This is a genomic window from Aquamicrobium aerolatum DSM 21857, assembly GCF_900113935.1.
GTDB classification, from domain to species: Bacteria; Pseudomonadota; Alphaproteobacteria; order Rhizobiales; family Rhizobiaceae; genus Aerobium; species Aerobium aerolatum.
Genome location: NZ_FORF01000005.1, coordinates 56462 through 114132, shown reverse-complemented (window position 1 = coordinate 114132; position 57671 = coordinate 56462). Strand labels below are relative to the sequence as shown.

The 57671-nt window shown below is 58.7% G+C and carries 50 protein-coding genes (2 of these 50 running past the window's edge); 23 read left to right on the top strand and 27 right to left on the bottom strand.

Annotated elements, in window-relative coordinates; genetic code table 11:
* Both BMZ42_RS05670 and BMZ42_RS05665 read right to left on the bottom strand, forming a co-directional pair.
* Window positions 1-407 carry the 5' portion of a PilZ domain-containing protein gene (locus BMZ42_RS05670; RefSeq protein WP_091519692.1) on the bottom strand. Its footprint begins 202 nt before the window's first position, so 407 of the gene's 609 nt are visible here — the first part of the coding sequence; the start codon lies at window positions 405-407; the stop codon falls past the left edge of the window.
* Window positions 408-514: 107 nt separating this feature from the next.
* A complete protein-coding gene (locus BMZ42_RS05665) occupies window positions 515-1141 on the bottom strand; it encodes a PAS domain-containing protein (RefSeq protein ID WP_091519690.1) in 627 nt (208 codons plus the stop codon).
* A gap of 460 nt (window positions 1142-1601) precedes the next feature.
* Between BMZ42_RS05665 and BMZ42_RS05660 the strand changes: the two genes are divergently transcribed.
* The 6 genes from BMZ42_RS05660 (at window position 1602) to BMZ42_RS05635 (ending at window position 5977) form a co-directional block, all read left to right on the top strand.
* Entirely contained in the window at window positions 1602-2258 is a 657-nt protein-coding gene (locus BMZ42_RS05660; protein ID WP_342028912.1) for a rhomboid family intramembrane serine protease, read from the top strand.
* Window positions 2259-2379: 121 nt separating this feature from the next.
* A complete protein-coding gene (locus tag BMZ42_RS05655) occupies window positions 2380-2811 on the top strand; it encodes a CBS domain-containing protein (protein ID WP_091519687.1) in 432 nt (143 codons plus the stop codon).
* A gap of 139 nt (window positions 2812-2950) precedes the next feature.
* Window positions 2951-4450, top strand: coding sequence for an Asp-tRNA(Asn)/Glu-tRNA(Gln) amidotransferase subunit GatB (gene gatB, locus BMZ42_RS05650; RefSeq protein WP_091519685.1), 1500 nt, complete (start codon window positions 2951-2953; stop codon window positions 4448-4450).
* A gap of 4 nt (window positions 4451-4454) precedes the next feature.
* The gene (locus BMZ42_RS05645) at window positions 4455-4955 is read left to right on the top strand and encodes a GNAT family N-acetyltransferase (RefSeq protein WP_091519683.1); all 501 of its coding nucleotides are present in this window, start codon (window positions 4455-4457) and stop codon (window positions 4953-4955) included.
* 78 nt (window positions 4956-5033) lie between these two features.
* Window positions 5034-5432, top strand: coding sequence for an NADH:ubiquinone oxidoreductase subunit NDUFA12 (locus BMZ42_RS05640; protein WP_091519681.1), 399 nt, complete (start codon window positions 5034-5036; stop codon window positions 5430-5432).
* Window positions 5433-5572: 140 nt separating this feature from the next.
* Window positions 5573-5977, top strand: coding sequence for a DUF2155 domain-containing protein (locus BMZ42_RS05635; protein ID WP_244523178.1), 405 nt, complete (start codon window positions 5573-5575; stop codon window positions 5975-5977).
* A gap of 15 nt (window positions 5978-5992) precedes the next feature.
* On the opposite strand, the gene aat is transcribed toward BMZ42_RS05635, so the two are convergent.
* The 6 genes from aat to BMZ42_RS05605 all read right to left on the bottom strand — a co-directional run bounded on the left by aat (window position 5993) and on the right by BMZ42_RS05605 (window position 11263).
* The gene (aat, locus tag BMZ42_RS05630) at window positions 5993-6613 is read right to left on the bottom strand and encodes a leucyl/phenylalanyl-tRNA--protein transferase (protein WP_091519676.1); all 621 of its coding nucleotides are present in this window, start codon (window positions 6611-6613) and stop codon (window positions 5993-5995) included.
* Window positions 6614-6629: 16 nt separating this feature from the next.
* Window positions 6630-7976: an acetyl-CoA carboxylase biotin carboxylase subunit gene (accC, locus tag BMZ42_RS05625; RefSeq protein ID WP_091519674.1), complete on the bottom strand. Its 1347-nt coding sequence runs from the start codon at window positions 7974-7976 to the stop codon at window positions 6630-6632.
* 14 nt (window positions 7977-7990) lie between these two features.
* On the bottom strand, window positions 7991-8461 hold the full coding sequence (gene accB, locus BMZ42_RS05620) for an acetyl-CoA carboxylase biotin carboxyl carrier protein (protein ID WP_091519672.1): 471 nt from the start codon (window positions 8459-8461) through the stop codon (window positions 7991-7993).
* A 33-nt stretch (window positions 8462-8494) separates the two neighbouring features.
* Window positions 8495-8932 carry a type II 3-dehydroquinate dehydratase gene (aroQ, locus tag BMZ42_RS05615; protein WP_091519670.1) on the bottom strand — a complete coding sequence of 146 codons (438 nt, stop codon included), beginning with the start codon at window positions 8930-8932 and terminating at the stop codon, window positions 8495-8497.
* Window positions 8933-9054: 122 nt separating this feature from the next.
* Window positions 9055-9834, bottom strand: a complete 780-nt coding sequence (locus BMZ42_RS05610) for a DsbA family protein (protein ID WP_091519668.1) — start codon at window positions 9832-9834, stop codon at window positions 9055-9057.
* A gap of 43 nt (window positions 9835-9877) precedes the next feature.
* Complete coding sequence (locus BMZ42_RS05605; RefSeq protein WP_244523168.1) at window positions 9878-11263, bottom strand: M48 family metalloprotease; 1386 nt, start codon at window positions 11261-11263, stop codon at window positions 9878-9880.
* Window positions 11264-11380: 117 nt separating this feature from the next.
* Between BMZ42_RS05605 and BMZ42_RS05600 the strand changes: the two genes are divergently transcribed.
* The gene (locus tag BMZ42_RS05600; RefSeq protein WP_091519665.1) at window positions 11381-12526 is read left to right on the top strand and encodes a pyridoxal phosphate-dependent aminotransferase; all 1146 of its coding nucleotides are present in this window, start codon (window positions 11381-11383) and stop codon (window positions 12524-12526) included.
* Window positions 12527-12594: 68 nt separating this feature from the next.
* On the opposite strand, the gene BMZ42_RS05595 is transcribed toward BMZ42_RS05600, so the two are convergent.
* Window positions 12595-15600, bottom strand: a complete 3006-nt coding sequence (locus tag BMZ42_RS05595) for an Rne/Rng family ribonuclease (RefSeq protein WP_091519663.1) — start codon at window positions 15598-15600, stop codon at window positions 12595-12597.
* 601 nt (window positions 15601-16201) lie between these two features.
* On the opposite strand from BMZ42_RS05595, the gene BMZ42_RS05590 reads away from it, so the two are divergent.
* Window positions 16202-17464, top strand: a complete 1263-nt coding sequence (locus BMZ42_RS05590; RefSeq protein WP_091519882.1) for an N-acetylmuramoyl-L-alanine amidase — start codon at window positions 16202-16204, stop codon at window positions 17462-17464.
* A 203-nt stretch (window positions 17465-17667) separates the two neighbouring features.
* Complete coding sequence (locus BMZ42_RS05585; RefSeq protein ID WP_091519660.1) at window positions 17668-20142, top strand: penicillin-binding protein 1A; 2475 nt, start codon at window positions 17668-17670, stop codon at window positions 20140-20142.
* 71 nt (window positions 20143-20213) lie between these two features.
* On the opposite strand, the gene BMZ42_RS05580 is transcribed toward BMZ42_RS05585, so the two are convergent.
* Both BMZ42_RS05580 and dgcA read right to left on the bottom strand, forming a co-directional pair.
* Window positions 20214-22538 carry an NADP-dependent malic enzyme gene (locus BMZ42_RS05580; protein WP_091519659.1) on the bottom strand — a complete coding sequence of 775 codons (2325 nt, stop codon included), beginning with the start codon at window positions 22536-22538 and terminating at the stop codon, window positions 20214-20216.
* Window positions 22539-22737: 199 nt separating this feature from the next.
* Window positions 22738-23721: an N-acetyl-D-Glu racemase DgcA gene (dgcA, locus tag BMZ42_RS05575; RefSeq protein WP_091519879.1), complete on the bottom strand. Its 984-nt coding sequence runs from the start codon at window positions 23719-23721 to the stop codon at window positions 22738-22740.
* Window positions 23722-23798: 77 nt separating this feature from the next.
* On the opposite strand from dgcA, the gene BMZ42_RS05570 reads away from it, so the two are divergent.
* The 4 genes from BMZ42_RS05570 (at window position 23799) to BMZ42_RS05555 (ending at window position 27884) form a co-directional block, all read left to right on the top strand.
* A complete protein-coding gene (locus BMZ42_RS05570; protein WP_091519878.1) occupies window positions 23799-24986 on the top strand; it encodes an ABC transporter permease in 1188 nt (395 codons plus the stop codon).
* A gap of 33 nt (window positions 24987-25019) precedes the next feature.
* Window positions 25020-25835 carry an ABC transporter ATP-binding protein gene (locus BMZ42_RS05565; protein ID WP_091519656.1) on the top strand — a complete coding sequence of 272 codons (816 nt, stop codon included), beginning with the start codon at window positions 25020-25022 and terminating at the stop codon, window positions 25833-25835.
* An 11-nt stretch (window positions 25836-25846) separates the two neighbouring features.
* On the top strand, window positions 25847-27223 hold the full coding sequence (locus BMZ42_RS05560; protein WP_091519653.1) for an MlaD family protein: 1377 nt from the start codon (window positions 25847-25849) through the stop codon (window positions 27221-27223).
* 64 nt (window positions 27224-27287) lie between these two features.
* A complete protein-coding gene (locus tag BMZ42_RS05555) occupies window positions 27288-27884 on the top strand; it encodes an ABC-type transport auxiliary lipoprotein family protein (protein ID WP_091519651.1) in 597 nt (198 codons plus the stop codon).
* Window positions 27885-28122: 238 nt separating this feature from the next.
* On the opposite strand, the gene BMZ42_RS05550 is transcribed toward BMZ42_RS05555, so the two are convergent.
* Entirely contained in the window at window positions 28123-34413 is a 6291-nt protein-coding gene (locus BMZ42_RS05550; protein ID WP_091519648.1) for an apolipoprotein A-IV repeat region-like domain-containing protein, read from the bottom strand.
* Between the two features lie 296 nt (window positions 34414-34709).
* Between BMZ42_RS05550 and BMZ42_RS05545 the strand changes: the two genes are divergently transcribed.
* Both BMZ42_RS05545 and BMZ42_RS05540 read left to right on the top strand, forming a co-directional pair.
* Entirely contained in the window at window positions 34710-35081 is a 372-nt protein-coding gene (locus BMZ42_RS05545) for an Hpt domain-containing protein (RefSeq protein WP_175556642.1), read from the top strand.
* A gap of 108 nt (window positions 35082-35189) precedes the next feature.
* Window positions 35190-35510 (top strand): 2Fe-2S iron-sulfur cluster-binding protein, encoded by a 321-nt coding sequence (locus BMZ42_RS05540; RefSeq protein WP_091519645.1) that lies wholly within the window; start codon window positions 35190-35192, stop codon window positions 35508-35510.
* Window positions 35511-35609: 99 nt separating this feature from the next.
* Here the strand turns inward: BMZ42_RS05540 and BMZ42_RS05535 are convergent, their stop codons facing one another.
* A complete protein-coding gene (locus tag BMZ42_RS05535) occupies window positions 35610-36209 on the bottom strand; it encodes a DUF922 domain-containing Zn-dependent protease (protein ID WP_091519643.1) in 600 nt (199 codons plus the stop codon).
* A 161-nt stretch (window positions 36210-36370) separates the two neighbouring features.
* On the opposite strand from BMZ42_RS05535, the gene folP reads away from it, so the two are divergent.
* The 3 genes from folP to folK are packed head-to-tail and all read left to right on the top strand — an operon-like array spanning window position 36371 to window position 38119.
* On the top strand, window positions 36371-37246 hold the full coding sequence (gene folP, locus BMZ42_RS05530; RefSeq protein WP_091519641.1) for a dihydropteroate synthase: 876 nt from the start codon (window positions 36371-36373) through the stop codon (window positions 37244-37246).
* A complete protein-coding gene (gene folB, locus BMZ42_RS05525; RefSeq protein WP_091519639.1) occupies window positions 37243-37608 on the top strand; it encodes a dihydroneopterin aldolase in 366 nt (121 codons plus the stop codon). The genes folP and folB overlap by 4 nt, the downstream gene beginning before the upstream one ends.
* Window positions 37601-38119 carry a 2-amino-4-hydroxy-6-hydroxymethyldihydropteridine diphosphokinase gene (gene folK / locus BMZ42_RS05520; RefSeq protein ID WP_091519637.1) on the top strand — a complete coding sequence of 173 codons (519 nt, stop codon included), beginning with the start codon at window positions 37601-37603 and terminating at the stop codon, window positions 38117-38119. Before folB ends, folK begins: the two co-directional genes overlap by 8 nt.
* 194 nt (window positions 38120-38313) lie before the next feature.
* Here the strand turns inward: folK and BMZ42_RS05515 are convergent, their stop codons facing one another.
* The 4 genes from BMZ42_RS05515 to BMZ42_RS05500 all read right to left on the bottom strand — a co-directional run bounded on the left by BMZ42_RS05515 (window position 38314) and on the right by BMZ42_RS05500 (window position 42082).
* Window positions 38314-38868 carry a hypothetical protein gene (locus BMZ42_RS05515; protein ID WP_091519635.1) on the bottom strand — a complete coding sequence of 185 codons (555 nt, stop codon included), beginning with the start codon at window positions 38866-38868 and terminating at the stop codon, window positions 38314-38316.
* A 116-nt stretch (window positions 38869-38984) separates the two neighbouring features.
* Window positions 38985-40052, bottom strand: coding sequence for a YcjF family protein (locus BMZ42_RS05510; RefSeq protein WP_091519632.1), 1068 nt, complete (start codon window positions 40050-40052; stop codon window positions 38985-38987).
* On the bottom strand, window positions 40049-41515 hold the full coding sequence (locus BMZ42_RS05505) for a YcjX family GTP-binding protein (protein WP_091519874.1): 1467 nt from the start codon (window positions 41513-41515) through the stop codon (window positions 40049-40051). The genes BMZ42_RS05510 and BMZ42_RS05505 overlap by 4 nt, the downstream gene beginning before the upstream one ends.
* Window positions 41516-41587: 72 nt before the next feature.
* Window positions 41588-42082, bottom strand: coding sequence for a SixA phosphatase family protein (locus tag BMZ42_RS05500; protein WP_091519630.1), 495 nt, complete (start codon window positions 42080-42082; stop codon window positions 41588-41590).
* 313 nt (window positions 42083-42395) lie between these two features.
* Between BMZ42_RS05500 and dksA the strand changes: the two genes are divergently transcribed.
* Window positions 42396-42812, top strand: coding sequence for an RNA polymerase-binding protein DksA (dksA, locus tag BMZ42_RS05495; protein WP_091519627.1), 417 nt, complete (start codon window positions 42396-42398; stop codon window positions 42810-42812).
* A 56-nt stretch (window positions 42813-42868) separates the two neighbouring features.
* Here dksA and BMZ42_RS05490 read toward each other — a convergent pair whose 3' ends face one another.
* Window positions 42869-43666 (bottom strand): flagellar biosynthetic protein FliO, encoded by a 798-nt coding sequence (locus BMZ42_RS05490; protein ID WP_091519625.1) that lies wholly within the window; start codon window positions 43664-43666, stop codon window positions 42869-42871.
* Window positions 43667-43885: 219 nt separating this feature from the next.
* Between BMZ42_RS05490 and cckA the strand changes: the two genes are divergently transcribed.
* Both cckA and BMZ42_RS05475 read left to right on the top strand, forming a co-directional pair.
* The gene (gene cckA, locus BMZ42_RS05485) at window positions 43886-46480 is read left to right on the top strand and encodes a cell cycle histidine kinase CckA (RefSeq protein ID WP_091519872.1); all 2595 of its coding nucleotides are present in this window, start codon (window positions 43886-43888) and stop codon (window positions 46478-46480) included.
* A gap of 640 nt (window positions 46481-47120) precedes the next feature.
* Window positions 47121-47957: a L,D-transpeptidase gene (locus BMZ42_RS05475; RefSeq protein ID WP_420492448.1), complete on the top strand. Its 837-nt coding sequence runs from the start codon at window positions 47121-47123 to the stop codon at window positions 47955-47957.
* Between the two features lie 56 nt (window positions 47958-48013).
* Here BMZ42_RS05475 and BMZ42_RS05470 read toward each other — a convergent pair whose 3' ends face one another.
* The 3 genes from BMZ42_RS05470 to BMZ42_RS05460 all read right to left on the bottom strand — a co-directional run bounded on the left by BMZ42_RS05470 (window position 48014) and on the right by BMZ42_RS05460 (window position 50381).
* Window positions 48014-49333 (bottom strand): DNA polymerase IV, encoded by a 1320-nt coding sequence (locus tag BMZ42_RS05470; protein WP_091519619.1) that lies wholly within the window; start codon window positions 49331-49333, stop codon window positions 48014-48016.
* Window positions 49334-49422: 89 nt separating this feature from the next.
* Window positions 49423-50076, bottom strand: a complete 654-nt coding sequence (locus BMZ42_RS05465; RefSeq protein WP_091519617.1) for a hypothetical protein — start codon at window positions 50074-50076, stop codon at window positions 49423-49425.
* On the bottom strand, window positions 50073-50381 hold the full coding sequence (locus BMZ42_RS05460; RefSeq protein WP_244523167.1) for a DUF3572 domain-containing protein: 309 nt from the start codon (window positions 50379-50381) through the stop codon (window positions 50073-50075). The genes BMZ42_RS05465 and BMZ42_RS05460 overlap by 4 nt, the downstream gene beginning before the upstream one ends.
* Window positions 50382-50556: 175 nt before the next feature.
* Between BMZ42_RS05460 and BMZ42_RS05455 the strand changes: the two genes are divergently transcribed.
* Complete coding sequence (locus BMZ42_RS05455) at window positions 50557-50913, top strand: response regulator (RefSeq protein ID WP_280139854.1); 357 nt, start codon at window positions 50557-50559, stop codon at window positions 50911-50913.
* Between the two features lie 34 nt (window positions 50914-50947).
* Window positions 50948-52321 (top strand): PleD family two-component system response regulator, encoded by a 1374-nt coding sequence (locus BMZ42_RS05450; protein ID WP_091519613.1) that lies wholly within the window; start codon window positions 50948-50950, stop codon window positions 52319-52321.
* A 334-nt stretch (window positions 52322-52655) separates the two neighbouring features.
* Here the strand turns inward: BMZ42_RS05450 and rpmG are convergent, their stop codons facing one another.
* The 6 genes from rpmG to topA all read right to left on the bottom strand — a co-directional run.
* Entirely contained in the window at window positions 52656-52823 is a 168-nt protein-coding gene (rpmG, locus tag BMZ42_RS05445) for a 50S ribosomal protein L33 (RefSeq protein ID WP_091519611.1), read from the bottom strand.
* A gap of 111 nt (window positions 52824-52934) precedes the next feature.
* Complete coding sequence (locus BMZ42_RS05440) at window positions 52935-54116, bottom strand: MFS transporter (RefSeq protein ID WP_091519609.1); 1182 nt, start codon at window positions 54114-54116, stop codon at window positions 52935-52937.
* Window positions 54117-54132: 16 nt separating this feature from the next.
* Complete coding sequence (locus BMZ42_RS05435) at window positions 54133-54885, bottom strand: NUDIX hydrolase (RefSeq protein WP_420492447.1); 753 nt, start codon at window positions 54883-54885, stop codon at window positions 54133-54135.
* A 9-nt stretch (window positions 54886-54894) separates the two neighbouring features.
* Window positions 54895-55323 carry a DUF983 domain-containing protein gene (locus BMZ42_RS05430; protein ID WP_244523166.1) on the bottom strand — a complete coding sequence of 143 codons (429 nt, stop codon included), beginning with the start codon at window positions 55321-55323 and terminating at the stop codon, window positions 54895-54897.
* A complete protein-coding gene (rnr, locus tag BMZ42_RS05425) occupies window positions 55323-57614 on the bottom strand; it encodes a ribonuclease R (protein WP_420492446.1) in 2292 nt (763 codons plus the stop codon). Before rnr ends, BMZ42_RS05430 begins: the two co-directional genes overlap by 1 nt.
* A 6-nt stretch (window positions 57615-57620) precedes the next feature.
* On the bottom strand, window positions 57621-57671 hold the 3' portion of the coding sequence (topA, locus tag BMZ42_RS05420; RefSeq protein ID WP_091519602.1) for a type I DNA topoisomerase. The gene runs 2610 nt beyond the window's last position; 51 of the gene's 2661 nt are visible here — the last part of the coding sequence; its start codon lies off the right edge, out of view; its stop codon occupies window positions 57621-57623.

The following is a 57671-nucleotide window of genomic DNA, read 5'->3' as shown; positions in this document are numbered from 1 at the left end:
TCGCCGAGATCAAGCGTGGTGATCGGGTTGCGTGGCGAGACGCGCTCGTGACGGCGGTCTTCCGGCAGGTCGAGCTCGTGCTTGTTGGCAAGCCAGGTGAGCTGCGCGGCGAGTTTGTCACGCTTGCGCTCGGAGGCAATGATTGTCATTGCGAAACCGTCTTCAAGAGAACGGGTGACAACCCCCTCCAGTCGACCGATCTGGTCGAGATAGACGATGACCTTTTCTCCGAGCGCCCCGCGCTTGGAAGAGCGCAGAGCCACGTCGCCGGGCGACATATCGATGACCTGGCAGGGATATTCCGAACGGTCCTCCAGCATGTAGCGTCCATAAACTTTCACGCGTACGCGCTGGAAGTCTCTCCGCTCCATACGCGCCGGCGCTGCCCTGGTCGCCGCTGGTCTCATGCCCGCTCATGCCCCGCTTGTTTCGCTATCTCGCTCAATGCGAAGATATGATTTCGGGATACTGCGAAACTGGTTAATTTACGGTGTGCCTGCGCTGGGGCTGGCGGTCAGTCTTCACGCCCGCCTTCGAACACAACAAGATGGCGGATGCGTCGTCCCTCGACCTTGCCAAGGCCGTTGTTGATAAGATTTGAGCTGGCCGGAGCCAGCGAGGGTGCGCGGTTCTCGAGAAACAACGGTTCACGCTCGGCATCGACGATGCGCATCGTCTCGATCTTTCCTTCGACGACGGGATCTGTCCCCAGCCAGTAAGGCTTGTCGATAGGGGTGACGGCTCCGAGAAGGCGCGGGCTGCCGAAGCCGGATTCCAATGGCAGCAATATCATTTCGAACAGGTTGGTCTTGCCGCTTTGCGTCAGGCCCTCGTAGGTGACGACGGAGACCGACTTGTCTCGAAGTGTGCCATAGGCGAGACGAGAAACGATACGCTGATCGCGCTGTGACCAGATCAAGGGAAACGCGTATCCCTTAAGCTCGCGGCCATAGGTTGCGCAAAGGCGCGTTCCGGCAAGGCGGAATACCGGTTCGCCGCGACCATCCTGTTCAAGGATGAACGTGTCTGCGAGCAACGCCTTGATTTCCGCCGGTTCAATTTCCGTGCGCTGAGGTGCAGGTCTCCCTTTCCGGAGCCTGTTCCAATATTGGAAAAGCGCAATCGATCCTTCCTGTTTCATATTCCCTTTGCCGCCCTTTGCCCCTTGCGGTTGTTCCATCGGTGAACAGAAACGTGATTCCGATGGACTTGTTGGAACCCACACGCACGAGACATGCCAGTCACGTTAACCGTTTTTCACGGCTATCCGGATCGTTAGGGTTAACGATTGGTTTACGTTGCCCGCCGGGGTTCGGCATGTCATTCGGGGTGCACTCCAAGGGGACGGGCACTTCGATGACCTGTCATGGACAATAAGTCCGGGAGTGAGCAGGGGGCTCGACCAGGCCGTTCAGAGACTTCTCTGGACGGCTTTCTTCTGTTGCACGTGTGTTCGTGAGTGATATCTGGCATATCGTATCGTGCGAATAGCGAGTTCTCTCCTTCCGTTCAGTTCAAGGCAGATAATGGCGGCCCCCCATTCTTCCCCATCCGATGATGAAACTACCCGAGGCTTTTCGCGCGCAGCGCCCCGCGAGCCGATGTTCAACATGCCGGCGGTGGTGGTTGGGCTGATCGCCCTGTGTGCAGGCATCCATCTGGTGCGCAGCTACGTTCTGACCGACGAGCAGGATTTTTGGGTGATCGTCCACTTCGCCTTCATTCCCCTGCGCTATTCTGGCGGCTACGCTCTGGACGCCTACGCCTTCTCTGGTCCGTGGACATATTCTTTCCTGCACGGAAGCGTGGCCCATCTGGCGGTCAATATGATCTGGCTCGCCGCGTTCGGCTCTCCGCTTGCAAATCGAATCGGCGCAGTGCGGTTCATCGCCTTCTGGATTTTCACCGCCCTGGCTGCTGTTGCTTTGCATTACGTGCTTCATTCCGGCGAGGCGACGCCATTGATCGGCGCATCGGGTGCAATCTCAGGAATGATGGGGGCGGCAGCCAGATTTGGCTTTCAGGTCAATCGACGCGCGCCAAAACCAGCTTTTGAAGGCGCGATACTCTCGATCCCAGCGGTGTTTCAATCAAGGACGACCGTTACATTCCTTGCAGTCTGGATGGTGGTGAATTTTGTGATGGGCATCGGCACGTCTGACATGAGCGCAAGCATTGCCTGGGAAGCGCATATTGGCGGGTTTCTCGCAGGTTTCTTGCTGGTGCGTTCTTTCGATCGAACTCAACGTCTAGCCTAGCAACTGGCGAAATCTTCCTGAGAAGCCGACGCTTGCAAAGCTGAGCGTCTACGCGCACCATGACAAGGTTCGCATCGCGTGGCCGGTTGTGGACTGGCCTGCCAAAGCCGGGAGGAGCGCTATGACTGTCAGGTCGATACTGGATCGCAAAGGAAGCGACGTTGTCACGCTGGAGCCCGAACAGACGCTCGCACGTGCAGCGCAGTTGCTCGGGGCGCGGCGCATCGGTGCGGTGGTGATCGTCGATGGTGAGCGACGCATTGTCGGGATATTGTCAGAGCGCGATATCGTGCGGGTCATTGGAGAAGCTGGCGGTGATGCGCTGGGGCTTCGTGTTGACCAGGTAATGACCTCCAAGGTGACCACCTGCGGTGAGGCGCACACGGTCAATCATGTGATGGAAGTCATGACCCAAGGGCGATTTCGCCATTTGCCGGTCGAGAAGGACGGCAAGCTTGCCGGTATCATTTCCATTGGCGACGTTGTGAAGCGACGCCTTGAAGAGGTTCAGCGTGAGGCGGATCAAATTCGCGAGTATATTGCGACTGCGTGAGCGTGGTGCAGAAATCTGGTGAAGCTTGATGGTTTTGCGGGCCTTGCAAAGGGTTGCAAGCGTGATCCGTTTGATCTAGCGAAAACCATATGCAAGAAGGTGCCTGAGCGCCAACATCTCTTCAGAGAACCGGATTTCAATGACGATCATCGACACGCGAACACCTGACCCGAAGCGCTTCGTTGCAGGAGCAACCGGCGACTGGGAAATCATCATCGGCCTGGAGGTTCATGCCCAGGTGACGTCCGAGGCGAAGTTGTTTTCGGGCGCTTCGACTGCCTTCGGTGCAGAACCCAATGCGAATGTCAGTCTCGTCGATGCGGCGATGCCAGGCATGTTGCCTGTCATCAACGAGGAATGTGTCCGGCAGGCGATCCGCACCGGGCTTGGCCTGAAGGCGCAAATCAATCTGAAGTCGGTCTTTGATCGGAAGAACTATTTCTACCCCGACCTGCCGCAGGGCTATCAGATTTCGCAGTTCCAGCAGCCAATCGTCGGTGAAGGCACTGTCATTGTCTCGGTTGGTCCCGACAAGAATGGCGAGTTCGAGGACATCGAAGTTGGCATCGAGCGTCTGCATCTGGAGCAGGACGCCGGTAAGTCGATGCACGACCAGCACCCGACCATGTCCTATGTCGATCTCAATCGTTCCGGCGTCGCGCTGATGGAGATCGTGTCAAAGCCGGACATGCGCTCTGCGGACGAGGCCAAGGCATATCTGACCAAGCTGCGTACGATTGTCCGCTATCTTGGCACTTGCGACGGCAATATGGACGAAGGCTCGATGCGCGCTGACGTCAACGTGTCCGTGCGCCGTGTTGGTGAGCCTTTCGGCACGCGCTGTGAAATCAAAAACGTCAACTCGATCCGGTTTGTCGGCCAGGCGATCGAATATGAAGCGCGTCGCCAGATCGGTATCCTGGAGGACGGCGGCAAGATCGATCAGGAAACCCGTCTGTTCGACCCGAACAAGGGTGAGACCCGCTCGATGCGCTCCAAGGAAGAAGCGCATGACTATCGCTATTTCCCGGATCCAGACCTTCTGCCGCTAGAATTCGACCAGGCATATGTTGACGCGCTTGCTGAACATCTTCCGGAGCTTCCAGACGACAAGAAGGCCCGTCTGATCGAGGCACTGGGACTGTCGACCTACGACGCTTCTATCCTGGTCTCCGAGAAGGCGATTGCCGACTATTACGAGAAGGTCGCAAACGGCCGCGACGGCAAGGCGGCTGCGAACTGGGTTATCAACGACCTGCTTGGTGCTCTGAACAAGGCGAGCCTTGATATCGATGATGCGCCAGTTTCGCCGGAACAGCTCGGTGCGATCATTGATCTCATCAAGGAAGGCGTGATTTCCGGCAAGATCGCCAAGGAACTGTTCGAAATCGTCTGGAACGAGGGCGGCGATCCGCGTGAGCTGGTCGAAAGCCGTGGCATGAAGCAGGTCACCGACACCGGCGCCATCGAGAAGGCCGTCGATGAGGTGATCGCAGCCAACCCGGACAAGGCCGAGCAGGCGCGTGAGAAGCCGAGCATGGCTGGGTGGTTCGTCGGCCAGGTCATGAAGGCGACCGGCGGCAAGGCCAACCCGCAGGCCGTGAACGACCTCGTGAAGTCGCGTCTGGGCGTCGAGTAGGCCGATGTTCGTACGCACTGCCTCGTCGCGCGACATCCCGGCGATCCGGGCGCTGTTGGTCGAGACCTGGCATGACACCTATGACGCGATCTACGGCAAGGATCGCGTCACGCAGATTACCGATTCCTGGCACTCGATGACCTTGCTTGGCGAACGGCTATCGCTTCCGCGTTCGGAGTTTCTTGTCGCAGATGACGGGAAAATGATCGGGGGCATGGCGTTTGCCACAGCGCAAGACGAAGGCAAGACGCTGGTGCTCCATCAGCTCTATGTCGCCCCATCGTGCCAGGGGCAGGGCATCGGCGGTCTTTTGCTCGACGAGGTTGAAGGCTGCTTCCCCGAAGCTGGAACCGTGCGGCTGTTCGTCGAAGAGCGAAATGCGAAGGCGGTGTCGTTTTATCTGGCACAGGGCTTTTCACAGGTGGGGAAGATCGACCAGGAAGTGGTCGGCGGACCTGCAGAACCGGCGCTCGTATTTGAGCGTCCAATCATCTGGGCGGACTGACCGCGACGCCAGGACGCTTGCAAACGCGGGCTCATAGCGCCATAAGGCCCACACGGCGACTTCCTGCCGGAGGAATCGATGAAGACCTTTTTCACGCAGTTTTTCACCTGGTGGAATGGCCAGAATCTGAACACGCGTTTCTTCACCTGGCGCAACGGCCAGCGTGTTGGCAGCGACGAGTTCGGCAACGTCTACTATCAGGGTGGCAAAGATTACGATGGCACGCCGAAGCGCTGGGTCATCTATAACGGCTACTCGGAAGGCTCCATCGTGCCGCCAGGCTGGCATGGTTGGCTTCACCGGCGCGTAGACACACCGCCAAGCGAGGAGCAGTATGTGGCGCGCGAGTGGCAGAAGCCGCACGAGCAGAACCATACCGGCTCGGCCAAGGCTTATCGCCCCAAGGGCTCTGTACTGGCCGGGGCAGAGCGCCCGCGCGTTACAGGAGACTACGACGCCTGGACACCAGGTTCGTAAGCTGTTGTCGGCGAGAGCTTTCTCGCCACATTTGCCGTCTATCCACGTCGCACGCATGTCGCCACGACAATTCACGGACAGCACGACTCATGGCTCTATCGCCGACTAGCCCGCGCTTCTCTCATTCCCGTCCCAAGGTGATGCGCTTGCCGACACTTGTGCTGGCTGGCGTTCTTGTCAGTTCCGGACCTTCCCTGGCGGAGCGGGTGACCAATGCGGTGGCGGAATTCACCGGGGTCGACAAGATCACCGGGCGGATCATCAGCTTCGACGTCTACATCAACGAAACCGTTCAATTTGGCGCTCTGCAGGTCACGCCCCGCGTGTGCTATTCGTCGCCAGAGACGGAAGAGCCGAAAACCGATTCCTTTATTGAAGTCGACGAGATCACGCTGGATCGGAAGATTCGTCGCATTTTTACGGGCTGGATGTTCGCGGAAAGTCCCGGTCTCAATGCGATTGAGCACCCGATCTACGATGTGTGGCTGAAGGACTGCAAACAGAAGTCCGACGTTCCGCCTCCGGAAAAGGCTTCAACCAACTAAACTATGAGCAGATGCTCAGGAGTCGGTGAATTTCGCTTCGCCCTGCACAGCGCGCTCAAGCATCGCCTCATATTTGGCACGCGGAACATCGATGGCGCCGAAGCGCTTGAGGTGTTCAGTGGTGAACTGGGTGTCCAGAAGTACGAAGCCCCTTGCGCGCAGCCGCTCCACAAGGAAGGCGAGACAGACTTTCGACGCGTCGGTTGTGCGTGAAAACATGCTTTCGCCGAAAAATGCGCGTCCGAGCGTGACGCCATAGAGACCGCCCACAAGGCGATCGTTCTCCCACGCTTCGACAGTGTGGCAATATCCACGCATGAAGAGGTTGGTGTAGGCTTCGCGGATAGGGGCGTTGATCCAGGTGGAGTCGCGGCCCTCGCGCGCTTCGGCGCAGCCGTCAATTACGCCCTCAAAGTCACTATCGACCCGGATTTCAAAACGATTCTGCCGGATGACCTTCGAAAGGCTCCGGGGAATGTGGAAATCGTCGAGGGGTATGATCCCGCGGGTTTCAGGCCGGACCCAGAACACCTCCGGGTCTTCGGCCGATTCTGCCATGGGGAATGCTCCTGACGCGTAGGCGCGCAGGAGCAGATCGGCGGGTATGCGGTAACCGGGCGCAAAAGGACGGGTCATCGCATACTCGCAACCATTACCCCGCGGACGATGCCAGGTGCTTCTCCAGCCAGTGGATGTCGTAATCACCATTGGCAATGTCGGTGTTGCCGACCAGATCCCGGAAAAGCGGCAGTGTGGTGTTGATGCCGTCGACCACGAACTCGTCCAATGCGCGGCGAAGACGCATCATGCACTCGACGCGATTGCGGCCATGCACGATCAGCTTGCCGATCAGGCTGTCGTAGTAGGGCGGGATCTTGTAGCCCGAATAGACACCCGAATCGACGCGGATACCCAGGCCGCCCGGCGTGTGGAAGTGCGTGATCGTGCCCGGCGAGGGGACGAAAGTGCGCGGGTCTTCCGCGTTGATGCGGCACTCAATGGCGTGGCCCTGGAAGCGGATGTCTTCCTGCTTGACCGACAGACCACCACCCGAGGCGACGCGAATCTGCTCGTGAACGAGGTCGATACCGGTAATCGCTTCAGTAATCGGGTGTTCCACCTGAAGGCGGGTGTTCATCTCGATGAAATAGAACTCGCCGTTCTCGTACAGGAACTCGATTGTGCCTGCACCGGAATATCCGAGATCGGCAACCGCCTTCGAGCAGATCTCGCCAATCTTGGCGCGCTCTGAGGCATTCAGTGCAGGCGAGGTGGCTTCTTCCCAGACCTTCTGGTGACGGCGCTGCAGGGAGCAATCGCGTTCACCCAGATGGATGGCCCTGCCGGCACCATCGCCGACGATCTGCACTTCGATGTGGCGCGGCTTCTCGAGATATTTCTCGATATAGACGGCGTCATCGCCAAAGGCGGCAGATGCTTCCGACTTTGCAGTGGCGAGAGCGACGAGGAGGTCGTCTTCGGAGTGTGCGACCTTCATGCCGCGACCGCCACCGCCAGCAGATGCCTTGATGATGACAGGGTAGCCGATCTCAGCGGCAACGCGTCTTGCTTCGGTTTCGTCGGAGATAGCGCCTTCTGAGCCCGGAACGACGGGAATACCAAGGCGCTTTGCGGTGCGCTTGGCTTCGATCTTGTCACCCATCACGCGGATATGGTCGCCCGAAGGCCCGATAAACGTGATGTTGTGGGCAGCAAGAATGTCGGAGAATTTAGCATTCTCAGACAGGAAGCCGTAGCCAGGGTGGATCGCGTCGGCGCCGGTAATTTCACATGCCGCAACGATCTGATGGATATTCAGGTACGAATCGCGGGACTGCGGTGGGCCAATGCAGACGCTTTCGTCTGCGAGCCGCACATGCATGGCATCTGCGTCCGCCGTAGAATGAACGGCCACGGTCTGAATACCAAGCTCCTTGCACGCGCGCAGAATGCGCAGTGCAATTTCACCCCGGTTTGCTATCAGGACTTTTTGAAACATCCTTCGGCCCTGACCTATTCGATGACCACGAGAGGCTCGCCGTACTCGACGGGCTGAGCATCCTCGCACAGGATCGCAACGACCGTGCCCGCGCGCGGAGACGGGATCTGGTTCATTGTCTTCATGGCTTCGATAATGAGAAGGGTCTGACCCTCCTTTACCTTCTGGCCAACTTCAATGAACGGCTTGGCGTCTGGTGCAGGTGACAGATAAGCGGTTCCGACCATCGGCGAGGGGACTGCGTTCTTGGACGTATCGGCGGCAGCAGGAGCCGCCGCGACAGGTGCAGCGACCGCTGGTGCAGCTGGCGCAGGTGCGGCTGCATAAGGCGCTGGTGCGTAGCCCTGAACCGCTGCCGGGGTACGAGAAACTCGAATACGCAGGTCGTCCTGCTCAACCTCAATTTCGGTCAGGTTGGTTTCATCAAGAATTGTCGCCAGATCGCGGATAAGTTGCTGGTCAACGCCGTTTTTCTTAGTCGACATTCTACTATCGTCCTTATTGTTCGTTGTGGCGGCTTATGACCTTGCGGCCAATGCGTTTAGCGCCATGAGATAACCTTGCGGTCCGAAGCCGCAAATCACGCCAGTTGCGACCGCCGAAACCCACGAATGGTGGCGGTATTGCTCCCGTGCGTGAATGTTCGAAAGATGCACTTCTGCGACGGGGAAAGGCGAGATTGCTCGGATCGCGTCGTGGATTGCAATCGAGGTATGGCTGTAGGCAGCGGGATTGATAACCAGACCCTGGGCCTTGCTTGCGGCTTCCTGAATCCAGTCGACCAGTTCACCTTCGTGGTTGGACTGGCGGAAGTCGACTTCGAAGCCAAGGCGGCTGCCTTCTGCGCGGCAATCGTCGGCAATTTCGTCAAGGGTCTTGCCACCGTAGATGCCCGGCTCTCGCTTGCCGAGCATGTTCAGGTTGGGACCATTGAGAATGAATATCGTCTTCGACATAAAAGGAGTTCCTGCGCGCCGGCACTTCTATAACGGCCATAGACTGCGGCGGAAAGAGCGCAAGTGAGTTCTTTTGGTGTCCACAGCCCTGTTTGGGCTGTGAAAACCGGAATTCATACGTTTCAGTTCGCTGCACGGACCTGTTTCAGTTTTTCTTCGAGCACAGCGTGCCCAAGAGCGCCGAATACGACCTCATCCCCCACCACATAGGACGGCGTGCCGGTAATTGCCAGCCGTGAAGCCAGTTCATAAGTCTGGGCGAAAGCCTGCGCGATCTGTGGATTCTCCATCTCGCGACGAAGGGCAGCTTCCTCGACACCAAGACGTGTGGCCGCAGCAATTGCGGTTGCTTCGTTGGCGCGGCTGCCGTTCATCAGCTCGCGATGAAAATCTCCGTATTTTTCTGGCGCCAGATTGCGGAAAGCCATGGAGACGACATGCGCCTTCTGTGAGTCCGGGCCGAGAATCGGAAATTCCTTGAGCACAAAGCGCAGGTCTGGATTGGACTGAATGACGGTCTCCATGTCAGCCAGCGCGCGCTTGCAGAACCCGCAATTGTAGTCGAAGAACTCGACGATTGTGACAGCTCCCTGCGGGTTGCCGATGACCCCGTCGTAGCTGGCGTTGAAGATTTCGTCGCGGGCACCGCGGATCGTGTCGATCTGAGAAACACGTTGGCGCTCTTCCTGTTTTGTTTCGAGCGCTGTCTGCATCTCCAACAGAATTTCTGGATTGGCGGCGAGATAATTGTGCACGATTGACTCAACCTGCGTGCGGGTCATCGATGCAGTGCCTGCCATGTCAGTGGTCGGAACAGGGTTGCTGCCAGAAACAAAACCGAAAGCGAACATTGCAGCGCCAACAGCTGCGCCGGTTATGCCGAGTACCGTGGCCTTGCTCATTCTAAATGTCCTTCATGCAGTGCGACGGCAGTCGTCGACCAGATTATTTGAAGTTGATGATGTCCTGCGCGCGCACCCAACTGGGCGAGCCTTGCTTGAGCTTCTGCTGGGCACGAGCGGCAAATATTTTGGCATCCCGATAGTTGCCCGAATAGAAGTGGCCGTCGGCAGTGGCAAGTTCAGCCTCCGCGACATTGCCAAGCTGCGCGTGTGCCTGGGCAAGATAGCGATAGCCTGCGGAATATTCGCGAGCGCGGGTGAGGCCGGTGCGCAACTCGACGACGGCCTTTCGCAGAGATTCAGGATTGCCTGTTGCCATCAACGCCTGCCCGTAACCGATCTGGATGATACCGGAGTCGTTTTTGTCCAGTCGCCGCGCCTGTGCGAATGCCTTGGCTGCGTCTGCAGGACGCCCGGCTTTCAGGAGCATCTCTCCGCGCATCTCATGGAGATAGGGATTTTTGCCGTTTGACTTGATCAGCGTGTCGATCTTGGTGATTCCGGCGCGGACATTGCCGGAAAGAAAGGTACCAATCGCGTCGGCATAAAGAGCCGGAAGGCCACGCGGGTCTCGGCGAAATAGCCGTGAAGCGCCTATATGCCCCTGTGTATAGGCCGTGATCTTGGCACGTGCCATATCGTGACGCAGCTGGAGCGCGGATGGATCCTGGCGATCGAAATGCTTGCTGGCGCGCGCAAGGTTTTCGAGATTGGCGATACGCTCACGAGGCATCGGGTGACTGATCTGATAGGGATCGACGCGCGATCCGGCCAGTGCCATGCTGCTGGCGAAGCGCTCAAAAGTCTTGAGCATGCCGCGCGCCGACTGGCCGGTACGTTCGAGATAGTTGATCGCTGCGCGGTCAGCAGTGGTTTCTTCTGATCGCTGGTAGCTGAGCAGCGAGCGCCGCGCCGCCTCCATGCCGCCGGACATGATGCCGGTGCCGGATTGCATGAGCCCCTGGGAGTTGGTCATCGTCCCAGCTACGGCGGCGCCGACACCCAGAATCGTCGAAATCACGGCTATGGTGTTGGAGCGCTCAAGCTGCTCTCGCAGACGCTGTTGATGGCCACCAGCGATGTGCCCGGCTTCATGAGCGAGCACTCCAATGATCTCGTTGGGCGTTTCAGCGATCAGCAGCGCGCCGGTATTGATGAATATGCGTCTACCCGACACGAATGCGTTGAACGACGGATCGTTGACCAGGATCGTTTCGATACCGGATCGTCCCAGTCCGGCCGCCTCAAGGATCGGGCGCGCGTAGTCGCGTACAAGCGACTCGATCTCGGCATCCCGGATCAGCGAAACGCCGCGTTGCTGTGCAACCGCCTGCGGCACGACCGGCAGCGATGCGGGCAGGGCCATCGCCACCGCAGCCAGAATGCGTATTGCCAGGGATTTCGACAGAACAGACTTCATCGTTGCCATTGGTATCCGACTGACAAGTTCCTGCAAAGGCAATGCGCCGCACATTCCTCAACTTGTGAACCTCATATCTTTCGGGCATTTGTGCGGCACCTTGGCCTTTCCTGACTGGAGTTTCTCATGGTTGTCTCTGTTTCCCGACGCAGTGCGGTCGAGCCGTTTCACGCGATGGACGTTCTCGCCGAGGCGAACCGACTGAAGGCAATGGGCCATCCTGTCGTGTCGCTTGCGGTTGGGCAGCCCTCCGATCCGGTTCCGTCCATTGTGCGCGAAGCTGCCCAACAAGCGTTGCTGGCGGGGCGGGGCGGCTACACGGATGCGCTGGGTCTTATGGACCTGCGTCAGGCAATTTCGACGCACTACCGCGATCACTACGGGGTGGACGTACCGGTTTCACGTATTGCTGTGACGACCGGTTCGTCGGCTGGCTTCAACCTTGCTTTCCTGGCGATGTTCGATCCCGGCGATCGGATTGCGATCACCACGCCGGGTTATCCGGCCTATCGCAACATCTTGATCGCACTTGGACTGGACGTGGTGGAAATCCGTCTGGAGGAAGAGGGTTGGCTGACGGCAGCCCAGCTCGAACATGCGCATCGCGAAAAGCCGCTGCAGGGCGTTCTTTTTGCAAGCCCGGCAAATCCGACCGGGGCAATTACGCCGCCACAGGCGCTGCAAGCCTTGATCGAAGCAGCGCGGAGCATGGGCATTTCGGTGATCTCCGACGAGATCTATCATCGTCTGTCCTACCAGGATGACGATATTACAGCGCTTTCATATGGCGATGACGTCACCGTCATCAATTCGTTCTCGAAGTACTATTGCATGACTGGATGGCGCATCGGCTGGATGGTGCTGCCTGAGGAACTCGTTCGTCCGGTCGAGCGCATCGCGCAGAGCCTCTATATTTCCGCCCCCGAATTGTCGCAGGCGGCAGCAATACGTGCTTTTGACGCTTCAGATGAGCTGGATCGGGTGAAAGAGCGCTATCGTCACAATCGCGAATTGCTGGGCAGTGCATTGCCCGACCTTGGATTGCCACTTGCCGCGCCAATGGACGGCGCATTCTACGCCTATTGCGACGTGACGCGGCACAGCAACGACAGTATGGATTTCGCCAAGCGCTTGCTGGCCGAATGCCACATTGCGGCAACGCCAGGTATCGATTTCGACCTTGCTGAAGGACAGCGCTTTCTGCGGCTCTCTTATGCCGGTAGCGAAGCCGATGTGACCGAGGCAATAGCTCGACTGAAAGCATGGCTTTAACAATCGACATCTAGAAAAAACCGGCGCGAACGCCGGTTTTTTTATGTCTCAAGTGCGAGTGCGAGGGATCAGAAAAATCCCTTGCGCTGCCACCAGCCGCCTTTTCGCGGCTTGTCAGCCTGCTCGCCCTGCGAGGACGTCACGACCGGCTCGGCAGGCTTTTCTTCTACCGGGGTTGCCACAACGACCGCTTCTGGCACGGGAGTGACGTCCGCAGTCTCGGGCACCAAGGTGTTCTCCGGTTCCGATGCTTGCGCCGTGATTTCCAGAGCTGCGGGAGCTGCTTCCTCGGCAGCAACGGCGTCCGCTACTTCAGCCACAGCTTCCTTCGCCTTGGCGGGTGCCTTACGGCGCGGTGCGCGCTTGGGCTTTTCCTTCGGTGCTTCGACGTCGGCCGCAGGAGCGACCTCAGATTCTGCAGCCAGATCGGCTGCTGCCTCAACCACTTCCGGCTCTGCAGGCTGTGCCTTTTTGGCAGCCGTGCGACGGGGAGCCCGACGCTTCGGCTTTTCCACTGCCTCAGCTTCGGCGGCAACTTCAGTTGCAACTTCCGCTGCTGCTTCGCTGGGAGCCTCGATCGCTTCCATAGCCGCCTGATCAACGATCTCGGCGACAATCTCGGCCACGGGTGCCTCAACAGTTTCGGCAGGCTGAGTTTCGGCATCGTTGGCTTCGGATGAACCTTCGCCATCGTCTGCGATATCGTCCGAGTTGCCTGCAGTCGCAGCAGCCTCGTCATCGCGCCGATTGCGGCGACCGCCGCGCTTGCCGCGTCGACGCTTCTTGGCCGCTGTTTCTTCGGCCGATGCCGTCAGTTCGGATGCCTCGTCGTCGGTGCCGACAGCTTCCTCGGATGCTTCAGTGCTGTCATCACCTTCTGCTTCGCCGTCTGCGCTGACGGTCTGCTCCGCAGATTCTTCAGTGCGATCCCGGCCGCCACGACGACGACGACGGCGCTTGCGCTTGCGCTGCGCGTCATCACCCTCCGACTCGATCTGCTCCGCAGACACAGGCGCATCGGCCTCGTCATGCGCATCCTCTTCAACGAAGTCTTCCTCATCCAGCTCTTCGTCATCCAAGAGGACCGGACTGGTAGGCTGATACAGCGTGGCGTTCTCGGCCACAGCGCCCTTGAAGATCGCGTAGTGCTGAGTCTTCAGGGAATCGTCCGTCTCGATTGTGATCGTCAGGCCGAAGCGCTTCTCCAGCTCGACAAGATTGGAGCGCTTGTGATTGAGGACGTAGATCGCGGTCGACGTGGGCGTGCGGACGGTGATGTGGTGGCGACCATCCTTCAGGAGGAACTCTTCCACCGCACGGATCACCATGAGGCCAACAGACGATTCCGACCGGATATGGCCGGAGCCGCCACAATGCGGGCAGGGCTGCGTCGTCGAATCGAGGACCGAGGCGCGGATGCGCTGACGCGACATTTCGAGCAGGCCGAAATGCGAGATACGCCCCACCTGAATACGCGCACGGTCGTTTTTCAGGCAGTCTTTCAGCTTCTTCTCAACGGCGCGATTGTTGCGATTCTCCTCCATGTCGATGAAGTCGATCACGATCAGGCCGGCGAGGTCGCGCAGGCGCAACTGGCGTGCGACTTCTTCGGCCGCCTCCAGATTGGTCTGGAGAGCAGTGTCCTCGATAGAGTGTTCTTTCGTCGAGCGACCCGAGTTGACGTCGATGGAGACCAGAGCTTCAGTCTGGTTGATGATGATGTAGCCGCCGGATTTCAGCGTCACCTGAGGCTGCAACATCTTGTCGAGCTGCGCTTCAATGCCATTGCGGGCAAAGATCGGTGAAGCCTCACGGTAGGGTTGAACGACCTTTGCATGGCTGGGCATCAGCATGCGCATGAAGTCCTTGGCCTCGCGATAGCCCTCATCGCCAGCAACGAGAATCTCGTTGATGTCCTTGTTGTAAAGGTCGCGAACGGAGCGCTTGATCAGCGAACCTTCCTCATAGACCAAAGACGGCGCGGACGACTGAAGGGTCAGGGTGCGAACGTTGTCCCACAGACGCATCAGATATTCGTAGTCGCGCTTGATCTCCGCCTTGGTCCGGCTTTCACCTGCGGTGCGCAGGATGACGCCCATGCCCTGCGGAACTTCCAGATCCTTGACCACGTCCTTGAGACGCTTGCGATCCTGAGCATTGGTGATCTTGCGCGAAATGCCACCGCCACGAGCCGTGTTCGGCATCAGCACGGAATAACGACCTGCCAGCGAGAGGTAGGTGGTCAGGGCAGCGCCCTTGTTGCCGCGCTCTTCCTTGACGACCTGCACCAGCAGGATCTGGCGACGCTTGATGACTTCCTGAATCTTGTAGTGCTTGCGCGGCGTGCGGCGCTGTTCGCGAATCTCCTCGAGTGCGTCCTCTGCACCTACGGAAGTGACTTCGTCATCCCCGTTTCCGTTGCTGGACGAGTCGTCTTCGTGGTCGTCTTCGCTCTCGCCGTCATTGTCGTCGGCGTCTTCATCGTTGTCGCTCGTGGGCGCAGCCTCGGAGATGACATCCGCTTCTACGCTTTCGGCGATCACGCTTTCAGGAAGGATTCCTTCGATCTGGGCGCCGTCACTGTTCGGGACGATCGTTTCGATCTCGTCTGCTTCGCTGTCAGTGTCGCTTTCATCTGCGGCGTCGTCGGCCGGATCGACATTCTCGTCATCGGCTGTGGTTGCCTTTGTTTCATCGGCGCGAGCGCGATTGCGGCCACCACGCCGGCGGCGACGGTTGCGACCGTTCTTCTCTTCGCCTTCATCATCATCATCGTCCGAACCTGCATCCTCGGCCTCGGCGCGCAGGAGTGCCTGCCGGTCAGCGACCGGAATCTGGTAATAGTCAGGATGGATTTCAGAGAATGCCAGGAAGCCATGGCGGTTGCCGCCATATTCTACGAAGGCAGCCTGCAGCGACGGCTCTACACGCGTGACGCGGGCGAGATAGATGTTGCCTTTGAGCTGCCTCTTGTCCTGCGACTCGAAGTCGAATTCTTCAATGCGATTGCCGCGTACGACTACGACGCGGGTTTCCTCCGGGTGGGAGGCGTCGATAAGCATTTTGTTGGGCATTATGAGTTGTCTCCCCGGCACAGACAGACCGGGGCAGGGGCGATCTCTCGCGGCTGCCTGAAACGGATCTGAGGGAGGTGCCGGATAAATTTGAGGTCGCATCGCGCATCGTATGCCGAACGCTCGCCAGGGCCGCGGCCATAGCGGCGCGGTTTCTTCCTGACTGAGACAATATCTGGCTTTCGATCATCGCGTTACATGCGGTACCAATTTTGAACCAAGGTCCGATCGTCGGACCCGCTATTATGCTCATACAGAGCCGGCCATTGAAAGGTGGCCGCTTTCCTCACGCCAGAAGTCCCATAAACGATGGATGCTTCTGCAAGAAAATTCATGCGGATTCACATGACCTGAACCGGTTGGCCCTGCAGGAGACGCCGTGGTCCGCAAAATGACGGCAGGCGGAGCAGGTGCAACGATCACAGGCTGCGGTGATCCAACCCTGCTTTTATGGTTTGCGGTAGAACAAGGCAACCGCTATTTCGTCACTCGGCTGTCGAATGTCTGCGGCAGTTCCTGAAAGGATTGCTTAACCATAGCCCGATACCAGTCGTTCATATAAATGTTTCTCAGCGTCGATGACAGTCAGGAAGCCGTGCGCATGCATGCGGACCCTCGCCTCCAGGGAGCCATCTCCAGAGCAGTGTCGTCATCTGGCCGGTATGTCGTGGCGCTTGCTCTGGCATCGTTCGTCGCCCTGGTAAGCATCGTCACCGGTGCCGGCGCGGTCTCCGCTCCGGTTGTGCACGCCAATAGCTACAAAATGGCTGGTGATGCTTCGCGAATGCGGGTTGTCATCCGATTCGATCGCGAGCCGCAGGTGCGATGGTCGCTCTTGCGTGGTCCCCACAGGCTCATGTTCGATCTGCCGGGCACGGTCGTTGAGTTCGATCATGCCGAACTTTCCGCGCGCGGAATGGTGACGGATGTTCAGTATGGGCATCTTGAGTCGGAAATGTCGCGCGTGATCATTTCATTTGACGGGCCCTTTGAGGTTGAACGCGTTGACATACTCGACAATGACGATGGTAACGGTTCGAGACTGGTAGCCGACATTGTTGCGAGCTCTGAATCGGCATTCGAGAAGGCAATGATGGAGCAGATCGAGGTGACCGCCTCGACTCAGACAACGCCAAAGGTTGATCGCATTGCCCGTGCTGCAGGAGACCGTCCTGTCAGGATCGTCATCGATCCCGGTCATGGAGGCGTGGACACCGGAGCTGAGGGGCCAAATGGCACCCTTGAAAAGACCATCACCCTGGCATTTTCGCTTGAGCTGAAAAAGAAACTGCAGGACACGGGGCTTTACGACGTCTTCATGACCCGGGACCGCGACGAGTTCCTGCGGCTGGACGAGCGTGTCAAGATCGCGCGACAGCATGAGGCGGACTTGTTTATTTCCGTTCATGCCGATTCGATCCGTTTGAAGAATGTCCGGGGCGCGACGGTTTACACGGTGTCGGACAAGGCGTCTGACGCGGAAGCGGCGGCAAAAGCGATCCGCGAGAATCTTGCGGACGCAATCGGCGGCATTGTGGTCGAAGAAGAGGATCAGGGAGTTGCTGACATTCTCGCCGACCTCATTCGACGCGAGACCCAGACCTTCTCAATTCGTTTTGCGCGCTCGCTGGTTGGCGAGTTGTCGTCATCAATCCAGATGATCCCGACAAATCCTCACCGGTTTGCCGGATTTCGAGTGCTGAAGGCTCCCGATGTGCCATCGGTTCTTCTGGAGCTTGGATACCTTTCCAATGCGCAGGATGAAGAGCAGTTACGCAATCCGGTATGGCGCGAAAAAGCAGCTGACAGCATAATTTCCGCGATCAGTCGCTTCGCCACACACGCCCATCGTGCGGGCGGATGAGCCCTCGCACCGGGCGACGTTTCGTTGCATGTGCACAACACCATATGGTTTAATTGCAGAATCGCGCGTAAACGCGTTGATCTCGCCCCAATTTGCTCACAAGGGCAACACAGAACGTGGTGCGAGTGGATCGATGGTCGTGCGCCTTTGACGGGAGTGCCGGCATGGCTGGCGACCCGGAAGATCCGCATACTGGAGTGGGCATGATACGTCTTATCGGATATTTCTTTGGTGTTGGCGTCGCCCTAGCGTTGGTAGCTGCGGCGGGGGTTGCGCTTTACATCGGCACTGTCTCCAAGGATCTGCCCGATTATGAAGTGCTGGCGCGTTATGAACCGCCGGTAACGACCCGTGTTCATGCCGCCGATGGCGCCCTGATGGGCGAGTTTGCACGTGAGCAACGGCTTTTCCTTCCGATCCAGGCAATTCCGGATCGGGTCAAGGCCGCGTTCCTGTCTGCGGAAGACAAGAGTTTTTATACCCATCCTGGCATCGACATGATGGGCCTTGGTCGGGCGTTGCTCACCAACGTTCAGAATCTGGGCTCAGGTCGGCGTCCCGTAGGTGCCTCAACGATTACGCAGCAGGTGGCGAAGAACTTCCTGCTTGATTCAAGCGTCACCTATGATCGCAAGGTGCGCGAGATGATCCTGTCATTTCGCATCGAGCAGGCATACTCGAAAGATCGCATCCTCGAGCTGTACCTCAATGAAATCTATCTTGGATTTGTCTATCCAGGTTATGGCGCTTACGGGATTGGTGCGGCGGCACTTGTCTACTTCGACAAATCCGTCAATGAACTGACGGTTGGCGAAGCCGCGTATCTGGCCGCGCTGCCCAAGGGCCCAACGAACTATCATCCATTCCGCCACACCGACCGGGCCGTCGAGCGCCGCAACTGGGTCATCGATCAGATGGTGTCCAATGGCTATGTCGACGTTGAGGAGGGCGAGCGGGCCAAGGCCGAATCGCTGAACGTCAATCCACGCCGGGGCGGTACTTATCTGTTTGCCGGCGAGTATTTCACGGAAGAGGCACGTCGGGCGATCATCGCGCGCTACGGCGAGGACGCGCTTTATGAAGGTGGCCTGTCGATCCGCACCACGCTCGATCCTGCGATGCAGCTGAAAGCCCGCAAAGCGCTCCAGAACGGTCTCATCCGCTACGATACGCTGCGCGGCTATCGCGGCCCGATCACACATATCGAAACTGGCGATGACTGGGGCGTTCCACTGGGTGACGTCAAGCGCCTCAGCGACGTGCCTGAGTGGCGCGTGGCTGTTGTGCTGGAGGCATCGGGCGAAGGTCTGAAGGTCGGCCTGCAACCCGGCCGGCAGACGTCTGGACAGCTTGCCGAGGAGCGCCAGACAGCGTTTGTTTCGAAAGCCAACATGACATGGGCGCTGCGCCATATGTCGGAAGGCAAGCGCTTGCGTGCTGACTCGCCGGCTCAGGTGCTGAAGCCGGGCGATGTCGTGTATGTCGAAAAGACGGGTACGGGCGACGATGCTGGCTGGCTGTTGCGGCAGGTGCCGGAGGTTTCCGGTGGCATGGTGGCGATGGATCCGCATACGGGCCGTGTATTGGCCATGGTTGGCGGGTTCTCTTTCTCGCAGTCGGAGTTCAATCGCGCCACGCAGGCCTATCGCCAGCCAGGCTCAGCCTTCAAGCCGATCCTTTACGCCGCTGCACTGGACAATGGATATACACCTGCATCGGTCGTGATGGACGGGCCGATCACCATTCGGGTTGGCAATCAGGTTTGGGAACCGAAGAATTACGGTGGCGGCTTTGCCGGACCGTCGACATTGCGCGCGGGCATCGAGCGTTCCCGAAATCTGATGACCGTGCGGCTTGCCAACGACATGGGCATGAACCTTGTCGCCGAATACGCGGAGCGCTTCGGTGTCTATGACAAGATGCTCCCGGTTCTGGCGATGTCGCTGGGCTCGGGGGAGACCACCGTGATGCGCATGGTGTCTGCGTATGCAATCATGGCCAATGGCGGCAAGCACATCACGCCGTCGCTGATCGACCGTATTCAGGACCGTTATGGAAAGACAGTGTTCAAGCACGATCAGCGCCAGTGCGAGGGCTGCAACGCGCCTGCGTGGGACGGCCAGAGCGAGCCGGAGCTGATCGACAATGCGGAACAGGTGCTTGACCCGATGACGGCCTATCAGATCACGTCGATGATGGAAGGCGTGGTCAAGCGCGGAACTGCAACCACATTGGCTGAGATCGGCTATCCGATGGCAGCAAAGACTGGCACGACGAACGATGCGCGTGATGTCTGGACGGTCGGCTATACTCCGGACCTGGTGGTCGGTGTCTATATCGGTTTTGACCAGCCGCGAAGCCTTGGAGATGGCGCAACGGGTGGTGGCCTGGCGGCGCCGATCTTCAAAGAGTTCATGATTGACGCGCTGAAGGACAAGCGCCCGGTTGATTTCCGAGTCCCGGAAGGCATGCGGATGATCGCGGTGGATCGAAAGAGCGGCATGCGTGCGGCCGATGGCGCGCCAGGGTCGATCGTCGAAGCATTCAAGCCGGGTACCGGACCAGCGGATTCCTATTGGGTGATCGGTATGGACGAGTACGAAGCGTCGGAGCGTGCACGCGAAATATCGCCTCAGGCCAGCGAGGCAATCAGTTCGGGTTCTGGTGGACTGTACTGATTTTGCAAGGATCCAAGAAAAACGCCGGGCATATGCCCGGCGTTTTTTGTTAGTGGTGCTTGCTTGAAGTCTTACTCGGTGGCCGCCGCGATATCCGTCTTTGCATTGGCCTCGGCTTCTGCGACCGCCAGAGCGGTCATGTTGACCACCCCGCGCGATGTGACTGAAGGGGTGAGGATGTGTGCTGGACGCGAAGCGCCGAGGAGGATCGGACCGACATGCAGCGCATCGGTCATTGTCTTGATCGTCGTCAATGTGATGTTCGCCGCGTCAAGATTCGGAAATACCAGAAGATTGGCTTCGCCTGTCAGCGTTGAGTAAGGATATATCCGTTGGCGCAAAGTCGCCGACAGTGCGGCATCACCATGCATTTCACCGTCTGCTTCGAGATCAGGTGCCTGTTCACGCAGGATGGACGCTGCCTCCCGCATCTTCCGGGCGCTGGCGGAATCGCGTGAGCCGAAGTTCGAGTGAGAGAGCAGTGCTGCCTTTGGCGTCAGGCCGAAACGGCGGATTTCAGCTGCTGCAAGCATCGTCATTTCGGCGATCTTCTCGGATGAAGGATCGATCGAAACATACGGATCGGTGAAGAAGGTTGCGCCTCGTTGGCTGATCAGGATCGACAGTGCCGACAGATCTGACACGCCGGCCTGACGCCCGATGATCTGGTCCACGTTGCGAAGATGGCGCTCATAGCGTCCTTCCAGGCCGCAGATCATGGCGTCGGCTTCGTCACGCATCATCGACAGTGCCGCAATCACCGTGTTGCTGCCGCGTACCATCATTCGGGCAGCCTCGGGTGTGACTCCCTGACGGCCGCACAGGCGTACAAGCAATTCCACATAGTCGCGGTAGCGCGGATCGTCTTCCGGGTTGACGATCTGGAAGTCTGCTCCGGGCCTGATCTTCAGACCGTAGCGCTGAAGGCGCGTCTCGATGACGTGCGGGCGTCCAATCAAGATCGGACGAGCAATCCCTTCCTCGAGCACGACCTGCGCGGCCCGCAACACGCGCTCATCTTCACCGTCCGCATAGATGACACGGTTCGCTGAAGCCTTTTTTGCCGCCGAAAAGATTGGCTTCATGATGAGGCCGGACCGGAACACGAAGCGGCTCAGGCGCTCCACATAGGCTTCCATGTCGTCGATTGGGCGAGTGGCGACGCCGGATTTGCAGGCGGCCTCCGCGACTGCGGGGGCGATACGCAATATCAGCCGTGGGTCGAACGGGGACGGAATAATGAAATTCGGGCCGAAAGTCGGCGTTTCGTCCGTGTTGGCGCGCGCTGCAATATCCGATGGTTCTTCGCGGGCGAGTGCTGCGATCGCCCGCACTGCTGCAACCTTCATTTCCTCATTGATCGCAGTTGCGCCGACGTCCAGCGCGCCACGGAAGATATAGGGGAAGCACAGGACGTTGTTAACCTGGTTCGGGAAATCGGACCGACCGGTGCAGATCATGGCATCAGGCCGGGCCGCGCGCGCGACATCGGGCATGATCTCCGGCGTCGGATTGGCGAGCGCGAGGATCAGCGGCTTCTCCGCCATCTCGGCAAGAAGCTCGGGCTTGAGAACACCGGCTGCCGAAAGGCCGACGAAGACGTCAGCGCCGCCAATGACGTCAGCCAGATCGCGGGCGTTGGTCTCCTTGACATAAGGATCTTTCCAGCGGTCCATCTCTTCGACGCGCCCCTTGTAAGCCACGCCATAGCGGTCGGTGACCCAGATGTTGTCCTGCCGGGCGCCAAGGGAAACCAGAAGATTAAGGCAGGCCAGTGCGGCGGCGCCGGCGCCGGACGTGACGATCTTCGCGTCTTCGATGCGCTTGCCGGCAAGTTCGAGCCCGTTGATGATTGCGGCGGCAACGATGATTGCCGTTCCGTGCTGATCATCATGGAACACCGGGATCGACATGCGCTCCTTCAGCTGCTCTTCGATCTCGAAGCACTCGGGGGCCTTGATATCTTCAAGGTTGATACCGCCGAAGGTTGGCTCCAGAGCCGCGACGGTGTCGACCATGCGGTCGATTTCGTTGGCATTGATCTCGATGTCAAAGACATCGATACCCGCGAACTTCTTGAACAGGACTGCCTTGCCTTCCATCACGGGCTTGGATGCCAAAGCGCCAATGTTGCCGAGACCAAGCACGGCAGTTCCGTTGGAAATGACTCCGACAAGGTTTGCGCGGGCGGTGTAGAACGCGGCTGTCGACGGGTCGTCCTGAATGGCGATGCACGGAGCGGCGACGCCAGGCGAATAAGCCAATGCCAGGTCGCGCTGGTTGCCGAGCGGCTTGGTTGCCTGGATCTCAAGCTTTCCGGGCGCAGGATAGCGATGATAGAACAGCGCGCTCTCTTCCAGATCCGACCGTTTCGACTCTGTCTCGTTTTTTGACACCTCTTGTTCCCCCGTCGCTAATTCTTCCGGAGATCGGCATGACTCGCTTTGTGCAAGCGCTTCGGTTGCCAGATCAATGAGTTAGTGGATCTTTCTGTGCATTCGAACGAACGCATGTCGGTTATTCTTAGCATGTTAATCCGCGCTCGTGGGCGGCACCGTGTCGCGGCTGAAACTTTTTTAGACCGCGTGGATGAAACTATCCCCAGAGCGACACTGCAGGCGGGGAAACCATCGCCCCATCATATGTCAGGCCCGGCACCCGGTCGCGCGCCAGAAGCAATGGTCCGTCGAGGTCGACGAAATCTGCATCCTGCGCGAGCAGCACGGCAGGCGCCATCGCCAGCGAGGTGCCGACCATACAGCCAACCATTATGCCAAAGCCCAACTCGCGCGCCTTTGCGTGCAGCCTCAAGGCTTCAGTGAGCCCACCGGTCTTGTCGAGCTTGATATTGACGACGTCATAGCGGCCCAGCAGTTCGGACAGCCGGTCTGTGGTGTGAACACTTTCGTCTGCACAGATCGGGACAGGGTGAGGAATGCGCGCGAGAAGCTCGTCCTGTCCGGCAGGCATCGGTTGCTCGATCACAGCTATCCGACAGCGCGCCGCGGCCAGAAGATGCTCACGGATGTTGTCGGCGTTCCAGCCCTCGTTCGCGTCGAGAATGATTCGACTTCCAGGCGCAGCCTGTGTCACGGCTTCGATACGGGAAATGTCGTCTGGCGTTCCAACCTTGACTTTCAGCAGTGGTCGATCGCGATTTTCCCGCGCTTTCTCAGCCATGACCTCAGGCTCTGCGAGCGAGATGGTATAGGCGGTCTCAAGCGCTCTTGGTTTCGGGCTACCAAGCAGCGCGCCGACACGCACGCCGCTTTGCTTGGCCTCAAGGTCCCAAAGAGCACAGTCGACTGCGTTACGGGCGGCGCCGGCAGGCATCATTTCGAGCAGTTCATGGCGTGAAAGCCCCGACGCGATGTCGGCTCGCACGGCTTCGATGCTTGCTGCTACGCTCTCCATTGTCTCGCCATAACGCATGTAGGGAACGCATTCGCCGCGCCCGACGTTGTCACCTGCCTTGATTGTGCAGGTCAGCACGGCTGCTTCTGTCTTGGAGCCGCGTGAAATGGTGAAGGATCCCGCGATGGGAAACCGCTCCGCTTCGACAAAAAGATCACGCACGATGAAGAACTCCCTGTTGTCACTGGCAGGATTGCCTTGCCAAAGTGACATCGCAAGCGCGGCAGATTATGACTGGGCTGATGTTGACCAAAGATACTGCCGACGCAAGCAGCAGCAACTCCGATAATCGCGATCATCCTCCTGCGATCCATTCCAGAGAGGAAGGTTCACGCACGGTCTGGCAACTGTCAGGTACGTGGAACACGCGCTCAGTTCATCTGGTCGATGCGCAGATGCGGGAACTGGAGCGCACCAAAGCGCAGCAGAACGTCGTTATTGATATCAGTGCCGTCGAGCGGCTTGATACGGCCGGTGCATGGCTTGTCGAGCGTCTGGCAGCCGCCCGGATCAATGCCGGAGCCGACGTGGAAATCCTTGGCGCTTCGGAGGCGGCGCAGACGCTTCTGCCGGCGGTGCGGCGAGCGATCCGGTCACCTGAGAGTTCTTCTCGTGAGCGCCAGCCATTCTTCCTGATTCGCTGGCTTGAATTGCTCGGACGGGCGATGGAGAGCGCGTGGCTCGACTTCATCGCGGGCACATACATTCTTGGCGCGACGATACGCGGCGCGCAGATGAAACTTGGGCGCGGTCACGCTGTGAACCCCGCCGCAATTTTCAATCAGATCGACCGCATGGGCGTTGGCGCAATTCCGGTGGTGGTGCTCATCTGCTCCATCGTCGGCGCTATCGTGGCCCAGCAAGGTGCCTATCAGCTTCGCTGGTTCGGTGCGGAAATCTTTATCGTCGATCTGGTGGGTATTCTCGCCTTGCGCGAGCTTGGCGTCTTGTTGACCGCAATCATGGTTGCCGGACGTTCGGGTAGTGCGATTACCGCCGAGATAGGCTCGATGCGCATGCGCGAAGAGGTCGACGCGCTCAAGGTGATCGGGCTCAACCCTATCGGTGTCCTCGTTTTTCCGCGTCTGGTTGCACTGGTGATTGCGGTGCCGTGCCTGACGATCATTGCCAATGCCGCAACGCTGGGCGGCGGCATGCTTGTAGCGTTGCTGTATTCCGGTATCCCACCTGAAGCCTTCATTGATCGTCTTCATGCCAGTGTCGATCTCTCGACAATCTTTGCAGGGCTCATCAAGGCACCATTCATGGCACTCATCATCGGCATTGTTGCGTCGGTGGAGGGCATGAAGGTTGGCGGAAGTGCCGAATCGCTCGGCAGGCATGTCACCTCTGCCGTGGTGAAATCCATCTTCGTCGTTATCGTGCTCGATGGTCTTTTTGCCATGTTCTACGTGGCAATCGGGTTCTAGGAGGGGCCAGTGCCGGATTCTTCGCCAGATTTGATGCGTCAGACAGGAGAGACGAACTCCGACGCAGGGACGCGGCCTGTGGTCCTTTCCGTGCGCGATGTGACGGTAGCGTTTGGTGAAAAGGTTGTTCTCGAAAACCTGTCCCTCGACGTCTATCGCGGTGAAATCCTCGGCTTCGTCGGCGCTTCAGGAACGGGCAAGTCGGTATTGCTGCGCACGGTTCTCGGTTTGGTGCCGAAGAAGTCCGGATCGGTGGAGATGTTTGGTGTTGACCTCGACGACGCCAGTGAGCAGGAGCGAGTCCTTGTCGACATGCGGGTTGGAGTGCTTTTCCAGCACGGCGCATTGTTTTCAGCGCTGACCGTGAAGGAGAATATTCAGGTTCCGATGCGCGAGTATCTCGACTTGCCGAAACCGCTGATGGACGAATTGGCGTTGTTGAAGCTGGAGATGGTCGGGCTGCCACCAGACGCTGCCGACAAGTTTCCTTCCGAACTTTCTGGAGGAATGATCAAGCGCGCTGCTCTTGCGCGTGCGCTGGCGCTTGACCCCGACCTCGTCTTTCTCGATGAGCCGACGTCTGGCCTTGATCCTATCGGGGCAGCTGATTTTGATGAGTTGGTCAGGACACTGCGCGACACGATGGGCCTGACCGTCTACATGGTGACCCACGATCTAGACAGCCTGTTTTCAGTCTGTGATCGGATTGCCGTGCTGGGCGGAAAGAAAGTACTGGTCGACGGGACGGTCGACGACATGATGCAGGTCGAAGATCCATGGGTGAAATCCTATTTCCGGGGCAAGCGGGCCCGGCAGATCGATCTTTCTGCCCGTGCTGAAGTGAATTAGGAGAAGATTGGATGGAGACACGCGCCAATTATGTGATTGTGGGCATCTTCACGCTGGTCACGGTGCTTGCTGCCTTCGCGTTCGTCTATTGGACTTCCGGTCTGGGAGATCGAGTTGAGACGTCGACGGTGCGGTTTCGCATTCCTGGGTCTGCGTCCGGACTTTCACGCGGGAGTGCGGTGTTGTTCAATGGCATCAAGGTCGGCGATATCACCCGTGTCTATATTGACGTTGCCAACCCCACGGTTGCCATTGCCGACGCGGTGGTGGATCGGTTGACCCCGATCACGCGCTCCACACAGGCGGATGTCGGTCTTGCCGGCTTGACGACAGGGCAGGCGAATATCGAGCTGCGCGGTGGCAATCCTTCTGAGCCAAACCTGCTGGAGCAGGCAGAAGAACAAGGCACGATCACGGAGATGACGGCGAATCCATCGGCGGTCAGCAACCTGCTCGAAAGCGCGCAAAACATCTTTCGGCGCACGGATTCCATCCTGACGGATCTGGAGCGCCTGGCAGGTGACGCGCGCCAGCCGATCACCAAGACCTTGCAGAATGTCGAGGCATTTTCGGAAGCTCTGTCCAATAACGCCGAAGGCATCGACGCATTTCTGGCCAGCGTGACCGCAATGTCGAAGACTCTGACAGGCGTATCGGAGCGACTTGATTCGACGTTGGCTGGGGCTGAAGAACTGATCCGCTCGGTAGACACCGAGGATGTTACGGCCGCAGTTCATAATGTTCGTCAATTTACGCAGCGGTTGGACGAAGCGTCTACCGACCTCAATCAGATCATGGCGAACGTCAAGGAGGGGGTTGCTTCGATTTCGGGCTTTGCTGCTGCTGCGAACCAGACGCTGGCGCGGGTAGACACAATCGTACAGGAAGTGGATCCTGCTACCGTGCGTACCGCGCTTGCAAATATCGAGCAGGCGAGCACAAGCGTGAACGCTGCGGTCAATGATGTCAGCAAGGTTACCCAGAAGATTGGCGAAAGGGCCGAGGATATCGACGCGATTATTGTCGATGCACGAGAGATGGCCGCGCGTCTGAACCAGGCTTCGGAGAAGGTTGATGGCGTCCTGAGCAAGGTGGACGGTCTGCTGGGTTCTGACGATGCGGGCGGCCTGATGGCTGACGCCGGTGAGACTTTGAAGGCGTTTCGTCAGGTTGCCGATACGCTTAACGCCCGGATGGGGGTCATAACCGATGGGCTTGCGCGGTTCTCGGGACAAGGCCTTCGCGAAGTGGAAGGCCTCGTGCGCGATACGCGGCGCTCGATCACCCGTATCGAACAGGCGGTCTCAGACCTGGAACGCAATCCGCAGCGGATCATTTCAGGTGGCGCAGGTGAAGTTCGCGAGTTTGACGGTCGGGCGCGGCGTTGACAGGCTCGCCCTGACTCTGGACAAATTATCGATGATGCAGCAGTGGCGGATCGGAAGTTGAACGATGGCTAGTAACAGTCTGAAAGCATTGATGTTCGGCGTGATTTTGTTGCCGGGCTGCGCTGCGCTACCGGGCGGTGGACCCGCGCCGCTCGATACGTTCGATCTCTCTGCCCAGACTGTTGAGGTCGGTCAGCGTCGTTCCCGCACGCAGGTGCTTGTGGCGGAGCCGAGCGCTCTGAAAGTGCTGGACGGTGAAAACATCGTGATACGGCCTTCGGCCGGCACTATCGAGTTCCTGAGCGGCGCCCAGTGGGCGGATCGCTTGCCACGCATTGTGCAGTCACGCCTGGTGGAAGCACTGCAGGCTACCAACAGTTTTGGCGGTGTCGGTCGGCCGGGCGAGGGCCTTGCCATCGACTATCAACTGGCCACGGATATTCGTGCATTCGATGTGCGTCTCGACGGGCAGCGCCGGGCAAATGTCGTGCTCTATGTGAAGGTGCTGAACGATCGAAACGGCGTCATCCGGTCGGCGCGCAGCTTCGAGGCGTCCGCGCCGGTCGCTGGGTCCGGCAATGATGCCTATGTCGCTGCTCTGGACCAGGCTTTCAGGCAGGCGACCGCGGATGTCGTTCGCTGGGCCGTCGGGGTGATGTAGGCAGAAGCATTCGCTATGACCGAAATCATGTTTCTCGACAGTGGGAGCCGGTTTCGAGATAAAGACATGCGTAAAAGCAAGGCGTTAATGCGCAAGGCACGAATCTGAAAGATCGCGACGCGCTTGAGAGTCGAAAGCCGCTTCATTGAAGCGGCTTTTTTCTGCGCTCTTTGCAGCATGTGAAACGAAAAAAGGCGGGATTGATCCCGCCTTTTTTGTCTTTGACTGTCCGTTGTCGCTACTTCAGCCGTCCGCTGGCATGGGCGAGCATGGTAAACACCTTGCCGGTGTCTGAAGTCAGGTAGGTTTGCGTCATGATGTGGTCGCGGTCGTTACGGCCTACATCCTGCAGCAGTTTTTCGAAATCGCGGCAATAGCGGTCGACGGCAGCCTTGAACTCCTGATCGGACTGATATTTGCGACGAATTTCCTCAAATGTCTGCTGACCCTTCAGGGTGTAGAGGCGACGTGTAAACACGTTGCGCTCGCCCTTGCGGTAGCGGTCCCACAGCTCGATCGAAACTTCGTGATCGATGGCACGCGCGATGTCGACAGACAGCGAGTTCAAAGATTCCACCAGATGCAGTGGCGTGCGCTCAGGCGTGGACGCCTGACGTTGTGGTGCAGCCGGTGCTGTTTCCTCGGACGAGGCACCGCGCAGCAGATCCTTGACCCAGCCCGTCGACTGCGGCTGTTCGCGGTCGCGGACGGCCGCGGCCTGCAGGCTGCCGCGCAATGGGGCATCCGCAACAGGCGGAGCAACGCGGCGCTCAGCCACTGGCGGCGTCAGCGTCGGTGCAGGCGCGGCAGCAGCGCGTGTCACCTTACGGTCGCTGGCGTCAAATGCACGGCCAGACTTGGCGACGATATCCGCCAGTTCCTTCAGCGCATTGATCTGCTCGCTGACAGCGCGACGCATCGCCGAAGTCGACTGCTTCGTCTCTTCGGGGAGTTCCATGACACCCTTCTTGACCTCGGCGCGCGTGCTTTCCAGCTCGTGGCGGATCGTTCCGGCAGTCTTGCGGATCTCGTTGGTTGCCTCTGTGAAGCGCTGAGTTGCGCTTTCGACAACTTCCGAAATTGCAACGCGGATATGATCTGTCGAAGTCTTGGTGCGTTCCTCGGCCTTGACCAAGGCGCGGCCAACAAGATCCTCAAAGGAGCGCATGACGCGTTCGATGTCTTCCGACTTCGCGACCAGGCCGACGGCGAGGTTTTCCAGTGCAGCCTGACGACCGTCGAGGGTCGATGCCAGATCGTTCTGTGCCGACCCGAGAAGATCGGAGGCGGAGGCGAGAACCTTCGCGTGATCGTCAAAGCGCGTCGCAATGCCGGCAATGTCGCGCAACGTGGAGCTGGACAGTTCCGTCAGGCGGCCGGCATTGGCGTCGATAAGACGTGCTGAGCTGGCGAAAGACTGGGCCGCGCGCTCGGTGCTGGACGCGAAGCGTTCCGTCGTGCCGATCAGCTTCTCATCAAGATCGATGAGGTTGGTCGATGCGGTGTCAACGAGTTCGCCGAGGCGCGCATTGGAGTGCGACAGGCGGTCGATGAGTTGCGACACGTTTTCGCTGAGGTTCTGGCTCGCGGCATCAACCGCAGTGACCGTCTCCGCTGTGCGGGTTGCAAGTGCATTGACCAGCGCAGCGTTTTGCTGGCGCAGGCGCTGCGTCGCCATCTCGGTTGCTTCCTCGAGGCTCTTCTGAAGTTCACCACCGCTCTCGACAAGGCGCTGGGCCAGAGGGGCGGCGCGCTCATCGATGATGCGGGCAAGTTCAGACGAACGTGCGGCGAGAAGCGCGTTAAGCTGACGAGTCTTGTTGTCGAGCGTTGCAGCAGCCTCGTTGCTGGACTGACCGATCTGCTCATTGATCGCCGCAAACGCGCCGGAGACGGCATCAGCACGGCCGAGCAGTTCGCTTTCGGCGCGTGTAACCTGCTCCTGCAGCTTGTCGGTAGCCTGAGCGACACCGGCCATCAGGCGCTGTTCCGCGCCCGCCACCGTCTGCGAGACGCGGGCGGCAAGCATGCCGGCGCCGTCTGCAATCTGGCGATCGGCTGCGGCAAGTGTCTCGGCGATCTGAGCTGCGCGGCCTTCAAGTTCGGCGGCCGTTGCTTCCGTACGCTGGCGAATGGTGTCGTCGGTCTGTGCAAAGACGTTGGCGACATCATCTGCGCGTGTCGCGAGCGAGGCAGCGGCCTGCTCGACACGTGCGCCCAGGTGGCGTCCAGCTTCATCGAACTTCGACTGGATCTGGTCGGCGCGTGCGGCAATTGCAGCGGCAACCTGCTCCGCGTGGCTGGCGAGCGAGCCGGTGGTCTGCTGGACCTGGCCTTCGAGCGAGCGTCCGGCTTCTGCGAACGCGTCCTGAACGTCGGCGACGCGTGCGGTGACGGCAGACGCCACCTTGTCGGCCTGATCGGCGAGCGTGCTTGTCGCAAGCTCGACACGTCCGTCGAATTCGCGGGACACGTCGTCAAAGGCGCCACGAACGTCAGCCACACGCGCGGCGATTGCGCTGGCGACGGATTCCGCGTGGCCGGAGATGACGTCGGAAGCCAGCTGGATGCGGCTGTCGAGTTCCTGTCCCGCCTGATCGAAGACCGACTTGATCTCGCCACTGCGCGAGGCGAGGGCGTCGGCAACGTGCGCGGCGTGTCCGGCCAGTTCCTGACCCGTCTGGGCCACGCGATCTGCGAGTTGGCGATCAGCATCGTCAAATGCCGTGCGGATTTCCGCTGCGCGCGAAGTGAACGTGCTGGCGGCGTGATCCACCTGAGCCCGCAGCTCCTCGCCGGTTGCGAGCGTGCGTTCGGCCAAGCGGCGATCAGCCGCGTCAAACACAGCCGAAAACTCTCCGACGCGCGTGTTGAGTGTGTCGCTCATCTGGGCGGCACGGGCTGCAATGACTGCATCTGCATCGGCGACGGCGTTGGCAGACTGTTCGCCCAGCGTTGCGGTGACTTCCAGCACCTTGTCGCGAAGCGAACTTGCGACCACGCCAGCAGAGCCTTCGAGGACCGTGCGGACGTTGTCCACGCCAACGCGCAATGCGTTCTGCATCGTGGACGTGCGCTCCTCGATAATTCCTGTCTGGCGGGCGAAGGTTTCTTCAATTTTGTTGAGATCTTCACCCACCGCTTCGCGGATTGTGCCTGCGCCAGCCTGCAAGGCATCGGCGAGGGCGCTCGTGCGTTCTTCGATGACGCCAGCCTGTCGGGCAAACGCATGCTCGATGCGTCCGATGTCCTGGTCCACCGCCTGGCGGACGTTCTCGGTGCCGCTGAGAAGCGTGCTGGCGAGCAGGCTGGTGCGGCCTTCGATGACACCTGCCTGACTGGCGAAGGTTTCTTCGATCTTGCCAATGTCTGCGCCGATAGCATCGCGGATATTCTCCGCGCCGCTCAGCAATGTCCCACGGAGGGCGCGCGTACGCTCCTCGATGACACCTGCCTGGCTGGCGAAGGTTTCCTCGATCTTGCCAATGTCTGCGCCAATAGCATCACGAATGCTCTCGGCGCCGGTCAACAGGGTACCGCGGAGGGCCAGAGTGCGCTCCTCGATGACGCCTGCCTGGCTGGCGAAGGTTTCTTCGATCTTGCCGATGTCTTCGGAGATCGCCTGACGGATACCGTCGGCCCCACCGGTCAGGGCGAACGCGAGTGCACCTGCCTGTTCCTCGATTGCGCTCTTCTGTGCGGCGAAGGTGTTTTCGACGCGGCCAAGGTCTTCCGCGATGGCACGACGGACACCCTCGGCGCCTTCATGCAGCGTCTCACGAAGAGCAGACGTGCTTGCTTCGATAGCGCCGGTTTGGCTAGCGAAGGTCTCCTGGATCTTGGAAATATCCTCGCCGAGGATACGGCGTACGCCGTGCGCGCCGCCGAGCAATGTCTTTTGAAGCGCGGCAGTGTGGGCTTCGATGACGCCCGACTGGCTGGCAAAAGCTTCCTGAATCTTGCCGATATCTTCGTCAATCGCGCCGCGGACGCTTTCCGCGCGACTTTGAAGCGTGCTCTCCAGCGCGGTCGTGCGCTCGATGAATGCGGCTTCGTGCTGCGCGAGAGCACTCTGGATACGACCGATGTCGCTGTCGACGACGTTGCGAACTCCGTCGGCGCCAAGAGACAACGTCTCCTGCAGAGCCTTGGTGCGCTCCTCGATCAGGCCGCTCTGGCGAGCAAACGTGTCTTCGATCTTGATCAGATCGTCGCCGAGCACATTGCGCAGGTTCTCCGCACCTGCGTAGAGGGCGCTTTCCATTGTACGCGTGCGTGCTTCGATGACACCCTGCTGGCTGGCGAAGGCTTCGTCGATCCGTGCGATGTCGTCGCTGAGAATGCCACGCAAGCGTTCTGTGCTCGTCGTAAGAGCAGCCTCGATGGCGCGGGCGCGGTCTTCCACCAGACCGGACTGGCTGGCCAAGGCTTCATCAATCCGCGCGATTTCGTCGCTGAGAGCGCCCTTCATCTGTGCAACGCTGTGACCAAGTGCATTCTGAAGGTCGATGGTGTGCGATCCCAGAACATTGGTCTGGCGGTCGAACGCTTCTTCAACCTTCGTCATGTCGACGGAAAGGGCCGTGGTCAAATCCTTCTGGCGATCCTCGATCGAGCGAAGGTGTTCTGCGACAACTCCCTCAAGTTCCTCGCGGGCGAGACGGATGCGTTCGATGTCGCTGCCAAGCATCTCGGCGATTTGCTCGCGGCCTGCGGCAAACTTCTCGACATGGCCGGACACAGCCTCATCGATACGAGCGCGAGCTTCGTGCAGTTTCGCCAGATCTTCGTCCAGAGCTGCTGTCAACGTCTGGCGGCCGTGAGCGAGACGCTCGACATGGCTCATCATGGCTGCATCAAGGTTCTGACGCTGGTCGGAGATGCTTGCAAGGTCCGCTTCGAGTGCGCGGGCGATGATGTCACGTCCGCCGGCGATCCGCGACGTGAAGTCGCTCGCCTGCGTTTCGAGCATGGTCGATGTGGACATCACCAGCTCCGCCATTTCGGAGCCGATGCGTGCCTTGCCTTCATCGATGAGGCCGGAAATCGTCTGCTTGCCCTCGCTGAAGGTCTGCGCGATTTCGCGCGAGCGCTCCACGAGCGTTTCGTTGATCTGCTTTGCGCGTGCTTCGAGCGCTGCATTCAGGCGCTGCGTGCCGGTGTCGATAGCTTCTGCGCGGGTCTGGAACTCGTGGATGAGAGCCTGGCCGCGATCACGCAGGGTCGTTTCGATGCCTTCCAGACGCGTACCCAGCTCTTCATTGAGCGATGTAGCCGCACCACCGAGGAGCGAAACCATGCCTGTGGTGCGCTCATCCAGCATCTGCGATAGCGAGCGTGTGACGTCGTCGGTGCTCTGCGTGAGCTTGGCGATGCGCGTATCGAGCAGGCTGGCAAAAGCCTCGCCGGAGGTAGTCATGCGATCGGAAATGGCGTCGATGCGCTGGTCAATCGCATCGTACATCGAGCTGCCGCTCGCATTGATGCGATCTACCAGCTGATCGCCGGAATCGGAGATCGTCGAGGTGAGGCGTGCCGAAACACCGAGAATATTCTGGCGAATGATGTCGCTGGCTGAATCAAGTTCTTCTTTCAGCGTTTCATGCGCACCGGCTATCGAAGAGCGGACACGCTCGGCGTGAGTGACGACAGAGTCGCGCTCGCTGCCCAATCCATCGATCAGGGTGCGGATGCGGATCTCGTTGTCCGAATAGGCGCGCTCCAGCTCGTTCACTTCGGTGTGAACCAGAGTTTCGAGTTCGATCGCACGGGCGAGTGTGCGTTCGATCCCTTCGCCCATTGCCTGAACTTCGCGACGGACTGCCTGACCAACCATCATCACGCGGTCGGTTGCAAGATGCTCCGGCTCGGCGAGGCGGAATGCAACTTCAGTCATTGACTGGGCAGCAATACGCATCTCATGGGCGCGACGGATCATCGCCGCAAAGCCCCAGAACAGAAGGATGGGCACAACAATGGCGACAACCAGTCCCATTGCAGCTGGCAGCGCAATCAATTGCTCGATCGAACGGATCTGCCAGATTTCCGGAGAAAACAGCATGTGGCCCATCAGCAGGCCGCCGGCGATCCATGCCAGCGAAAGCAGGCTGACCATCCAGTAGATCGCGCCCGAGCCGTTGCGGCGCAGCTGCTGCTGCAGGGAGCGATAGTCCTTCTGGCGGTCGTCGTTGGCGTGCGTAAAGGGCGGAGTGGGCTGAGCAGGTTCGATCGGCTTGAGGTCCGCGATCGGCTTCACATCGGGCTGCTTCGGGCGTGGGGCAGGCTTGGGAGCTGCGGCCTCGGCCACGACGGGCGCTGGCGCGGGCTTCTGAACCTGACGGGCGCGGCTATCGCGTGCAAGATCTTCGGCTGCCTTCGAGATTTGTGCCTCGAAGTCGGCCATGGAGCTTGCGACATCAAGTCCACCATCGGATTTGTCATCGACAAACAGGTCGATATCGAGAGCTTCTTCAAGCTCCCTGGCCATGTCACTGTCGAGGTTGCTCGTCGTGCTTGGTTTACTCGCCATACCGCTCATACCCTGTACTACTCATGCAGGCCGCCAAACAGGCGCCTCGTGCCCGCACACATTGGACCCAATTTGGGCCATAGCGTATCGTACTGGCACACTGCTTCAAAGGAAACCGCGTTTCCGCCGCATGTGTAAAACTTTAAACATAAGGTTAACAGCATGAGGCGAAAGGCGATTTCCGTCTGAGGCACCTTTCAGCGTTTCCATGGCTTGCCGCCACCCCATTAACTGGTTCTCCACTTTAAAAATTCAGAGTCAGAGCCGATAAGAGATACACAAGGGACGGCGGAAAAATGGCTGATGCTGAGGAAATGGTCGCATTTTCCTGTCCAGGAGGAGGCAAGGACTCAACCTCGTCATCAAGGCCGATCGACTTGGCCCATCTGGGGCGCCAGACGATGGGGGACAGGGCGCTTGAGGAAGAGGTGCTTCGCCTCTTTGTTCAGCAACTCGCGACCGTAGGCGTTCGGATCGAGGATTCAGACGCGGTTGAAAGGCAACGGTTGGCGCATACGCTTCGCGGATCGGCGGCGGGCATCGGGGCGTTTGAGCTTTCTGAGTGCGCAGCTCAGATCGAAGCGTCTCCTGACGATATGGGGCTTGTTGGGCAACTTTCGGTTCTCATCGCGGAGACCCGTGATTTCATCGCGACAATCAACCGATAACGCGGAACTGAGGGCAGGCGGGTAGCCCTGTGGTTGACTTGTGGTGGCGAGATTGTATCTGTCCCCGCAACAAGCTCCAGCAATTGCGCAGTTTCCCGAGACAGATTCATGACGAAAATCACCTATATTGCCCATGACGGCACGAGGTTCGACGTTGATGCGGCGAATGGTTCGACCGTAATGGAGAATGCGATCCGCCACTCCGTTCCCGGCATCGAAGCCGAGTGCGGCGGGGCCTGCGCCTGCGCAACCTGCCATGTCTACGTAGATGAGGCGTGGTCCGCTGTCGTCGGTACGCCGGAAGCGATGGAAGAAGACATGCTCGATTTCGCGTTCGATGTACGTCCCACGTCGCGCTTGTCCTGTCAGATCCGGGTAAGTGGCGAGCTTGACGGCCTGGTCGTCAATATTCCTGAGCGTCAGGGATAGGCTGTCCTGGTCGACCGACTGGAGCGGCGAAAGCGTTTCGCGAGTTGCTCGATTGACGCATCTATCCTGAAACCGGTTCCCAGTTTCGGGGGACAAGCGCTACTTCTCGATGCGTTCCAGTCGTCTTTGAAGCAAGCCGGAAATCCGTTTTTCGAAGTTGATCCCTTCGACACGATCAAACTGGGCCTGTGCTCTGTCGTGCTCCAGAAGCATGCGTTCGCTGGTCCTTTGTGCGGCTGACCTCGCTGCTTCACAGCCTCGAAAATTGGTGAGCTGGCCGAGTGCTGCCTCCATGTCGCGCGCGTGGTTGCGAGCAATGACGACATGGCTGTGTTCGTGCCGTTTGATATCGGCTGCAAGCGTTTCCCAAATCAGTCGGGTGTCACGATCTGCACCGCGCGGCCGTGTCCAGCGTGGCAGGATCATGCTTGCTTTCAACGCAACGCGCGCATCGACGACGCTACAGAACCCACCTTTTTGCCGGTAGGTGAGGTGCGTTGAAAATTCGAGCTGCGTTGCGCCTGGATGGCGCGAGCCTGACGCGGACAATCGTGGGCCACGGCGCTGCAACTGGCGCTCGATCTCGTCGAGAGACGTGCCACCGACCGTGAAATAGCTGTAGGTAAGTGAAACCGAGGCGCCGGACGCCGGGGCGACAAGGGCTATGAGCACAATAGCTGTCAGCAATGATTTTTTCATCTGGCCTCCGACGACGCATGACCTGCACGGCCTCGTCCTCACTGATCGGGCATCATCGCCGGCGACTTGTAAACAGGTTATCATCACCATGGCTGTCGCCAGCAGAAACGCGTTGATTTCTGATGCTCTGCGTCCGACAAAGCGCGTTGAAGGAAAAGTGCATGTTCGAACCCAAACCCTGGTTATTGGCGCATGGGCGCTCGCTGACGCTCGGGCCCCGTGCTCTCGTGATGGGGATCGTGAATGTCACGCCTGACAGTTTCTCGGATGGGGGACAATTCGACAACCTGGAAAGGGCGCTGAGACAGGCCGAGCGACTGATCGCGGAAGGTGCGCAGATCATCGATGTGGGTGGTGAATCCACAAAGCCGGGTGCGGAACCTGTGAGTCCACAGACAGAGCAAGGCCGCATTATCCCGCTGATCGCGGAACTGGCAAAGCGCGGCGATGTTGCTATCTCGGTTGACACCTATCGCGCCGAGACCGGGCGGTTGGCTGTCGAGGCCGGAGCGCATATTCTGAATGACGTCTGGGGACTGCAGCGGGAACCGGATATGGCGGGGGTCGCGGCGGAGACGGGTGCGGGTCTGGTGATCATGCACACGGGCAGGGAGCGTACGAAGCTTGCCGATCCGATAGAAGATCAACGTGTTTTCCTCGCGCGTTCGCTCGAAATTGCAAACGATGCCGGGGTTGGCAAGGATAGTATTGTTCTTGACCCCGGTTTTGGCTTCGCCAAGGAAACGGCCGACGAAAACCTGGATTTGATGGCGCGCTTCGAAGAACTCGGTTCGTTCAAATACCCTTTTCTTGTAGGTACTTCTCGAAAACGTTTTATCGGAACACTGACTGGACGCGGACCGGACCAGCGGGATGCTGGCACGGCCGCAACAAATGTCATCCTGCGAATGCAGGGTGCGGGTATTTTCAGAGTGCATGACGTCGCAATGAATGTGGACGCGCTGCGTTTTGCGGATGCTATGATTGACCGTGGGCTCGTTGCCCAATCTGAACGCTGCCGGGAACCAAGCGTATGACATATACAATCAGAATGAAGAACTGTGCGTTCTTTGCACGGCATGGCCTTCTCGATGCTGAGGAAACACTGGGGCAGCGCTTCTACGTGGACGCCACGCTGGAGGTTGATGCGCAGACCGCTCTGGTCGACGACTCCATTGCGGACACAGTTGATTACGGAATCGCATTCAGTGAAATCGAGCGCATAGTCACCGGCAAGCGACGCTTTCTGATCGAAGCGTTGGCGCAAGACGTGGCGGTGGCCCTGTGCAACCGTTTCCCCAGCATCCTTCGTGCCGAAATCACTGTACGCAAACCGAATGCGCCTGTTCCCGGCGTTCTCGATTATGTCGAAGTGACCGTCGTCTGGCCTTATGGCTGACGAGCGACCGCGCGTGCGCGCATATCTGGGACTTGGTGGCAATCTTGGCGAGCCAGCCGCGGCCATGGCCGAAAGTCTTCGTCTACTGGATGCGCGCGCAGATCTGTCGGTGATCTGCGTTTCGTCGCTTTATCGAACCCCGCCGTGGGGTGTGACCGCTCAACCTGACTTTCTCAATTGTGTTGCGGCTGTAGATACTGACCTCACTGCCCGCGAATTGCTGCAGCTTTGTCTCGACACTGAGAGAGTATTGAAGCGGGTGAGGGCCGAGCGATGGGGGCCGCGGCTGATCGATATCGATCTGCTTTTGTATGGCAGCGAGCAGATCAATGAAGACGATTTGCAAGTGCCACATCCACGGATGATGGAGCGCGCCTTCGTGCTTGCGCCACTGGCGGAGATAGCGCCTGAAATTCTGCTTGATGGGCAGGTGGTAACACGCAGGCTACAGGACACAGACCATAGTGGCATCGTCCGATTGCCAACCGAAACGAACTGGTGGGCCCACTGAAGCATAACGCTGAAAGTGGAAACTGGTTTCGGGTCAAGGCTAACGCGCAAGGAGCGAATCTGAAAGATCGCGACGCGCTTTAGTGCAGTTCCGCTTTTTTCGAACGGTTTATTGAGTGATGACACACCCAGAAAGCGTGTGAGGCGATCCAGAAGAACGCAACACGCTTCAGGCTGGGTCATGTAGCGGCGCGGTTATTTTGAGGCGATGGCGCCGACGCTGCCGGGGTCGTTGCGCTTCAGGTTCATGCCGATCACCGGCACCATCTGGTTGTCCACCTTGACGGACACGGTAACATGCATCGTGTCGCCGTCGGGCATCCGCGCGAGCATTGCACCGTCAAGCTGTTTGCGGTTGAGCGTAAATACCACTTTTTCGCCGGTCACGCTGCCGGCCACAACGTCAAGACCTTCACCGACGGCGCCGTCCATGAACGTGCCCCGATAGCCCTGCCGCCCCTTGTGCTCGACGCTGGCAGACATTTTCTGGGTAAAGAGACCAACGCGGCAACCGCCGTCCATAGTCATGCCAACCTTCCCGGCCGGCGTTGTTCCCTGGAAGTTGCAGGTGAAGCGCGTGCCCTTGTACTTGCCCGCAACGATCTCGCCCGGACCAGACCACTGACCTTCCACCTTGGTAAAGAAGCGCTTGTCACGGTCGGATGCCGACGCGACCTCGATGCTGAAGGCGTTGAATGCAACCGCAGCCACAAGTGGCAGCGATGCGGACAGGATGGTGCGTGTGACCATGGGAACCCGACTACAAAACGGACTGGAAACTATGAATGGGACACTGGCGAAAAATGGTTAACGCTTCGTCTACATCGGCACATTGCGTGATCCGCAACAGTCCGGCAAGGCCATTTTCACGTACGCGGGTCAGTGGTCCCCTGTTTGCGCGCAAACTTTGACAGGGCGGAAAGAAAATCGCTCATTCCCGGACGCTTCTGCACGACAAAAGGAAGAGGGCGTACCGTTTCCATGGCTGCAACACCGATTCTCGCGGTCATCATCCCGTTTACGACGCCTTCGCCAAGTTTTGCAGACAGACGGGCGGCGAGCCCCTGGCCAACGATCTGATGCACGAATTCATCGCCTGCGGCCATGACGCCCGTCACCGCGAGATGCGCCAGCACATCACGCGTCAGACGAATAAACCCCAATGTTCCCGGTCGCGCGCCATAAAGTTCGGCCAGACGACGTATGAGACGACCAGCTTCAAACAGGACGTAGGTAAGGTCGACAAGCGCTCGGGGACTGATTGCTGTCACCACGCTGACGCGCTTTGCGGCATCTAGAATGAGACGCTGCGCTTCCGCGTCGAGCGGTGCCAGCAACTCCATTTCGGCAATTTTGAGCAGGTCGCCGCCATCAATGATCTGGTCGTCCAGCTCTTTAAGCGCACGACGCCCTGCCGCGGTTTCAGGGCGATTGGCTGCGAAGGTGCTGAGTTCAGCAACCAAGGCGCGCGCTTTGCGGCTGTCGTTGTCATTGACAATCTTCAGCGCCCGATCGCGCATTTTCTCGACAGATGCGAGGCGTGCGAGGCCGACCAGTTCACGCACGACAATGACGATGAAAGAGAGTGCAGCCAGAAGTGCAACGCATAGCGCAAGCCATCCCAGCCAGTCGGCGCGCGCAAACAGATCGCGAATGAGTCGATCGGCCCACATGCCGACCGCCAGCGACAGCAGAATCCCGATCATTCCAAGGAAAAAGCTACCGATTCGCCCACGTTTGCGGCGAGTTTCCGGAGAAGGTGGGGACGATGTGTCGTCCACGACATCGAATATATCGAGTTCGGCGGGTGTGATCGTCGCGCTTTCGGCATGGACGGCACGAGGCCGACGAGGTTCGCTCTGCCCGGAAGTGGAAGTAGCCTTCGCAGGCGACGGATCGATGCCAAACGCGGTCGGCTTGCGAGTTTCCGTCATGCCAGATGATCTCCGATCAGGTACTGCAACGCACGGTCGAGCCTTATGTGAGGAAGGGACAGGCTGAGCCCTTCGCTGGTGCGCTCCAGTTTCGGAGGGCGAAAGCGCACGAAGCGGATCACCTCGCTCTGGTTCACTGGTCCTGATGATGACTCAAGCAGGCTATTCACATCCGCCGGCAAGTCGCCGGGAAATATTGCCGTTTCACTGTTGCCGTCGAAGCTTTCTCCGCCGATGGTTTCGCCCGCCAGCGGCGTGCCGATGATCACCGGCAGCGTGTCGCGGCCTTGCTTGACCGTGCCTTCGCGGGTGGCTCTCACAGCGGCCATGGCGACCACATCGACGTCGACGCCGGAAAGGGCGGCGCGCTCAATCGCGCGGTCCGTCAGACGCCTGACGATGGCCTGCAGGCGATCATGGCTTTCGTGATGGATGTGGTCGGCCTTCGTGGCGGCGATCAGGATGCGGTCGATCTTGCGAGATAGAAGGCCGGTCAGGAAATTGGCGCGGCCGGCGCGGAAACATGCCAGGATTTCCGTCAAGGCGCGCTCCAGATCCTGCACGGCCTCCGGTCCTGAATTCAGCGCCTGCATCGCATCTATCAGCACGATCTGTCGATCCAGCCGCGCGACATGTTCGCGAAAGAACGGCTTCACAACATGGGTCTTATAGGCCTCATAGCGGCGTTCCATCATGGCGCGTAACGACCCCGGTTTTGCGCGTTGGTCGTTCAGATCGGGCAAGGGCGCGAATGTCAGCGCGGGCGAACCATCCAGATCTCCCGGCATCAGGAAGCGGCCCGGAGGAAGCGTCGAAAGTGCGCGAGAATCCGATTTTCCTGCTTTCAGATATGCCGCAAAAGTGTCGGCAAGCGTTCGTGCCGTCATTTCATCGGCGGGTGCATCCGGGTCTATGGTCGCTGCCAGCTGCAACCATTGCTGCGACAGATCGGATCGCACGGGTAGGCGTGCCAGTTCAACGGCTTCGCGCGAAAAGGTAATGTAGTCCTTGCCGAGCAGGGGGAGGTCGAGCAGCCATTCACCGGGGTAGTCGATGATATCCAGAGACAAGCGCCCGCGTGAAAACAGCCGCCCCCAGCCGGAAGCCGATTCGTAATCGATGGTGAGACGGAGTTCCGAGATGGCGCGGGTCGAGTCGGGCCAGATGCGCTGATCGACCAGTGCGGCGACATGATCTTCGTATTGGAATCGTGGGACGGTATCGTCCGGCTGGTGCTCCAGATAGGTTTTCGCGATACGACCGCTCTTCTGGGCCTCAAATAGCGGAAGCCGGCCGCCATGCAGCAGGTTGTGCACCAGCGAGGTGATGAAAACCGTCTTTCCCGCGCGGGAAAGTCCGGTGACCCCGAGCCGCAATGTCGGCGAAACAATTCCCGCCGCGCGTCCTGCCAACGTGTCGAGGGCAATCAACGCCTCGTCGCCGATCGATGTCAGAGAAGCCAAATCCACCGCCTAGCAAATTGTTTCAGGCTGATATGGGGTGCCACGCTCATTTTTCAAAAGATGCCACAGGTCTCAGGGCGCGAGGAAATCTTCCAGATAACCATTTTTAGGCGCGATCTGTTCCTCGGGGTGAGAAAAGCTGATGACGGCAAGGCCGCAGGTTGGAAAACCTCGTGCGACAGCGGCCAGGGCCGATGCTTCGCCATTGCTTGCGAGCGCAGAGCAGAGATCTTCCATCATCGGATTGTGGCCGACGACAAGGACCGATGCCGCCTCTCCCGCGTCACGGATGATGTCGAGATATCCGGCTGCATCCGAACTGTAGAGACTATCGAGATAGCGGACATCCTGTGCCTCAATATGACGGGATGCCGCTGTCCATGTCTGGCGTGCCCGCAATGCGCCGGAACACAGGACGAGGTCGGGAAGATACCCGGCAGCGACCATTGAGGCTGCCAAGGCTTCAGCATCGGCCCGTCCCGTATCTTCCAACGGACGATCATAATCACGAGAACCGGGTTCGCCCCAGCGCGCTCGGGCATGTCTGAGAAGATAGAGCCGATTCATTGCGAGTTGCCCCTCCCGAGAGCGGCCAGGTTGCGTTTATGGCTATCAATGATTGCTTTAGCGACGCTGCGGCCTCGTCGCAAGCCACTTGCACGGCACCATGTAGCGATAGTCTATCTCGGTGAGAGTGGCGGGATTTTCGCAGATAATTCAATAGTAATGTCAATAATACGCCAGGATATATTCGCTGTGGCGCTTCAATGGCGCAATCCCGCACGACGGAAGCTGCGGAAGGGTGGGCGTTAGCGCTTGTACATACATGGCGTCGCGAATATATAGGCGCCCGGAATGAAGTTTTTTGGGATTGAGTCGAATGTCAGGAATCATTCAAGCTGATTACGTCCCCACGGAAGACGAGCCGTTCATGAATGAACGGCAGAAGGCATACTTCCGCGCCAAGTTGATTGGCTGGAAGAACGACATTCTAAGGGAGGCTCGTGAGACCTTAGAGATCCTGCAGAGCGAGAATGCCAATCTTCCCGATCTTGCCGATCGGGCGTCTTCCGAAACGGATCGAGCAATCGAGCTACGTGCCCGTGATCGTCAGCGCAAGCTGATTTCCAAGATCGATGCTGCCTTGCAGCGAATCGACGAGGGTACCTATGGATTTTGTGAAGAGACAGGTGAACCGATTGCGCTGAAGCGTCTTGACGCGCGGCCCATTGCGACCTTGTCGATCGAGGCGCAGGAGCGCCACGAGCGGCGGGAAAAGGTTTACAGGGACGACTGAATAAAAAAAGCGGCTTTCGGGCCGCTTTTTTTATCTCTTTGCTTTTGAAGATTGGATCAGCGCTGCTTTTCTGCCGACAAATCGCTGAGAAGTCGGCTCATCTCTTCATCAAGGGAAAGATCAACCGACGATCCGGCGCCAGCGCCTGGCTTTTCCAGCGATACCTGAAGCTCGTCCAGTAAAGCCTCATCGAGATTTTGGGGCGATCTAGAAACCGGCGCTGGTGTGGTCGCTGCAACCGCTGCAACCGGTGCAACTGGCGGACGCGCACTCGCCTGCGGGGGCGCTGGATACGCAGATGTATTGGGGTCGCTCTGACGAGGCGGTGTTGCTGGCCGATAGCTGGCCGCAGGCGATGCCGTCGCGTGCGCTGGGGCAGCCGCAGGTGCTGGCTTGACGTCTACGGGCCGCGTTGCCGGCGCGGGGCGGGGCTGAGTCACCGGTTGAGCGGTGGGCGCCGGACGCGCTACAGGTGCTGGTGATCGTATCGCCGGCGCTGGCTCAGTCGGGGCGGCATAAGGCATTTCTTCTGCCGGGCGACGGGCACTCGCTGGCGCGACAAGGCGGATATTCTGTTCCACGACAACATCGGTCGGGCCGCCGATCAGGATCAGGTGCTCGACATCGTCGCGCCGCACCAGAACAAGACGACGCTGGCTATCAACGGCGGTTGCATCCATCACCGCCAGACGAGCCTTACGGTTCCTGCCGCCGGCGACAAACGTTCCGAATGTCAGGCCGCGTATGATTCGTACTGCGACAAGAAGGACCAGCAGTCCGACGAGCGCGATCACAGTCCACATCAGTGCCGGGGCAAATTCCGGTCCCGCGACACTTTCGAGCCAAGCCTGCATATGTGGTCCCTCACATCATCGAGATGTCGTTTTTCTTAGAATGTCAGCGCACACTAATACGCCTGTCACACTGACAGCAAGGATTCCCGTCCCGAAGCTGGAGCGAGGCAGGAATTGCCGACTTTCAATCTGCATTGAGGGCTGCGCTGCACTTGCAGATGCTGATCGGCATGATGTATGCCGGTTGCACAGCGCACGGTCATCGCAGGCAGAGAGAATATGTCAAAAGACACCGGCGGCGTGCAGACGCGCCCGGCACCCATTGTGGACCAGAGCTCGCGCCCGGGGGCAATTTCACGCTTGCTGATTTTTGTCGCTGTCCTGATTTTGTCGGCGATTCTCTTCACATTGTTTCGGGACCGGCTGGGCGATCCGTTTCTTCTCGGTCTGCTTGGCATGCTGGCGATGATCGGCGCGGGCTTTCTGTTTACCGCCGCCATCGGGTTCATCCACATCGCACCGCGGTCAACCGCCGATGAGCTTTCCCGTGCGTTTGTTGACACGATGGGGCAGGGACTTGTCGTTACCGATGTGAAGGGCCGGGTCATCTACGCCAACGAGGCGTATAGCGAGATGACTGGCGCAACCTCCGGCGCGGATGTGCGCACCGTCGAGGGATTGTTGTCGGATAGTCCGGAGGCTTCACCAACCGTCTACAAGCTTGCGGCAGGCCTGCGCGACGGCGTGGCCGGAGATGGCGAATTTCGGATGCCGCAACCGATCAGGCCTGGCTCCGAGCCCGGAGCTCGCTGGTATCGGGTCAGAGCGCGGACCTTCAAGGTGCCGGGCTACCGCCAGCCATTGTCCGCGTGGCAGATCGCCGATATTTCCGGAGAGCGCGCAGAGCAGGAACGCTTCTTCCTGGATTTGCAGAAGGCCATCGATCATCTGGATCATGCGCCTGCAGGTTTCTTTGCCGCCGACGCCGCTGGTCGCATCACCTATATCAATGCAACTCTGGCAGAGTGGCTCGGGATTGATCTTGCCTCCTTTACGCCGGGGGTAACGACCTTGAGCGAAATTGTCGCGGGCGATGGAATTGCGCTGATACGTTCTGTCAAGGCGGACCCCGGCGCCACCCGGAACGCGGTCATTGATTTGGACCTTGCAACCGTATCCGGTGCTGCGGTTCCGGTTCGGTTCATGCACCGTGTCACTGCAACACGCGACGGCGCGCCGGGCGCGTCGCGTACAATCGTGCTTAACCGGGACCATGGCGAAGATGCGTCTGCAGATCTTCGTGCGTCGGAAGTTCGTTTCACCCGCTTCTTCAATTCGACACCGATGGCGATCGCTGGGGTAGATGGCGATGGTCGCATTTTGCGCACCAACGCCCCATTCCTGTCCCTGTTTGGATCGGTCGTAGACCGGGATATGCTCGACCGTCGCGTGCGCCTGGACAGCGTCATGCATCTGCGCGATCGAGCCGCATTCGAGGCCGCTCTTGCGAGTGCACGCCAGCGCCAGGCGGATATCGCGCCGATTGACACCGTGCTTCCAGATGACGAAGACCGGCATATTCGTTTTTATGTGAATGCTGTTGCTGACGGCGGTTCCGCAGAAGGTGCGGAAGAGGCGGCAATCGTTTACGCGGTTGAGACGACGGAGCAGAAGGCTCTCGAGGCGCAGATGGCGCAGAGCCAGAAAATGCAGGCGGTCGGACAGCTTGCAGGCGGTATCGCGCATGACTTCAACAACGTGCTGACCGCGATTATCATGGCATCCGACTTGCTGCTGGCAAACCACCGGCCATCGGACCAGTCGTTCCCCGACATCATGAATATCAAGCAGAATGCGAATCGCGCTGCGTCCCTCGTACGCCAGCTGCTTGCATTCTCGCGCAAACAGACGATGCGGCCGGAGGTTCTCAACCTTACCGATGTTCTGGCCGATCTGCGCATGCTTCTGTCGCGGCTCGCCGGCAATGAAATCCGGCTGGAAATTGACCACGGACGGGATCTTTGGCCCGTGAAAGCGGACATCGGCCAGTTCGAGCAGGTCATCGTCAACCTGACGGTCAATGCTCGTGACGCGATGCCAAACGGTGGCGGGCTGTCGGTGCGCACGCGCAATGTAGCCGACAATGAATGCTCGGCTTACGGCTACCGTGAACTTCCCATTGCAGACTATGTACTGGTCGAGGTCGAAGACACCGGCACAGGCATTCCGGCGGATGTGCTCGAGAAGATCTTCGAGCCATTTTTTACCACGAAGGAAGTTGGCAAGGGGACAGGGCTGGGGCTGTCGATGGTCTACGGGATCATCAAGCAGACGGGCGGGTTCATTTTCTGCTCTTCAGCGCCGAATGTCGGGACGACTTTCCGTATCTTCCTTCCTCGCCATGTCGTGGAAACCGCATCGCTGCCCAAGACGATCGACGGGGAACTCAACGCGCCGGCAGTCGCGCAGGCGGAAGCTCCAAAAGCAGCCAGCAAAGATCTTTCCGGCACAGCCACCGTGCTGCTGGTGGAAGACGAGGATGCCGTGCGAATGGGCGGGGTCAGGGCGTTGTCGTCGCGTGGATATACGGTTCACGAAGCGTCTTCGGGTGTGGAAGCACTGGAGATTTTCGACGAGCTTGAGGGCAAGGTTGATCTCGTGGTTTCCGACGTCGTGATGCCTGAAATGGACGGCCCAACGCTGCTCGGAGAACTAATCAAGCGCCAGCCGGACATCAAGTTCGTGTTTGTTTCGGGTTACGCCGAAGATGCCTTTGCGAAGAACCTTCCCAAGGAAGCGAAGTTCGGATTTCTTCCCAAGCCTTTTACGCTGAAGCAGCTTGCTACAACCGTAAAAGACATGCTCGAAAGCTGAGTGACGCCGGCGTAGTGGGGGCAGTCGGTGTCTCTCGATTCTGTGGATTCCCGACAAAATCCGACTATAGGTTGCATCGCTAAGATTTTATCGATTTCGTCAATGATCTATCCATCGCCGTGAATTACAGAGCGTACAGCTTTGCTGCGGATCGACGGGGTCGGGAAAATAATGGTGACTGGTGTAAACTCACACGCAAGCGTTGTTACGCATTTGACAGCGCCTGGCACGAGCAAGCCGAGCTTGCTCGCAGAGCGCGGCGAGACAGTGTCGCGTAGGGAGATTGAGGCGACACCGACGTATTTCCGCAGCATCTCGTCAATCAGCTGTGGTTCGCTTGCCGGGGCATATAGCAGCCTGATGGCAACGGACACGCAGACCCAGACATCGACGCTTCAGAGATCAGGGACCCCGGCGATTCTTTCCGGCTCGGGTATCCCAGCGGCGCTTCAGGCTTACGAGGAAGCGGACAACGCGTTCGACGTCTGAAACGTGTCATTTGTGCCACAGCGAACAGGCTGACACTTTTCCGCCTCATATAGCCCAACTCATCGCCATGTTTAGAGATCAGTGAGGGAACACCTATAAGGATGGGGCGTTCGTTCCCATGTGGCACCATCAAAAGTCCAGGTCTCAATTCATGTCTGTCAAAACTGATCCTCGCGAGGCAAGTGCCGGAAAACTCTCGCGTCGTCTGTTCCTCCTGTCGATGCCGGTTTTCGTAGCTGGGTGCACCAGCACCAGAGGGGTGATGGAATCCGCAGCGGTTCCCGCTGGCCCGGATCCTTACTATGTCGCGATGTATGGGCCGCTGCCAGAGGAAAAGTTCCCGCTTCCGGCCACTGATATTGCGAGTGTGGAACAGCGCTTCCTGCGTCAGCAGGTGGACTATCACCGCAGCGAAATGCCCGGCACGATCGTTGTCGACACATCCAACCGCTTTCTCTATCTCGTGCAGGAGAACGGCAAGGCGATGCGATACGGCATTGGCGTCGGCAAAGCGGGCTTGGAATTCGAAGGTTCGGCACGAGTTGCACGCAAGGCCCAGTGGCCGCGCTGGACGCCCACACAGAGCATGATTGCTCGCGAGCCTTCCCGTTATGCGCAATATGCCGGCGGTATGCAGCCGGGGCTGGATAATCCGCTCGGGCCTCGTGCGCTCTACCTGTTTCAAGGCCCCAACGACACGCTTTACCGGATCCACGGCACGACCGAAGCCTGGTCGATTGGTCTGGGTGTATCTTCTGGTTGCATCCGCTTGTTCAATCAGGACATCATCGATCTCTACAATCGTGTGGCTTTGGACACTCCCGTGGTCGTTCTGCAGAATGAGCCACTGATGTATCCGCAGAAGCAGGTTCCCGGATGGGCGGCTCGGCAGATGGCGTCCTATAGCAGCACGCCGGGAGAGACCGAGGCGGTTGCGCCAGCAGTCGGCGATACGTCAGCGCCGAGGCGCCCCGCCGCGAATATCTGACGTCAACTTTCTGGAAAAACTGAACGCGCTGCCCTGGCAGCGCGTTTTTTGTTGTTTCAATTGTCTTGGTCGGGCGCAGGGCGCGTGCGGACTTTGCGGCCAAAGGTGTAGCCGGTCTCGACGACGGGTTTGCCGCCAAATTTTTCTCGTAGTGCGTCTATTGCACCCTCTGCCAGAGCGCGTTTTCGGGCTTGAGCGTCTATCAGGTCCGGTGGATCTGCAGTCGTTGGTGCTCCAAGATCAGATACACCGATGCCAATCAAGCGATAGCGCGTTCCGTCTGTTTCCTTCCGCAGCAATTCGAGCCCGGTGGTGAAGATGCGGTCGGCGAGCTGGGTAGCATCGGGTAGGCGCCGGTTACGTGTCTTGCTCTTGAAATCAGAGCCCTTCAGTTTCAGGACGACCGTATGGCCGGCGATATCTGCTGCTTTCAGGCGTCGCGATACCTTTTCTGAAAGTGCGCGCAGAATTGGTATCAGATCGTCAAATGCAGCCAGATCGCTATCGAACGTCGTTTCGGAAGAAATGCTTTTGACATCATGCTCGGGCTCTACACGGCGATCATCCTGTCCGCGTGAAAGATGGTAGAGTCGGTCTCCCATCACGCCGTAGCGCCGCATCAGTTCCGTTCGCTCGATCGTTTGCAACTGCCCGATCGTTCGGATGCCGTTCTGCTCCAGTGTCGCGCTGAGGGCCTTGCCGACACCCCAGATCACCGTGACGGGCTTGGATGCGAGAAACTCGAGCGCTTCCTGTTTGCCGATTACCGAGAAACCTCGTGGCTTTGCCAGGTCCGAGGCGACCTTTGCCAGAAACTTGCAGTAGGAAAGGCCTATCGACGCGCTGATTCCTATCTCGGCTTCAATTTTGCGCGAGAAATCTGCAAGCACCATTGCCGCAGGCTTACCATGAAGCTTGGCCGTGCCCGAAAGATCGAGAAACGCCTCATCGATAGAGAGCGGTTCGACAAGGGGCGTCAAGGACTGCATCATGGCGCGCACCTGGCGTCCGACAGCAGCGTATTTCTCCATGTCAGGCTTGATGACAACTGCTTCCGGGCAAGCTTCGAGCGCTTTGAACATGGGCATGGCCGAGCGGACGCCGCGGATACGGGCAATGTAGCAGGCAGTCGACACGACGCCCCTTTTGCCGCCGCCAATGATCACTGGCCTGTGGCGCAGTTCCGGTCGGTCACGTTTTTCGACAGCGGCATAGAATGCGTCGCAGTCGATATGCGCCAGGTTTAACTCGTAAAGCTCGGCATGGCGCACGACGCGCGGGCTTCCACAGGCGTCGCAACGCTTGCAAGCAGCCTTCTGGAGCGCAAGGCAGTCGCGGCAGAAGCCGCGCTCAGGATAGTTGGATGAGATGGGCATCGCGCTTGAACACAAGGGGAACGTCGTGACAATAGCGCAGGTCACGCCGCTCGCCTAGTTCGCAAAACGCAGAGTGTCGTGGTCTTTTTCTACAGACCCAAAGCAGCCGAAATTCTCGGCCGCGCATCATGCCAATCCTCCACGACCGTTACGCCGTCGCTTACAGGAGGCAGGAATTTGCGCAAATCGTTTTCCGCCATGAGGTGGAACAGATGTGCGTCGGGTACATATTCCTGAGCGGACGTGAGGTTATGGGGCATGTCGTCGACGAACGCCACAGGACGGGCCACATCTCCCCGCAGGCGCATGATTGCCGGTCCCTTGGCCATCTCGGTTGTCAGCAACGGATAAGTTAGTCCGATTTCGTCGAGATAGCGTCTGCGGGTGTCGCGGTGACGGTGAGGCATGGCGGTCAGAAGCACAACTTCAGCATCCCTGGCAATTGTTTCGATTGCCTCAGCCGCGCCATCGGTCACCGTTTGCCACGCCGACTGGCTGTCGAAAAAGCTGGTCAGGAGCTCGCGTACTCGGTCGGCTTCGGCGACCTCTCCGTTTTCGAGATGGAAAACATTGCCCTGCAGCCGGAAGCTGCCGAGTTCGAGTCGAAAACCTTGCTTTTCAAGATATCTGGGAAACGGCCGGATGAACTCCAGGATCACATCATCGACATCAAGCACCAGCAAAGGGCGATCATCGTGAGAAAGTTCTTCAATCTGACGAAGGGTTTCCGGGTCGATACTCATGTAGAGGCCTCATAACGCTCGTCGCCGAACGGCAGCGCGCGAACAGCTGCGGCAACATCATCGGGCGTCTGCCCCGCCGCATCGCAAAATGCCGAGAGCGTTGGCTCATGGGCGCGGATGAATTGAAGCACACCGGCCAGAAACCCTGGCGCGTCAGCGGCAGAGCGTATCTGACTGGCCTCGATACCCGTGAGGGAGAGGAAGCGGGGCAACAATACTGGATCGTTTGCTACGAAGGAGAGGGCGGCGATCGCCACCTGCTCGGCTTCATCGGGGCCGATTTTGCCCGGAAATTTCATGCTCATTCATGTGATCTAACGCAGCGAGGCTGCTCGTTGCAAGTAAAGCGTTTCGGTTTGCCTTTCGTCAATCAAATCGAGGTACACTAAAATTAGAATATTTGAATGCTGGCGAGTGTTTGGAAGGCACTTGAGCTTCTACCTCGCCGCTAGTGGACAGGATGCCATGGCCAAGAAGGTGATGATCGTCGAAGACAATGAGCTCAACATGAAGCTCTTTCGCGACCTTATCGAGGCGACGGGCTATGAGACCGTGCGTACCCGCAACGGGCTGGAAGCCCTCGATCTTGCACGAACTCATAAACCCGATCTCATCCTTATGGACATCCAGTTGCCGGAGGTCTCCGGTCTGGAGGTGACGAAGTGGCTCAAGGAAGATGACGAGCTTCACACGATACCTGTCATCGCCGTGACTGCTTTCGCAATGAAGGGCGATGAGGAGAGAATCCGGCAAGGTGGTTGTGAGGCTTATATCTCCAAACCGATTTCGGTCGCCAAGTTCATCGACACGATCAAATCCTATCTCGGAGACGCCTGATGACTGTGGAGCGCGGTTGGGGAGCGAAAGAGCCATGACAGCCCGTATCCTGGTGGTTGATGACGTGCCGGCCAACGTGAAGCTCCTCGAAGCACGATTGCTGGCGGAGTATTTTGAAGTCGTTGGAGCCTATTCCGGCCAAGAAGTGCTCGATGCCTGCGAATATGGCAAAATCGACGTGGTGCTTCTTGATGTCATGATGCCGGGGATGGATGGTTTTGAAGTTTGCCGCCGACTGAAGGGCGATCCGACCACACAGCATATTCCCGTCGTGATGGTCACCGCACTCGACCAGATTGGTGATCGGGTGCGCGGACTCGAAGCGGGCGCGGATGACTTTTTGACCAAACCCGTCAACGATTTGCAGCTGATGACGCGCGTCAAGAGCCTGGTTCGCCTGAAGATGCTCACCGATGAATTGCGGTTGCGCGCCTCGACAACACGCGACATCGGAATTGAGGAACTCTTGAACTGGCCGAATAGCGCCATTGATGAGAAGGCAAATGTTCTTCTGGTCGATGACCGGCCTTCTTCGGTAGAGCGGCTCAGCCGGATGCTATGGGACCATTGCACTTTGAAAGTGTCGAGGGATCCGCATGCGGCATTCTTCGAGGCTGCCGATGATGGCTATGATTGTGTAATCGTTGCGACATCATTGGCGGGATACGATCCCTTGCGCCTCTGCTCGCAATTGCGGACACTTGATCGTACGCGGTTCGTTCCGATCATTCTCATAGCTGATGAGGGAGAGGACGAACGACTTGTTCGCGGCCTTGAACTGGGCGTCAATGACTATCTGGTGCGCCCTGTCGACCAGCAGGAGTTGATTGCGCGCCTGAATACTCAGGTTCGGCGCAAGCGCTACAATGATCGATTGCGCGCCAGTCTGGCCCAGACCATCGAGATGGCTGTGACTGATGGCCTGACGGGGCTGCACAACAGACGTTATCTGGATAGTCATCTGGCAACGTTGTTCGAGCGCGCGCGTAGCCGTAATCGCCCCCTTTCGCTGATGATCACGGATATTGATCGTTTCAAGCTTATCAATGACACATGGGGTCATGATGCAGGCGATATGGTTCTGCGTGAACTGGCCAGCCGTCTGCGGAAAAATGTTCGAGGCATTGATCTTGCCTGCCGCATGGGTGGTGAGGAGTTTGTCGTTGTCATGCCCGATACCGATGCTGTCGTGGCAGAAAAGGTGGCGGAGCTAATAAGGTTGCAGATCGCTGAATTGCCGTTTCCAACTGGCGTCGGCGATCAGACGATTGACGTGACGGTGAGTGTGGGTGTGGCCGGGCTTGCGCCGGATGTCGCCACTATGGAGGCGCTGATGAAGCGGGCGGACGTCGCACTTTACGAAGCAAAGAATGGTGGGCGTAATCGCGTGGTAGCTGCTGCAGCCTGATTCCAGCCTTGCGCCAGCGTTTACTGTATTCGGCGAATGCTACGTGGCTTGGTTAAGAAACTGTTGCTTTTCACGCAATGCTGCGCGAATGTGATTCTTGCTTGACGCAGCGGGAGGAATGCTGCGCTTTTTGCATTGAAGATACCCCATGATGCTCAGGTCCGCCGCATCTCCTGGGTCCGTGGGGTTGGCCGATTGGTGTTGGTGTCAAGTGGCCTCCTCGTACCACTGCCAATTTACCAATCGGCCCCCAATCTGACAGGTCACGCTGTCTTGCAACAAAAAACGCCGCCTGAAACAGGCGGCGTTTTTTGTATGCTCAGAAACTCGAAGATTACTTGATCTTCGTTTCCTTGAACTCGACGTGCTTCTTGACGACCGGGTCGTACTTACGCTTGGTCATCTTGTCGGTCATCGTACGGCTGTTCTTCTTGGTCACGTAGAAGAAACCTGTGTCAGCCGTCGACAGCAGCTTGATCTTGATGGTCGTAGCCTTGGCCATAATTCCCGTCCGCTCTTATTAGGGTCTGGTTGCCGCATCGATACGGGCGGCAGCCCGGTGCGGAAAACTTGCGCGGAGACATAAAGAACACCAGCGAAATGTCAAGCCCGATCAGGATTTTCGCGTCGTTCCGTTCAATCTGAAGGCTGCCAAAGCTAGATATCCCGCGAAAAAGATTGCCAGAGACCAGGCAAAGCCATTGGGACCGAACAGATCCATTCCGATCCCGATAATTTGCGGGCCGACCAGCATGCCGATTCCGTAGCACAGAACAAATGCAGCGTTGGCCGATGCCAGGTCGCGTCCGGAGAGACGGCTGCCCAAATGCGCGAGCCCGACTGTATAGAGACCCGCGGCGACCCCGCCCCACAAAAACAGGATCGATGCGCTTGCATGCCAGTTGCCCGCAGCCAGAGGCAACAGGAGTACACCTGCAAGGCCAACGGCCGCGCAAAAAACGAGAAGGTGCCTACGGTCACGCAGGCGGTCACTGACAAGGCCTAGTGGTATCTGAAGGAGAACGTTGCCAAGCCCGACCGCAGTCAACAGGAGGGCCGCGTCGGCCTCTGTGTAGCCGATCCGCCCGCCATAGACCGGAAACAGTGCAAAGCCGCCGGTTTCGACCGCCCCGTAGACTAGCACCGCAGCCGTCGCCATCGGAACCAGCCAGATGTAGCGCAAGAAGCTGTTGCTGGACTCATCGGAAGACTCCGACATCTGAGGACTTTGGCGGTGAGCGGCCAGGACAGGAATCGCAGCGACCATGATGAAACCAAATGTGATTCCGAATGGTGCAAATCCGGCCGATCCGAGCTGCGAAAACAGCCATGGACCGAAGGCAAAGCCGAGCGACAGGACTGTCGCATAAATGCCAAGAATTAAGCCGCGGCGGTGCGCAGGCGCAGACGAGGAAATCCAAAACTCGGATAAAATGAACAGCAATGTCAGCGAGAAGTGAAGAATCGCTCGCGCGAAAAACCACATCCAGAATTCCGGCAGAAAGTAGAAGCTGACGAAGCTGACGCCGCCGGCGACGATGGCGGCGAGCATGACGCGAACAACGCCAAAGCGGCTTGCCAGTGGGGTTGCGAAGGGCGCGGCGGCGATGGACGCTATGCCAGCGACCGCGGTATTCGCGCCAATCATGGTTGCCGAATGCCCCCGCGCTTCAAGGATCATCGACAGAAGCGGGACACCGAGACCGATGGCAATGCCAACGACGCTGATCGAAGCGATCGCAGCGCAAATTGAAAGCCATCGAGTTTCAGTCGTTTCGGACTGCAGGGCCGCCATTGCGCCACCATTAATTTCAGAGAATCACACGCTGGAACCGATTGTGTCGCATGTAGTAGAACGGAACATCTCCACCCGGCGAGAGTTGCGGATCGTTTGCCAGCCGCGTTTCCAGATCGGCAAGAACGCTGCGTGTGATTGCCGGAATGTCTGCTTCCTTGGCATCGCGGATGGGAAGCCACACGAGCTCCTCCAGCTCGTTGGTCGGCCCTCCTTCGGGAAGCTCCACTGCAATATCATGGCGGAAGGCTGCAATGAAACGCGTGTCAAAGCGACGAACGCGACCGGGCGGCGTGATTGCGCGAGCAACGAAACGAAGATTGTCGAGTGCCGGAAAGACCTGGTTCTCGACGAAGCCCTGCCAGTCCGGTTTTGACGTTGCGAATTCCGCTTTGCGGCCGAGCAGAATGCCCGCTTCTTCATAAGTCTCCCGGACCGCCGACAAGGCAATGGCGCGCGCGCGTGTTGGCGAGGTGCGCTTGCCGATCAGCTTGCTTTCCTCGGCAGGGTGCAGGCCCGCGGCGATGGGAATGCGGCTATCTGCAGGATCGGTGCGACCACCAGGAAAAACGAACTTGCCGGGCATGAAGGCGTGCTTCATGTGGCGACGACCCATCAGCACTCGCACTTCCTGTCCGCTCGTGTCGAGCAGGATGAGCGTTGCTGCGTCGCGGGGACGCAGCGGACCCGAGCCAAGCGCAAAGTCTTTTCTTTCGGCGTGATCAAGCTCGGCCCGCGACATTCCGGCCAGGCCGCGTTGCTTTGTCATCACAAGATCTCAGCGTTCGGGGTGGGTTTCGAGCACATCGGGTGTGCCTGAGAAGCCGTGCATCCGCGCGGCCCATTGCAACCCGACGACCGCGCCTTTGACCGGCTGAAGCAATGCAAGACAGGCGATCAATGTAACTGGAATCCAGATAGCGAGGTGACCCCAGGAAGAGAGACCGAGCATACGTTCGGTACCCATGAAGCCGCCCAGAACAAGATGGCCAACAATCACCACGACCAGATAGGCAGGCAGATCGTCGGCGCGGTGATGATGGTAGTCTTCCCCGCAGGCTTCACAATTGTCTGCCACCTTCAGAAAACGGTGAAAGAGTTTACCAGAGCCGCAATGGGGGCATTTTCCGAGAAAACCGCGCCACATAGCCTGTCCGATCGACCTTTGATCCGTGCTCTGGCCACCATATGTCTGGTGTTGCTGCATCATGCTCTCCGTGAACGCCCCCGTTTAGCGGGATTGCGTGCTTTGGTTGCTTTACCATTGCGCGACTTGTGAAAAGACTGCCTCGAACCAGGAAGTGATTTAGGGTCGCTCAACATTTCAAAACGCATTGCGCCAGCAAGTGGCGCGACTTCAACAAGCTTTACCTCGACCTCGTCTGCCAGCTGGTAACCTTTTCGCGATCGTTCGCCAAAGAGTGCCCGAGCAGATTCATCGAATAGATAATAGTCATTGCCGAGAGTTGAAATGGGTATGAACCCGTCTGCGCCAAATTGTGGCAGCTGCACGAACAAACCGGCTTTCGTCACGCCGGAAATGCGTCCCTGGAAAGACTCGTCAAGACGCGTGGCAAGATGGCTCGCAATCAGCCGATCGACGGTCTCTCTTTCCGCCGCCATTGCCCGTCGCTCCGAACTCGATATCAGCGCCGAGATCTCGTCGAGTTGCTCTTCCTCGGTTTTCGTCAGCCCGTCCGAGCCAAGACTAAGGGCGGAGATCAGTGCACGGTGGACCAAAAGGTCCGCATATCGGCGGATTGGTGAGGTAAAGTGGGCATACCGCCGCAAATTCAAGCCAAAATGACCGATATTGTCTGGAGAATAAATTGCCTGACTCTGGCTGCGCAGAACAACCTCATTGACCAGCCCTTCGTGGTCTGAACCGGCAACGCGAGCTAGAATGCCGTTGAATGCAGCCGGTCGCATTTGCGCGCCGCGCGCAAGCGATAAACCGACCGTCTGCAGGAACTCCCGCAGCGATTCCTGCTTCGACATCGACGGCTCGTCATGCACCCGGTAGACAAGGCGCTGCCGCTTGGCTTCGAGCGTTTCCGCTGCGGCGACGTTCGCCTGGATCATGCACTCCTCGATCAGCTTGTGTGCATCCAGTCGATCAGGGACGATGACACGGTCGACTGTCCCGTCCTCCTTGAGAATGATCTTGCGCTCGGGCAGGTCGAGTTCGAGAGGTTCGCGCGCGGCACGACCGCGCTTCAGCGCAGCATAAGCATTCCAGAGCGGCTGCAGAACGGTCTCAAGCAACGGCGCGGTCTTTTCATCCGGGTTGCCATCAATCGCAGCCTGCGCCTGGGGATAAGACACTTTCGCCGCCGAGCGCATGATCACGCGGTGGAAACTGTGACGTAGCTTGCGCCCCTGGGCCGTGAAGGTCATGCGCACCGCAAGGGCAGGGCGATCTTCACCCTCACGTAGTGAACAGAGGTCATTGGAAATTCGTTCCGGCAGCATCGGCACGACGCGGTCCGGGAAATAAACCGAATTGCCGCGGTTGAGCGCTTCGCGATCAAGGGGTTGTCCAACACGAACATAGGCGGCGACGTCAGCGATGGCGACGGTGACGATGTGGCCATCGGGGTTGGCCTCATCCGTGTCGGGCTCGGCATGAACGGCATCGTCATGATCCTTGGCGTCGGCAGGATCAATGGTGATGAGGGGAATCGCGCGGAAGTCCTCTCGTCCATTCGTTGTCGCGGGCTTCGCCGACTCGGCTTCGTCGAGTGCCGCCTGCGGAAAAATGTGCGGAATGTCATGAGCGTGGATGGCGATCATCGAAACCGCCTTCTCACTGGTCATGGAACCAAGGACGGTCGTGACCTTTGCCTTCGCCAGCCCGTAACGGCCGCTCGAAATCGGTTCCACTTCAACCAGATCGCCACTTTTGGCGCCGTTTGTGTAGTCCGCTTCAACGATCAGTTCATCTTGCCGGCGTTCGACAGGCTCAATTCGGAACGTTCCGTCTCGAAGTTCGCGGAACACGCCCAGAACCGCATCACGCCGCTTTTCCAGGATCTTCAACACCCGGCCGGTATAGGCCGGTCCGGTATCCTGATCGGTCGGGAACACCTTGGCCAAGACGTTGTCGCCGACACCGGGTGTGCGTGCCTTATCCGCCCTTGGCGGTTTGATGGAGACGGTGGGGGCGGGGCCGTTGGTGTCCGGCCACTCCATCGGTCGAGCCATCAGAAGACCGTCACCATCTCGTCTATCGATAGACAGCACGACGATATGGGGAAGGGCGCCGGGGCGCGTGAACCTCTTGGCGCGCTTCTCGAGTTTGCCTTCGTCCTGAAGCTCGCGAAGCAGATCCTTCAGCCAGATGCGGTCCGGACCTTTCAGGTTGAACGCCTTGGCAAGCTCGCGTTTTCCTGCCTGATCAGGATTCAGCTTGACGAATTTCAGGATTTCTTCCCGCGTGGGGCGGAAATTTCCGGCTGGGGAGCTGTCGCCCTTCATTCCTGAAATTCGTCTGGCCAAAGGCGTTTATTCCTCAGAGGTCTTGGAGGCGGGTTTCTTGGCCGCCGGTTTCTTTGC

Coding starts and splice junctions, on each gene's coding strand:
- BMZ42_RS05450 (WP_091519613.1), top strand. CDS start 50,948: ATGACAGCCCGTATCCTGGTGGTTGATGACGTGCCGGCCAACGTGAAG.
- BMZ42_RS05475 (WP_420492448.1), top strand. CDS start 47,121: ATGTCTGTCAAAACTGATCCTCGCGAGGCAAGTGCCGGAAAACTCTCG.
- BMZ42_RS05665 (WP_091519690.1), bottom strand. CDS start 1,141: ATGAAACAGGAAGGATCGATTGCGCTTTTCCAATATTGGAACAGGCTC.
- BMZ42_RS05605 (WP_244523168.1), bottom strand. CDS start 11,263: ATGGCAACGATGAAGTCTGTTCTGTCGAAATCCCTGGCAATACGCATT.
- BMZ42_RS05555 (WP_091519651.1), top strand. CDS start 27,288: ATGGCTAGTAACAGTCTGAAAGCATTGATGTTCGGCGTGATTTTGTTG.
- BMZ42_RS05560 (WP_091519653.1), top strand. CDS start 25,847: ATGGAGACACGCGCCAATTATGTGATTGTGGGCATCTTCACGCTGGTC.
- BMZ42_RS05655 (WP_091519687.1), top strand. CDS start 2,380: ATGACTGTCAGGTCGATACTGGATCGCAAAGGAAGCGACGTTGTCACG.
- cckA (WP_091519872.1), top strand. CDS start 43,886: ATGTCAAAAGACACCGGCGGCGTGCAGACGCGCCCGGCACCCATTGTG.
- rpmG (WP_091519611.1), bottom strand. CDS start 52,823: ATGGCCAAGGCTACGACCATCAAGATCAAGCTGCTGTCGACGGCTGAC.
- BMZ42_RS05460 (WP_244523167.1), bottom strand. CDS start 50,381: ATGAGCATGAAATTTCCGGGCAAAATCGGCCCCGATGAAGCCGAGCAG.
- BMZ42_RS05600 (WP_091519665.1), top strand. CDS start 11,381: ATGGTTGTCTCTGTTTCCCGACGCAGTGCGGTCGAGCCGTTTCACGCG.
- BMZ42_RS05440 (WP_091519609.1), bottom strand. CDS start 54,116: ATGGCGGCCCTGCAGTCCGAAACGACTGAAACTCGATGGCTTTCAATT.
- BMZ42_RS05570 (WP_091519878.1), top strand. CDS start 23,799: ATGTTGACCAAAGATACTGCCGACGCAAGCAGCAGCAACTCCGATAAT.
- folP (WP_091519641.1), top strand. CDS start 36,371: ATGTTCGAACCCAAACCCTGGTTATTGGCGCATGGGCGCTCGCTGACG.
- gatB (WP_091519685.1), top strand. CDS start 2,951: ATGACGATCATCGACACGCGAACACCTGACCCGAAGCGCTTCGTTGCA.
- accB (WP_091519672.1), bottom strand. CDS start 8,461: ATGTCGACTAAGAAAAACGGCGTTGACCAGCAACTTATCCGCGATCTG.
- BMZ42_RS05565 (WP_091519656.1), top strand. CDS start 25,020: ATGCGTCAGACAGGAGAGACGAACTCCGACGCAGGGACGCGGCCTGTG.
- dksA (WP_091519627.1), top strand. CDS start 42,396: ATGTCAGGAATCATTCAAGCTGATTACGTCCCCACGGAAGACGAGCCG.
- BMZ42_RS05490 (WP_091519625.1), bottom strand. CDS start 43,666: ATGCAGGCTTGGCTCGAAAGTGTCGCGGGACCGGAATTTGCCCCGGCA.
- BMZ42_RS05465 (WP_091519617.1), bottom strand. CDS start 50,076: ATGAGTATCGACCCGGAAACCCTTCGTCAGATTGAAGAACTTTCTCAC.
- BMZ42_RS05550 (WP_091519648.1), bottom strand. CDS start 34,413: ATGGCGAGTAAACCAAGCACGACGAGCAACCTCGACAGTGACATGGCC.
- BMZ42_RS05535 (WP_091519643.1), bottom strand. CDS start 36,209: ATGAAAAAATCATTGCTGACAGCTATTGTGCTCATAGCCCTTGTCGCC.
- aroQ (WP_091519670.1), bottom strand. CDS start 8,932: ATGTCGAAGACGATATTCATTCTCAATGGTCCCAACCTGAACATGCTC.
- folK (WP_091519637.1), top strand. CDS start 37,601: ATGGCTGACGAGCGACCGCGCGTGCGCGCATATCTGGGACTTGGTGGC.
- BMZ42_RS05635 (WP_244523178.1), top strand. CDS start 5,573: ATGCGCTTGCCGACACTTGTGCTGGCTGGCGTTCTTGTCAGTTCCGGA.
- BMZ42_RS05500 (WP_091519630.1), bottom strand. CDS start 42,082: ATGAATCGGCTCTATCTTCTCAGACATGCCCGAGCGCGCTGGGGCGAA.
- folB (WP_091519639.1), top strand. CDS start 37,243: ATGACATATACAATCAGAATGAAGAACTGTGCGTTCTTTGCACGGCAT.
- aat (WP_091519676.1), bottom strand. CDS start 6,613: ATGACCCGTCCTTTTGCGCCCGGTTACCGCATACCCGCCGATCTGCTC.
- BMZ42_RS05515 (WP_091519635.1), bottom strand. CDS start 38,868: ATGGTCACACGCACCATCCTGTCCGCATCGCTGCCACTTGTGGCTGCG.
- BMZ42_RS05455 (WP_280139854.1), top strand. CDS start 50,557: ATGATCGTCGAAGACAATGAGCTCAACATGAAGCTCTTTCGCGACCTT.
- BMZ42_RS05585 (WP_091519660.1), top strand. CDS start 17,668: ATGATACGTCTTATCGGATATTTCTTTGGTGTTGGCGTCGCCCTAGCG.
- BMZ42_RS05660 (WP_342028912.1), top strand. CDS start 1,602: ATGTTCAACATGCCGGCGGTGGTGGTTGGGCTGATCGCCCTGTGTGCA.
- BMZ42_RS05510 (WP_091519632.1), bottom strand. CDS start 40,052: ATGACGGAAACTCGCAAGCCGACCGCGTTTGGCATCGATCCGTCGCCT.
- BMZ42_RS05610 (WP_091519668.1), bottom strand. CDS start 9,834: ATGAGCAAGGCCACGGTACTCGGCATAACCGGCGCAGCTGTTGGCGCT.
- BMZ42_RS05640 (WP_091519681.1), top strand. CDS start 5,034: ATGAAGACCTTTTTCACGCAGTTTTTCACCTGGTGGAATGGCCAGAAT.
- BMZ42_RS05590 (WP_091519882.1), top strand. CDS start 16,202: ATGCATGCGGACCCTCGCCTCCAGGGAGCCATCTCCAGAGCAGTGTCG.
- BMZ42_RS05595 (WP_091519663.1), bottom strand. CDS start 15,600: ATGCCCAACAAAATGCTTATCGACGCCTCCCACCCGGAGGAAACCCGC.
- BMZ42_RS05545 (WP_175556642.1), top strand. CDS start 34,710: ATGGCTGATGCTGAGGAAATGGTCGCATTTTCCTGTCCAGGAGGAGGC.
- BMZ42_RS05430 (WP_244523166.1), bottom strand. CDS start 55,323: ATGCAGCAACACCAGACATATGGTGGCCAGAGCACGGATCAAAGGTCG.
- BMZ42_RS05645 (WP_091519683.1), top strand. CDS start 4,455: ATGTTCGTACGCACTGCCTCGTCGCGCGACATCCCGGCGATCCGGGCG.
- BMZ42_RS05470 (WP_091519619.1), bottom strand. CDS start 49,333: ATGCCCATCTCATCCAACTATCCTGAGCGCGGCTTCTGCCGCGACTGC.
- BMZ42_RS05435 (WP_420492447.1), bottom strand. CDS start 54,885: ATGACAAAGCAACGCGGCCTGGCCGGAATGTCGCGGGCCGAGCTTGAT.
- accC (WP_091519674.1), bottom strand. CDS start 7,976: ATGTTTCAAAAAGTCCTGATAGCAAACCGGGGTGAAATTGCACTGCGC.
- BMZ42_RS05540 (WP_091519645.1), top strand. CDS start 35,190: ATGACGAAAATCACCTATATTGCCCATGACGGCACGAGGTTCGACGTT.